At 57.3% G+C, this 57,671-nt stretch carries 43 protein-coding genes and 1 tRNA gene (1 of these 44 running past the window's edge); 30 read left to right on the top strand and 14 right to left on the bottom strand.

The genetic code is table 11. The annotated features are described in order from the left end of the window. The 16 genes from HX869_RS11075 to HX869_RS11000 form a co-directional block, all read left to right on the top strand. Positions 1-260, top strand: the 3' portion of a protein-coding gene (locus HX869_RS11075; RefSeq protein WP_003218191.1) for an efflux RND transporter periplasmic adaptor subunit. The gene continues 631 nt to the left of window position 1, outside the view; 260 of the gene's 891 nt are visible here — the last part of the coding sequence; its start codon lies beyond the left edge, outside the window; it ends in the stop codon at positions 258-260. After that, positions 257-1,699 (top strand): efflux transporter outer membrane subunit, encoded by a 1,443-nt coding sequence (locus HX869_RS11070; protein WP_008433656.1) that lies wholly within the window; start codon positions 257-259, stop codon positions 1,697-1,699. Before HX869_RS11075 ends, HX869_RS11070 begins: the two co-directional genes overlap by 4 nt. An 81-nt stretch (positions 1,700-1,780) precedes the next feature. Then, complete coding sequence (locus tag HX869_RS11065) at positions 1,781-2,413, top strand: hypothetical protein (protein ID WP_003218188.1); 633 nt, start codon at positions 1,781-1,783, stop codon at positions 2,411-2,413. A gap of 266 nt (positions 2,414-2,679) precedes the next feature. Further along, positions 2,680-4,176 carry a YdgA family protein gene (locus HX869_RS11060; protein ID WP_023659325.1) on the top strand — a complete coding sequence of 499 codons (1,497 nt, stop codon included), beginning with the start codon at positions 2,680-2,682 and terminating at the stop codon, positions 4,174-4,176. Positions 4,177-4,357: 181 nt separating this feature from the next. Beyond that, the gene (pgaA, locus tag HX869_RS11055) at positions 4,358-6,811 is read left to right on the top strand and encodes a poly-beta-1,6 N-acetyl-D-glucosamine export porin PgaA (protein WP_178903084.1); all 2,454 of its coding nucleotides are present in this window, start codon (positions 4,358-4,360) and stop codon (positions 6,809-6,811) included. Between the two features lie 12 nt (positions 6,812-6,823). After that, a complete protein-coding gene (gene pgaB, locus HX869_RS11050) occupies positions 6,824-8,821 on the top strand; it encodes a poly-beta-1,6-N-acetyl-D-glucosamine N-deacetylase PgaB (protein ID WP_178903083.1) in 1,998 nt (665 codons plus the stop codon). Positions 8,822-8,824: 3 nt separating this feature from the next. Beyond that, positions 8,825-10,171 (top strand): poly-beta-1,6-N-acetyl-D-glucosamine synthase, encoded by a 1,347-nt coding sequence (gene pgaC / locus HX869_RS11045; RefSeq protein ID WP_003218180.1) that lies wholly within the window; start codon positions 8,825-8,827, stop codon positions 10,169-10,171. Further along, positions 10,168-10,650, top strand: coding sequence for a poly-beta-1,6-N-acetyl-D-glucosamine biosynthesis protein PgaD (pgaD, locus tag HX869_RS11040; RefSeq protein WP_003218178.1), 483 nt, complete (start codon positions 10,168-10,170; stop codon positions 10,648-10,650). Before pgaC ends, pgaD begins: the two co-directional genes overlap by 4 nt. 321 nt (positions 10,651-10,971) lie before the next feature. Further along, positions 10,972-12,693, top strand: a complete 1,722-nt coding sequence (locus tag HX869_RS11035) for a ShlB/FhaC/HecB family hemolysin secretion/activation protein (RefSeq protein WP_178903082.1) — start codon at positions 10,972-10,974, stop codon at positions 12,691-12,693. 31 nt (positions 12,694-12,724) lie between these two features. Then, positions 12,725-21,109: a DUF637 domain-containing protein gene (locus HX869_RS11030; protein WP_178903081.1), complete on the top strand. Its 8,385-nt coding sequence runs from the start codon at positions 12,725-12,727 to the stop codon at positions 21,107-21,109. 6 nt (positions 21,110-21,115) lie between these two features. Then, the gene (locus HX869_RS11025; RefSeq protein ID WP_008433668.1) at positions 21,116-21,574 is read left to right on the top strand and encodes an SMI1/KNR4 family protein; all 459 of its coding nucleotides are present in this window, start codon (positions 21,116-21,118) and stop codon (positions 21,572-21,574) included. Between the two features lie 135 nt (positions 21,575-21,709). After that, entirely contained in the window at positions 21,710-21,946 is a 237-nt protein-coding gene (locus HX869_RS11020) for a methyltransferase domain-containing protein (RefSeq protein WP_256579544.1), read from the top strand. Positions 21,947-22,082: 136 nt separating this feature from the next. Beyond that, entirely contained in the window at positions 22,083-22,244 is a 162-nt protein-coding gene (locus tag HX869_RS11015) for a hypothetical protein (RefSeq protein WP_008433669.1), read from the top strand. Between the two features lie 4 nt (positions 22,245-22,248). Then, positions 22,249-22,974: a hypothetical protein gene (locus HX869_RS11010; protein ID WP_008433670.1), complete on the top strand. Its 726-nt coding sequence runs from the start codon at positions 22,249-22,251 to the stop codon at positions 22,972-22,974. Between the two features lie 358 nt (positions 22,975-23,332). Next, on the top strand, positions 23,333-23,821 hold the full coding sequence (locus HX869_RS11005; protein WP_008433671.1) for an Imm6 family immunity protein: 489 nt from the start codon (positions 23,333-23,335) through the stop codon (positions 23,819-23,821). Positions 23,822-23,965: 144 nt separating this feature from the next. Then, the gene (locus tag HX869_RS11000) at positions 23,966-24,355 is read left to right on the top strand and encodes a hypothetical protein (protein WP_178903080.1); all 390 of its coding nucleotides are present in this window, start codon (positions 23,966-23,968) and stop codon (positions 24,353-24,355) included. 50 nt (positions 24,356-24,405) lie between these two features. Here the strand turns inward: HX869_RS11000 and HX869_RS10995 are convergent, their stop codons facing one another. Further along, positions 24,406-24,663: a hypothetical protein gene (locus tag HX869_RS10995; RefSeq protein WP_008433674.1), complete on the bottom strand. Its 258-nt coding sequence runs from the start codon at positions 24,661-24,663 to the stop codon at positions 24,406-24,408. 390 nt (positions 24,664-25,053) lie between these two features. Between HX869_RS10995 and HX869_RS10990 the strand changes: the two genes are divergently transcribed. From HX869_RS10990 to HX869_RS10965, 6 genes are all read left to right on the top strand, one after another. Next, positions 25,054-25,746, top strand: a complete 693-nt coding sequence (locus HX869_RS10990; RefSeq protein ID WP_102367864.1) for a hypothetical protein — start codon at positions 25,054-25,056, stop codon at positions 25,744-25,746. Between the two features lie 349 nt (positions 25,747-26,095). After that, complete coding sequence (locus tag HX869_RS10985) at positions 26,096-28,684, top strand: autotransporter domain-containing protein (protein WP_178903079.1); 2,589 nt, start codon at positions 26,096-26,098, stop codon at positions 28,682-28,684. An 88-nt stretch (positions 28,685-28,772) separates the two neighbouring features. Then, positions 28,773-29,366 carry a hypothetical protein gene (locus HX869_RS10980; protein ID WP_008433680.1) on the top strand — a complete coding sequence of 198 codons (594 nt, stop codon included), beginning with the start codon at positions 28,773-28,775 and terminating at the stop codon, positions 29,364-29,366. Between the two features lie 74 nt (positions 29,367-29,440). Beyond that, positions 29,441-31,102 (top strand): VWA domain-containing protein, encoded by a 1,662-nt coding sequence (locus HX869_RS10975; RefSeq protein ID WP_178903078.1) that lies wholly within the window; start codon positions 29,441-29,443, stop codon positions 31,100-31,102. Between the two features lie 26 nt (positions 31,103-31,128). Continuing rightward, on the top strand, positions 31,129-31,689 hold the full coding sequence (locus HX869_RS10970; RefSeq protein ID WP_003218160.1) for an RNA polymerase sigma factor: 561 nt from the start codon (positions 31,129-31,131) through the stop codon (positions 31,687-31,689). After that, complete coding sequence (locus HX869_RS10965; RefSeq protein ID WP_177040708.1) at positions 31,686-32,285, top strand: hypothetical protein; 600 nt, start codon at positions 31,686-31,688, stop codon at positions 32,283-32,285. Before HX869_RS10970 ends, HX869_RS10965 begins: the two co-directional genes overlap by 4 nt. 1,129 nt (positions 32,286-33,414) lie before the next feature. Here HX869_RS10965 and HX869_RS10960 read toward each other — a convergent pair. From HX869_RS10960 to HX869_RS10935, 6 genes are all read right to left on the bottom strand, one after another. Continuing rightward, positions 33,415-35,046 carry a type I restriction-modification system subunit M gene (locus HX869_RS10960; protein WP_178903077.1) on the bottom strand — a complete coding sequence of 544 codons (1,632 nt, stop codon included), beginning with the start codon at positions 35,044-35,046 and terminating at the stop codon, positions 33,415-33,417. Positions 35,047-35,323: 277 nt separating this feature from the next. Then, positions 35,324-36,466: an AAA family ATPase gene (locus tag HX869_RS10955; protein ID WP_178903076.1), complete on the bottom strand. Its 1,143-nt coding sequence runs from the start codon at positions 36,464-36,466 to the stop codon at positions 35,324-35,326. A gap of 3 nt (positions 36,467-36,469) precedes the next feature. Continuing rightward, positions 36,470-37,765, bottom strand: a complete 1,296-nt coding sequence (locus tag HX869_RS10950; RefSeq protein WP_178903075.1) for a restriction endonuclease subunit S — start codon at positions 37,763-37,765, stop codon at positions 36,470-36,472. 3 nt (positions 37,766-37,768) lie between these two features. Further along, a complete protein-coding gene (locus HX869_RS10945) occupies positions 37,769-40,789 on the bottom strand; it encodes a type I restriction endonuclease subunit R (RefSeq protein ID WP_178903074.1) in 3,021 nt (1,006 codons plus the stop codon). A 71-nt stretch (positions 40,790-40,860) separates the two neighbouring features. Further along, entirely contained in the window at positions 40,861-41,052 is a 192-nt protein-coding gene (locus HX869_RS10940) for a hypothetical protein (RefSeq protein ID WP_003425692.1), read from the bottom strand. Between the two features lie 224 nt (positions 41,053-41,276). Beyond that, positions 41,277-41,525 (bottom strand): helix-turn-helix domain-containing protein, encoded by a 249-nt coding sequence (locus tag HX869_RS10935; RefSeq protein ID WP_178903073.1) that lies wholly within the window; start codon positions 41,523-41,525, stop codon positions 41,277-41,279. A gap of 84 nt (positions 41,526-41,609) precedes the next feature. Between HX869_RS10935 and HX869_RS10930 the strand changes: the two genes are divergently transcribed. Both HX869_RS10930 and HX869_RS10925 read left to right on the top strand, forming a co-directional pair. Beyond that, positions 41,610-42,149, top strand: coding sequence for a hypothetical protein (locus HX869_RS10930; RefSeq protein ID WP_178903072.1), 540 nt, complete (start codon positions 41,610-41,612; stop codon positions 42,147-42,149). A gap of 56 nt (positions 42,150-42,205) precedes the next feature. Continuing rightward, on the top strand, positions 42,206-42,454 hold the full coding sequence (locus HX869_RS10925; RefSeq protein ID WP_178903071.1) for a hypothetical protein: 249 nt from the start codon (positions 42,206-42,208) through the stop codon (positions 42,452-42,454). Positions 42,455-42,778: 324 nt separating this feature from the next. Here HX869_RS10925 and mobA read toward each other — a convergent pair whose 3' ends face one another. After that, positions 42,779-43,081 carry a plasmid mobilization protein MobA gene (gene mobA, locus HX869_RS10920; RefSeq protein WP_178903070.1) on the bottom strand — a complete coding sequence of 101 codons (303 nt, stop codon included), beginning with the start codon at positions 43,079-43,081 and terminating at the stop codon, positions 42,779-42,781. Positions 43,082-43,637: 556 nt separating this feature from the next. Between mobA and HX869_RS10915 the strand changes: the two genes are divergently transcribed. The 3 genes from HX869_RS10915 to HX869_RS10905 all read left to right on the top strand — a co-directional run bounded on the left by HX869_RS10915 (position 43,638) and on the right by HX869_RS10905 (position 45,832). Beyond that, positions 43,638-43,850, top strand: coding sequence for a hypothetical protein (locus HX869_RS10915; RefSeq protein ID WP_178903069.1), 213 nt, complete (start codon positions 43,638-43,640; stop codon positions 43,848-43,850). A 421-nt stretch (positions 43,851-44,271) separates the two neighbouring features. Continuing rightward, positions 44,272-44,859, top strand: a complete 588-nt coding sequence (locus HX869_RS10910) for a hypothetical protein (protein WP_178903068.1) — start codon at positions 44,272-44,274, stop codon at positions 44,857-44,859. A 52-nt stretch (positions 44,860-44,911) separates the two neighbouring features. Next, complete coding sequence (locus tag HX869_RS10905) at positions 44,912-45,832, top strand: restriction endonuclease (protein ID WP_178903067.1); 921 nt, start codon at positions 44,912-44,914, stop codon at positions 45,830-45,832. Positions 45,833-46,402: 570 nt separating this feature from the next. On the opposite strand, the gene HX869_RS10900 is transcribed toward HX869_RS10905, so the two are convergent. The 5 genes from HX869_RS10900 to HX869_RS10880 all read right to left on the bottom strand — a co-directional run bounded on the left by HX869_RS10900 (position 46,403) and on the right by HX869_RS10880 (position 51,722). After that, entirely contained in the window at positions 46,403-47,188 is a 786-nt protein-coding gene (locus HX869_RS10900; protein ID WP_045791422.1) for a hypothetical protein, read from the bottom strand. A gap of 668 nt (positions 47,189-47,856) precedes the next feature. Further along, complete coding sequence (locus HX869_RS10895; RefSeq protein ID WP_178903066.1) at positions 47,857-48,450, bottom strand: RelA/SpoT domain-containing protein; 594 nt, start codon at positions 48,448-48,450, stop codon at positions 47,857-47,859. A 1-nt stretch (position 48,451) separates the two neighbouring features. Then, the gene (locus HX869_RS10890; RefSeq protein ID WP_178903065.1) at positions 48,452-50,167 is read right to left on the bottom strand and encodes a metallophosphoesterase; all 1,716 of its coding nucleotides are present in this window, start codon (positions 50,165-50,167) and stop codon (positions 48,452-48,454) included. Between the two features lie 290 nt (positions 50,168-50,457). Further along, positions 50,458-51,540 carry a site-specific integrase gene (locus tag HX869_RS10885; protein WP_256736761.1) on the bottom strand — a complete coding sequence of 361 codons (1,083 nt, stop codon included), beginning with the start codon at positions 51,538-51,540 and terminating at the stop codon, positions 50,458-50,460. 105 nt (positions 51,541-51,645) lie between these two features. After that, positions 51,646-51,722, bottom strand: a tRNA-Arg gene (locus tag HX869_RS10880). Between the two features lie 395 nt (positions 51,723-52,117). On the opposite strand from HX869_RS10880, the gene gabD reads away from it, so the two are divergent. From gabD to HX869_RS10865, 3 genes are all read left to right on the top strand, one after another. Further along, complete coding sequence (gene gabD, locus HX869_RS10875) at positions 52,118-53,560, top strand: NADP-dependent succinate-semialdehyde dehydrogenase (protein WP_003218155.1); 1,443 nt, start codon at positions 52,118-52,120, stop codon at positions 53,558-53,560. Between the two features lie 181 nt (positions 53,561-53,741). Further along, positions 53,742-55,019: a 4-aminobutyrate--2-oxoglutarate transaminase gene (gene gabT / locus HX869_RS10870; protein WP_087693631.1), complete on the top strand. Its 1,278-nt coding sequence runs from the start codon at positions 53,742-53,744 to the stop codon at positions 55,017-55,019. Positions 55,020-55,156: 137 nt separating this feature from the next. Continuing rightward, positions 55,157-56,365, top strand: coding sequence for an HDOD domain-containing protein (locus HX869_RS10865; protein ID WP_003218151.1), 1,209 nt, complete (start codon positions 55,157-55,159; stop codon positions 56,363-56,365). Positions 56,366-56,485: 120 nt separating this feature from the next. Here the strand turns inward: HX869_RS10865 and HX869_RS10860 are convergent, their stop codons facing one another. After that, positions 56,486-57,484, bottom strand: a complete 999-nt coding sequence (locus HX869_RS10860) for a sensor domain-containing diguanylate cyclase (protein ID WP_003218149.1) — start codon at positions 57,482-57,484, stop codon at positions 56,486-56,488. Positions 57,485-57,671 lie beyond the last annotated feature (187 nt).

Genomic DNA, 57,671 nt, shown 5'->3' with positions numbered 1-57,671 from the left:
ACATCCGCGTGATCGGCGACAACGCTCGCCTGCGCGGGCATGTGCAGAGCATCGTCGCCGGTATCGAAGACCGTGACCGCACCAGCGGCTCCAACCTGCTGCCCAACGTCAACCCGGCGTTCAGCTGGGTGCGCCTGGCCCAGCGGATTCCGGTGCGCATTGCGTTTGACGATGTGCCGGCAGACTTCCGCATGATTGCCGGGCGCACCGCCACCGTGTCGATCATCGACGACCAACCCAAGTCGGAGAACAAGCCATGAAACGGCTTTTAGCAACCGCCGGGCTGGGGTTGTTGCTGTCGGCCTGCCAAGTGGTGGGGCCCGATTACAAACTGCCGGACAAGGCGGCCGTGAACCGCGGTGACCTTCAGGGCCAGTTGGCCGGGGAGGGCAGCAATGTGGTGTCGGCGCCGGTACCGGCGGACTGGTGGAAGCTCTACCAGGACCCGCGCCTGGATAAGCTGGTGGAGCAGGCCATGGCCTCCAACACCGACCTGCGGGTGGCTGCGGCCAACTTGCAGCGCTCGCGCTATCAGGTGCAGCAAGCCGAATCGGCCGGCGGCTGGAGTGCCGGCGCCAAGGCCGAAGCCCAGCGCCTGCAAGAATCGGGTGAGGCCTATTTGCTGACGGAAAAAGTCCCGGTGGCGAATATCGGCAGCGCCAGTATCAGCACCTCCTATCAATTCGATTTGTTCGGCACCTTGCAGCGCGGCATTGAAAGCTCCCAGGCCACTGCCGATGCGGCCCAGGCGGCGTCCGATATCGCCCGTATCACCCTGGTGGCGGACGTGGTGCGCTCCTACACCCAGGTGTGTGCGGCCAACGAAGAGCTGGCGATCGCCAACGAGTCCCTCGACCTGCAAGCCCAGAGCACGCACCTGACCCAGCGCCTGCGGGATGCCGGGCGCGGTGATGAAACCCAGGTCACCCGTTCGCAAACCCAATACAAATCCTTGCGCGCCGAAATGCCGCGCTATGAAGCACTGCGCCAGGCCGGGCTGTTCCGCCTGTCGATGTTGCTGGCCAGGCCGCTGGATCAACTGCCGGCCGGCACTGCCCAATGCGCCGAACTGCCGCACATCGCGCAACTGCTGCCGGTGGGCGATGGCGCCACGCTGCTCAAGCGTCGCCCTGACGTGCGCCAGGCCGAACGCCAACTGGCGGCGGCCACCGCGCGCATCGGTGTGGCCACCGGCGCGCTGTACCCGGACATCAGTATCGGCGCCACCGTGGGCACCGTCGGCATCCTGGATGACCTCGGCACGCCGGCCACCAACCGTTGGGGCTTTGGCCCGCTGATCAGCTGGACGCTGCCGACCAACGGCGCCCGCGCCCGCATCCACGAAGCCGAAGCCGCGACCCAGGGCGCCCTGGCGCACTTCGACGGGGTGGTGCTCAACGCTATCCGTGAAACTCAGACGGGCCTCGCGCAATACACCGCGCAACTGCAACGCCGCGATGCCCTGGCGGATGCCGGCGCGTCGGCCAAAGAGGCGGCGGAGCAGACGCACCGGTTCTTCCAGGCCGGCCGCGCGTCGTTCCTGGCCGACCTGCAAGCCACCCGCACCTACACCGACGTGCGGGCGCAATTGGCCGCGGCGAACACCCAGGTTGCCATGAGCCAGATCGATTTGTTCCTGGCCCTGGGCGGCGGCTGGGAAAGTGGACGAACGCAAGCCACACAAGCCAGCAAACCCTGAGCTGATTGCTATGCTTTGACAGGCGGACTTACGTGATGGTCCGCTGGTCACTGCTCGCGTTTGCTCATGGGGATTCCAATAATGAAAAACCCTTATGCTCCCGCTTTCTGGTGCGTGTTCTTCGCACTGGTGTTGCTATCGGCGACTTATTTCTACGGCATCATGCTGGCCCATCAAATCGACAAGGCCATGGTGTTCCTCGACAGCGCCAGCGCGCTGATCGCGGTGCTGTCCATCGGCGTGGTGGCCTGGGCCTCCTACCAGGGCCAGCGAATCAAGCGAAGACTGCTCGAACAAGGCAAGACCCGCGTGGCGATCTGGGATACCAAGGTTGCCCTGCGCCGGGTCGAGACGGTGTTCGACCGCTACTTCTGGGGCAGCTACTGGCAGCCGGGGCGCACCTTCCAGGAAGTCATGGGCGAACTGACCGGCACACCGCTGGAAAAAAGCCTCGAAGCCCTGAAAAAACAATGCGTGATGCTTGATCGGCAAGTCGCCGACGGACGGCATTGGCTGAATAACGCCCGGGAATTATCCGACGTGGCCACTGCGATGGCGCGGGAGCGTTACCAGCTGGATTTTTATGATCCCAAGTCGGATACGCCGGGCAATGCGGTGATTCACCGTGAGTTTGAGGTGCTGGTGTATACGTGGACGGCGCGCCTGAAAAGCTTCGACCATCAACTCGATGAGATCGAAACCGAGTATTCCTGAAATCTGTGGTGTCTGTACTGACGCCTTCGCGAGCAAGCCCGCTCCCACATTCGATCGAGTTCCATCTTTGGAATGCAGTCGAATGTGGGAGCGGGCTTGCTCGCGAAGGCACTTTACCGTTCAGCGCTGAAGTCTGCGCCTATTGAAAAATTGGGCTGCATACGCCAGCCAATGCTAATCTTCCCCGGATTTCGGCGGGCTTGAGCCGACACCCTTCGGGGTTCAGGGAAGACAGCCCACTTCACAGGATTTGATCAGGTCACTACATGAATAAGCCAGCAGTCGTTCTCTTGGGTATCGTCGTCGCCATTGGTGCAATCAGCGCAGGCGGTGCCTGGTACACCGGCAAGCAACTGGAGCCGGTGCTGCAAACCGCCATCCAGGACGCCAACAAGGAACTGCAGACCTCCATGGCCGGTGTCGACGGCACTGTGACCCTCGAACTGGTCTCCCTCGACCGTCAGCTGTTCAGCAGCACCGCCCACTATCGCCTCAAGGCCCAGGGCGCGGTGTTCGGCGAAAATCATCAGGACACCGAACTGCTGTTCGTCGACCATATCGAACACGGCCCGCTGCCGTTCTCGCGCCTGGTGTCGCTGAAGTGGCTGCCGGTCATGGCCACCAGTCACTACGAACTCGAGAAAAACCCCACCACCGAAAAATGGTTCGCTGCCAGCAAGGACGTGTCGCCCCTCAAAGGCGTGGCCAACATCGGCTATGACCGCTCGGTGACCGGCAACGTTGAACTGCTGCCCCTGGAACTCAAGGACGACAAGTCGGCCGTGAGCTTCTCCGGCGCCAACCTCGATTTCGACTCCACCGCCGAAGGCAAGAAGGTCAAGGCCAGCGGCTACATGGACAGCCTCAAGGTCTCGGTCATCGATGCCAACAACGCCAAGCTGGATGCGGAGCTGAGCGGCCTGACCATCGCCAGCAACCTGGAAAAAACCACCTTCGGTTTCTACACCGGGCAAAACACCGTCGAGCTGACCAACACCAAGGTCACCTTCGGCCCGCAGCAAGCAGTGCTGACTCTCAAGAACTTTGAGCAGAAAGACAGCAGCGAAACCAAGGACAACAACCTGGCCGGCCGCGTCGACTACAAGATCGACGAGATCGGTTACCAGGGCAAGCCAGTGGGTTCGGCGGCCATGGCCGTCAGCATGAAGAACGTCGACATCCCGTCGATGCTGGTACTGACCAAGCTCTACCAGGAAAAAGTACAGCCGGCCCAGGCCGCTGCCGCTGCTGGCCAGCCCGTGCCTGAGTTGCAACTGACCGAAGCCGAGCAGACCCTGGCCCAGGCCAACGTCGACCAACTGCTGGCTGCCAAGCCGCAAGTGGCGGTAGAAAACCTGTCGCTGAAAACCACCAATGGCGAGAGCCGCTTCAACCTGGTGGCGGACTTCGCCAAGCCGTCGAGCATGGACCTGCCGCCGGTTGAACTGGGCAAGCAAATCGTTGCGCTGCTGGACGCCAACCTGACCCTGTCCAAGCCGATGATCCAGGACGTTGCCGGCCTGCAGGCGCAGATCGGTGGTGTGACCGACCCGAAAGCCATCGAGCAGCAATCCCAGATGGCCAGCGAGATGATCAGCGGTATGGCCGTGGGTACTCAACTGGCGACCCTGGTGGGTACCGATATCGTGTCCAAGCTGCACTACGCCAACAATGAAGTGACCTTCAACGGCCAGAAAATGACCGTCGAGCAATTCATTGGTTTTGTGCTGGGCAAGTTCGGCGCGGTCAGCGGCGCTCAATAAGATTCGGCTCAAAGTGATGTAGGCCAATTCTGAACAATTGTTCTGAATTGGCCTTTTTTGTACCCCCCTCAAGGATATTGCGCCCCGGGAAAGCTTGGCCGCGTCATCAGATGCCGGCCGCCTGGAGTGTCGTGCAGGTGAACTTATCGCTACAGCTTTCCCTGGTGAGGAAGCTGACGACATGTCGCGTAATATTCATCCGTTTATCCGCCTGGCCCTGTGCAGCCAACTGCTCTGGCCCGTCGTGGCATCGGCCGATGCGGCCTATGATTCGCTGATCAACCAGGCCCGCAGTGGCAACTATGGTCCGGCCCTCAACCTGTTGCGCCAAATGCCCGCCGAGCGCCAGACGCCGGGGCAGGTCAGCGATCACCTGTTGATTGCCAGCTGGGCGCGCCAGGACGCCGAGGTGCTGACGGTCTACGAGGCCCAGGGCCGCTCACGCACCCTCACCACCCAGGCGCTGGCCACCGTCGCCCGCACCTATCGCAACCAGCAGCGTTGGGAACCGGCGATTGCCGTGTATCGCCAGGCGTTGCTGCGCGAGCCGAATAACCCGGACTTGCAACTCGGCCTGGCCCTGACCCAGGCGGACGCCGGCCAGACCGCTGAAGCGGTGCAGCGCACCCGCGCCCTGGTGGCCGCCAAGCCCGACGACGCCGACCGCCGCATGGCCCTGGGTTACGCACTGACCCGTGCCGGCTCTACCTATGACGCGCTGTTCGAATTCGACCAGGCATTCATTCGTGCCGGCAACAAACCTGAAGTCGCCCGCGAATACATCGTCGCCCTGCAACGTGCGCGCCTGCCGGAACCGGCCCTGCGCCTCGCTGCCCGGCGCCCTGGCCTGTTGGACCCGGTCACCCAACGCCGCCTCGAAGGCGACCTGGCCGCCGAGCGCGTGCGCATGGCCGAGTTCGCGACCCGCAGTGAAAAAGAACGCTACGTCATCGCCGACCGTGCCCTCAAGGATTACGACCAACTGCTCACCACCTGGATACCGGATGCCAACGCCCATGATGACGTGGTGCGCTGGCGCATCGACCGTCTGGGCGCGCTGAAAGCCCGGGCGCGCACCGCCGAGGTGATCCGCGACTACGAAGTGCTGAAGGGCGAAGGCGTGCAACTGCCGACCTACGCCCTGCGCTGGGTCGCTGCCGCCTACCTCGACCAGCGCCAGCCGGAAAAGGCCGCGCCGCTGTATCGCCAGGCCCTGGCGGCAAGCGATGCGGACGCCGGCGATCACGTCGAAGACAGCACCGCGCTGTTCTACGCCCTGCTCGAAAACGATCAAGTGGTGGAAGCCCGCGAAGTCGCCGACAACCTGGCGAGCACCCAGAAACCCCGGGTCGAGCTCAAGGGCTTGCCCATCGGCAACCCCAACGACGCCTGGATGGACGCCCAACAATTGGCCGCCCAGGCCGGCACCTATGGCGCCGACCTGCCCGCCAGCGAAAAAGGCCTGGAAGCCCTGGTGCAACAGGCCCCGGGCAATATCGGCCTGCGCCTGGCCCAGGCCGATATGTACCGTGCCCGCGACTGGCCACGGCGCGCCGAAAACACCCTCAAGGAAACCGAAGCCCAGGCCCCGCGCGACATCGGCCTGGAGGTTTCCCAAGGCCACACTGCCCTCGATCTGCAGGAATGGCGTCAGCTCGATGCACTCACCGATGACGTGGTCGACCGCGCCCCGGACAACCGCCAGGTACAGCGCCTCAGCCGCCTGCGGGATGTGCACGACATGGCCGAATTGCGCGTCGAGGCCTACACCGGCAAAAGCAACGGCGGCGGCGATAACGGCGCGGGCGCGGTGTCCGGCAGCCGCGATTTCGGCATCGAAACCTTGCTCTACAGCCCGCCCATCGATGAAGACTGGCGCGTGTTTGGCGGGGCCGGCTACGCCACCGCCGATTTCGAAGAAGGCACCGGCCAACACCGTTGGCAGCGCCTCGGTGTAGAGCGGCGCACCCGCGACATGACCCTCGAAGCCGAGGTCTCCAACCACTCTTACGGCTTTGGCGACAAGCAGGGCGCACGCATCGCGATTGCCCGCGACATCAATGACCAATGGCAGTACGGCGGCAGTCTCGATTACCTCTCCGCGAGCACCCCGCTGCGGGCACTGAATGCCGACATTACTGCCAACGGCGGCAGCGGGTTTATCCGCTGGCGCGCCAACGAAAGCCGCGAATGGAAACTGGCCCTGAGCCCGTCCCACTTCAGCGACGGCAACAACCGCCTCGAAGCGCTGCTCACCGGTCGCCAGGGCGTGTACAGCTCGCCGGGGGTGCAAGTCGACCTGGGCCTGGAAGTCGGCACCAGCCGCAACACCAAGGAAGACACGCCGTACTTCAACCCGCGCTCGGACTTCAGCGTGCTGCCCACGGCCACCGTCAACCACGTGCTCTACCACCGCTACGAAACCCAGTGGAGCCAGCAGTTCCAGGTGGGGGCGGGCACCTACAGCCAGCGCGACTACGGTACCGGCGGCGTTGCACTGGTGGGCTACGGCCAGCGGTTTCGCTGGAACGACGTGCTCGAAACCGGAGCCAACCTCAGCTGGATCAGCCGACCTTATGACGGTGAGCGCGAAAGCGACCTGCGCCTGATCGTCGACCTCACCTACCGCTTCTAGAAGAGTCCGATCATGCCCGTCTTGTCCCGTTGCCTGTTGGCCCTGGGGTTAATGCTGAGCAGCGCTTGCGCCCAGCAACCCGCACCTTTCACTCCACCCGCCGAGCGGCTCAAGCCTGCCAGCGAAGCGGCGTGGCCGAAGAACCATTTTCTCGGTATCGCCTACCACGACATCGAGGACCGCGACCCCGATCAGGCCGTCGTGGCCGTGCGCACCGAACGTTTGATCGAGCAGTTGGCGTGGCTGCGGGAAAACGGCTACCAGCCCGTCACCGTCGACCAGATTTTGGCGGCCCGCAACGGCGGCCCGGAGTTGCCGGCGAAGGCGATCATGCTCAGCTTCGATGACGGCTACGCGAGCTTCTACACCCGTGTGATGCCGATCCTGCGCAGCTACAACTGGCACGCGCTGCTGGCGCCGGTGGGTTCGTGGGTGGATACGCCGCTGAACCAGCCGGTGGATTTCGCCGGTACACCTCGGCCGCGTTCGGACTTCCTGACCTGGCAGCAGGTGCGCGAAATCGCCCAGTCCGGCCTGGTGGAAATCGCCGCGCACACCGACGCCAACCACAAGGGCGTGCTGGCCAACCCACAAGGCAACCTGCAACCGGCCGCCACCACCCGACGCTTTGACCCGGCGACCCATCGCTACGAAACCGAAGCCCAGTTCCAGGCGCGGATGCGCACCGACGTGACGGCGATCTCCAACAAGATCCGCGCCGTCACCGGCAAGGCGCCGCGCGTGTGGGTGTGGCCTTACGGCGCTGCCGATGGCACCTCGCTGGCGGTGGTGGGCGAGCAGGGTTACCAGATGGCCCTGACCCTGGAAGACGGTCTCGACAGCCTCGGCAACCTGATGAGCAGCCCGCGCTTCCTGGTGGCCTCCGACCCGGACGGCGAACACTACGCCAACGCCATCGTCGCGACCCAGACTGAAGCCCCGCTGCGGGTGCTGCATGTGGACCTGGACAACGTCTACGACCCGGACCCGGAACAGCAGGTGCGCAACCTCGACAAACTGATCCAGCGCGCGGTCGACATGGGTGCCAGCACCGTGTTCCTGCAGGCTTTCGCCGACCCCAAGGGCGATGGCCTGGTGCGTTCGCTGTACTTCCCCAACCGCCATTTGCCGGTGCGCGCCGACCTGTTCAACCGCGTCACCTGGCAACTGCGCACCCGGGCCCACGTGAACGTATTTGCCTGGATGCCGGTGCTCAGTTTCGCCCTCGATTCGAAGCTGCCCCGCGTTACCCGTTGGGACCCGCAAACCGGCAAGGTCGCCATCGACCCGGACCAGTACCAGCGCCTGTCGCCGTTCGATCCGAAAGTGCGGCAGGTCATCGGTGAGATCTACGAAGACCTGGCGCGCACCAGTGCCATCGACGGCGTGCTGTTCCACGACGACGCGGTGCTGTCGGACTTCGAAGACGCCAGCCCGCTGGCGCTCAAGGCCTACGCCGCCAATGGCCTGCCGGACACCATCGAAGCCCTGCGCGCCGACCCTGCGGTGATGCAGCGCTGGACGCGTTTCAAGAGCCGCTACCTGATCGACTTCACCCATGAGCTGACCGCCAAGGTCCGCAAGCTGCGCGGCCCGCAGGTGCAGACCGCACGCAATATCTTCGCCGAACCGATGCTCAACCCGGGCAGCGAAGCCTGGTTCGCGCAGAACCTCGACGACTTCCTCACCAGCTACGACTGGACTGCGCCGATGGCCATGCCGCTGATGGAAGGCCAGGACCTCAAGGGCTCCAACGCCTGGCTGGAAAAGCTCGTGGCCACCGTCAAGGCCCGCCCCGGCGCGCTGCAACGCACGGTCTTCGAGTTGCAAGCCAAGGACTGGCGTACCTCGGCCGCCCCCGATCTGGACGGTGCACAAATGGCCGAGTGGATGGGCGTGCTCAAGCGTCAGGGCGTGACCAGTTTTGGCTACTACCCCGACAACTTCCTGGAGAATTCGCCGGATCTGAAAACCGTGCGTCCGGCCCTTTCCAACCAGTGGAATCCTTGACTCATGTTCGACAGAATCCTCGCGCTTATCGTGTTGTCGCTGGTATTGGGTGTGCCCCTGGGCCTGATCTTTCTGGTCACCGGGCAGTTCCTGATGGACTTCGTCTTCTTCTATCCACTGTTCATGTCCGGCTTGTGGATCGCCGGCGGCCTGTACTTCTGGCTGCACTGGGAGCGCCACTGGCCGTGGGCGGATGACACCCCCGCGCCGGTACTCGCCGGTGAGCCGCTGATCTCGATCCTGATCCCTTGCTACAACGAAGGCGACAACGCCGCCGAGACCATCGGCGCCGCGTTGGCCCAGCAATACCGCAACATCGAAGTGATCGCGATCAACGATGGCTCCAGCGACAACACCGCCGCCGTGCTCGATGCGTTGGCCCTGAAAGAGCCGCGCCTGCGGGTGCTGCACCTGGCGCAAAACCAGGGCAAGGCTGTGGCCTTGCGCATGGGCGCGGTAGCAGCGCGCAGCGAATACCTGGTGTGCATCGACGGCGATGCGTTGCTCTCGCCGAACACCGCGGCGTACCTGGTGGCGCCGATGCTCGACAACCCGCGCCTGGGGGCGGTCACCGGCAACCCGCGCATTCGCACGCGCTCCACCTTGATCGGCCGGGTGCAGGTGGGCGAGTTCTCTTCGATCATCGGCTTGATCAAGCGCACCCAGCGGGTCTTCGGGCGGATCTTCACCGTCTCCGGCGTGGTGGTGGCGTTTCGGCGGGCGGCCCTGGACCGGGTCGACTACTGGAGCACCGACATGATCACCGAAGACATCGACGTGAGCTGGAAGCTGCAACTGGACCACTGGAGCATCTTCTACGAGCCTCGCGCGCTGTGCTGGATCCTGATGCCGGAAACCCTCGGCGGCCTGTGGAAGCAACGCCTGCGCTGGGCCCAGGGCGGCGCTGAAGTGCTGTTCAAAAATATTCGTGGCATCTGGCAATGGCGCCATCGCTACCTGTGGCCGCTGCTGTTCGAGTACTGCCTGTCCACCGGTTGGGCCTTCACCTTTTTGCTCTCGGTGATTTTCTGGGCCGTGGGCAAAGTGGTGACGCTGCCCGCCGCCATCGCCGTCGACTCGCTGATGCCGCCGGCCTTCACCGGCCTGCTGCTGGCGGTGGTGTGCCTGGTGCAGTTCGCGGTGAGCATCATGATCGACCGGCGCTATGAAAAGGGCCTGTGGAAAACCCTGTTCTGGACCGTCTGGTACCCGCTGGTGTTCTGGTTGGTGAGCCTGTTCACCACCCTGGTCAGCTTCCCCAAAGTGCTGTTCCGCCAACACCAGAAACGCGCGCGCTGGGTCAGCCCGGATCGCGGAATCAAAGCCCCCACTACGGATGTGCAGCCATGAATCTGATCCGAACCCAACAGCGCCCGGTGATGTGGGCCATCGACGTATTCCTGACCCTGCTGGCCTGGGCCGGGCTGATTATCCTGCTGGTGCGCGGGCTGGTGCCGATGCTCGACAGCCACGGCGGCCCGCGGATCGATGCGCCGATTTTCGCGGCGCTGGATACCTTGCAGATCTACCTGTGGATTGCCGTGTTCAACGCGGTGGTGCTGATCAGTTGGGCACGCTACCAGCAGCGACGTGGCAAGCACTTTGCCCAGCGGCGCTCGGCGGCCAAGGCCTTGAGCGACCAGCATTTGAGCGACAGCTTCAGCCTGGGGGAAGGTGACCTGGAGCAACTGCGCCGCCCGGGTGTGTTGGTGATTCATAACGACCACGAAGGGGGCGTGCAGGAAGTGACAGCCCATGTGTCCCGGCATGTGGAGCGGCCAGGGTTGAAGTTGGTGGCGGGGCAGGAGCGGACCAAGGAGGTTGGTTAACCGGGATATCGAAAAATGGGATCCAATTCACAAAATAACCGCGAACTTTTCTCATCTTTTGGCTACTAACCAGTCTTGATACCGCATTGATGGCCAAGTAATGGCAATTGTAAGCGCCATCATTGGAGGTGTATCAAAACTGTTACCGCTTGTCGGAATAAAAATTCCAATTGCAAGCAATTAAACGTTGCATGATTTATTTATTGTTAATAATCAGCAACTTATATGCCTGTTAAACATAGCTTCCCACTAAGCCAGAATCTTGGCCCACCGGAAGTTCGATGTTAGTTTGCCGGCCCCCGCTTTTTCGACGGATCGAACATGTCTTTATTATTGCCACGGACTCGGCTGCTGCTGGGCGTTTGCCTGCTGACTTGCTTCGCACTCAATAGTGCGGTGGCGGCGCCTACGCCTGGCGACCAGGACCTGATCCGCGACCGGCAAAACCGTCTGCTGGAAGAACAGCGCCGGCGCCTTGAAGACCTCAAGGAACTGCCCGGCAAAGAAGCCAAGCCCCAAGCGCCTGCCACCCCGGCCGACACCCGTTGCTTCCCGATCAAAGACATCGAACTCAAGGGTGCCGACAGCCTGCCTGCACCGGACCGCGAGCGCCTGCTCAAGCCGTATATCGGCCAGTGCCTGGGCGTCTCCCAGCTCAACCAAGTGCTCAAGTCGATCACCGACTACTACATCGACAAAGGCATGGTTACCAGCCGTGCTTACTTGCCGCAGCAGGACCTTTCCACCGGCCACCTCCAGGTGTTGGTGGTGGAAGGCAAGCTCGAAGGCTTGAAGGGCGCCGACGGCAGCAACCTGTCCCCGCGCGAGCTGGCCATGGCCTTCCCCGGCAAGGTCGGCGAGCAGCTCAACCTGCGGGAAATCGAGCAGTTGGTGGACCAGTTGAATCGCTTGCCGTCCAAGCAGGCGCAAATGGAACTGACCCCCGGCAGCCAAGTGGGCGGCAGTGAAGTGCAGGTCAGGAACGTCCCGCAGAAGCCCTGGCGCGCCAGCCTGTCGCGCAATAACGACGGGCAGAAAAGTACCGGCGAACAGCAGTGGGGCGCCGGCCTTGAGTGGGACAGCCCGCTGGGCCTGGCCGACCAGCTTGTGTTGCGCGGCGGCCACGATGCCGTCAGCGACCATCAGAAAACCTCGAAAAACAGCATGCTGTATTACAACATGCCGTGGGGCTGGTGGAACTTCAGCTACACCTACAGCGAGAGTGATTACCGCACCTTTGGCGTAACCAACGACTTTAAATTCAAGCAGAACGGCGACAACGAAAACCACCAACTGCGCGCCGAGCGGGTGATCCATCGTGACGACGTGAGCAAGACCTCGGTGAACGTCGGCCTGTCGCACCTGCGCACCAACAACTACATCCTCGACGTGCGCACCGAGCCCAGCAGCAACCGCCTCAGTGAACTGCAACTGGGCATCAACCACGGCCGCCGCATCGGCAATGCCTTCGTCAACCTCGACCTGGGCATGCAGAACGGTATCGGCGCCTTCGATGCCCAAGCTGAAAACGAGCGCGATCAGTACGGCAATCGCCTGCCCAACGCGCGCTACCGCAAATACACCGCCACCGTCAGCTACTTGCAGCCATTCACGCTATGGGGTGAGTCGTTCAGTTTCTCCAGCCTGGCCACCGGCCAACGCAGTGAAGACATTCTGTTCAGCCCCCAGCGCATGAGCCTCGGCGGCTCGGCCTCGGTGCGCGGTTTCAAAGACCAGCAGCTCACCGGCGACAGCGGCGGCTACTGGCGCAACGACGTGCGCTGGGCGCGCCCGGTGACCTGGGACTGGATGCGCCCGGCCTTTGCCGAATACGGCGCCAGCGTCGGCTACGACCAGGGTGTGATCAGCAACGACCGCTATAACGGTGAAGTGCATGGCCGGGTCTCGAGCAACTCGTTGGAGTTGTTCGCCCGTGGCAAATACGTCAGCACCAGCGTGACCTTTGCCCATTCCCTGGAACGCCCGGCAGTGATGAGCGAGCGCGAAGCGCCGATCTACTTCCGCATGGATTTCTTCCTGTAATTCAACGCCCCGTTACATCGAGAATATGACAATGGATGTTCGCCACTTTGCCTTCCTGGCCCGCCAACCTTCTGCTGCGCTGAAACCGCGAGACTCGTTCTTCGGCCTGCCCAAGCGCGGGTTGGTGCTGATCCTGGCCAACGCGCTGTTCTGGCAGCCGCTGCTGGCCCAGGCCGGAGGCATTGTGGTCAGTGCGCCGGGCACCACCGTCGGCCAGGCCGGCAATGGCGTACCGGTGGTAAACATCGCCACCCCCAATGGCAGTGGCTTGTCCCATAACCAATTCAAGGACTACAACGTCGGCCCCAACGGCGTGATCCTCAACAACGCCAACGGCCCCATGACGAACACCCAGCTGGGTGGCTACATCGTCGGCAACCCCAACCTCAAGGGCGGCGCGGCCAGCGTCATCCTCAACGAAGTCAACGGCGGCAGCCCCAGCCAACTGCGCGGCTACACCGAAGTGGCGGGCCAGTCGGCCAAGGTCATCGTCGCCAACCCGTACGGCGTCACGTGCAGCGGTTGCGGCTTTATCAACACCCCCAACGTGACCCTCACCACCGGCAAACCGGTGCTCGACGCCAGCGGCCAGTTGCAGCGTTATCAGGTTGACGGCGGTGCCGTGACCATCGACGGCCAGGGCCTGAACGCCAGTAACGTCGACCGCTTCGAGATCATCACCCGTTCGGCCAAGATCAATGCGCAGATCAATGCACGAGAATTGACCGTCATTGCCGGGCGTAACGACGTCGATGCCAAAAGCCTGAAAGCCACCGCGCGCGCCGATGACGGCAGTGCCAAGCCCGAGCTGGCCATCGACTCCTCGGCGCTGGGCGGTATGTACGCCGGTGCGATCAAACTGGTGGGCACCGAAGCCGGCGTGGGTGTGAAGCTCGACGGTACGCTGGCCGCCAGTGGCGGCGACATCCAGCTGGATGCCAACGGGCGCCTGAGCATGGCGCAGACGGCGACCACCGGTAACCTCAAGGTCACCGCGCAGAACGTGAACCTGACCGACAAGGTCTACGCCGCCGGCAATGTGCAGGTGAGCAGTGCTGAAGAACTGGTCAACCAAAAGAGCCTGGCCGCTGGCCAACGCATCGAACTCAAAGCCACCACCGTCACCAACCCGGGCATCATCGAAGCAGGCGTGCAGGCCGATAACAGCCGCAATGCCACCGGCGATGTGGTGGTGAATACGCAAACCCTGAACACCAGCGGCAACGTCCTGGCCAGCCGCTCGCTGAGCGCCACGGCCACCCGGGAACTGAACAACCAGGGCGCAGTGATCCAGGGTAAAACCGTCACGCTGAACAGTGCCAGACTGACCAACCAGGGCGCCACCGCGCGGGTGTATGGCGAGCAAGCGCTGGCGATCAACGCGCCGGCCATCGTCAACCTCGGCGGGCTGATTCGCTTCGGTGCCGATCAGGCGGCAACGCTGCAAACCGATTCGCTGGATAACCGCCAGGGCCATATCCAGGTCGCGGGCGGCAGCTTGACGCTCAACAGCGGCACGCTGAATAACACCGGCGGGCAGATTGTCGCGGGCAACCTCGGTGTGACAGCGGACACGATCAACAACCAGAACGGTTTCCTGGTTGCCGACGCCGTGACGGTCAACGCCGCCCGCCTCGACAACAGTTCCAAGGGCTTGATCAGTGCCGAGAAAGGCGCGCTCAACCTCACCGTCACCAACACCTTCAACAACAGCCAGGGTCATGCCCAGGCTGGCACTGACTTGAACCTGCGCGCCGGTGACGTCGCCAACCAGGACGGCAAGCTGGTGGGTGGGCAACTCACCGCTACCGTCGGCAGCCTCAGCAACAACGACGCAGGTGTACTCAGCGCGGATGCCGGCAAGTTGACCTTGACCGTCGCCCAACAGCTGAACAACGCCAAAGGTCACTTGCAGGCCGCCCAGGGCGACATCGAACTGCACGCCGCGAGCCTGGATAACCAGGGCGGCGCCATCATCGGCAAGCAGTTGCTGCTGGATGCGCGAAGCGGGCAGATCGACAACCGCGCCGGGCGTATCGTCGGTGACCAACTGGACGTGCGCGCCGGCAGCCTCGACAACCGCAGTGCCGGGTTGCTGGCCGGTGGTGTGCCGGGTGTGAGCGTGGTGCTGGGCGACCAATTGCTCAACACCCAGGGCCGTATTCAAAGTGAGGGTGACCTGCTGCTGACCGGCAACCGCCTGGGCAACAGCGCCGGGATCCTGCTGGGCAAGGCCCTCACTGTCACCGCGCAAGACCTCGACAACAGCAGCAAGGGCGCGCTGGTCAGCAATGACGGCGACATCACCCTCAACATCAGCAACCTGCTGACCAACACCAACGGTGTGATCGACGCCGCCGAGCGCAGTGTGCTGGTCAAGGCCTTGACCACCCTCAACAACCAGGGCGGCACCTTGCGGGGCAAGCGCCTGGATATCGCGGCGCAAACCCTCGACAACGACCAGGGCCAACTCCTGGCCGGCAATCAGGGCGTGAGCTACCGCGGCCAGGACCTGAGCAATCGCCAGGGCATGATCCTCAGCGGTGGTGCGGCGGTCGACCTGACGCTGGGCACCTTGAACAACCAGGGCGGCACCGTGCAAGGCGACAGCTTGACGGTGACAGCCGACAGCGTCGACAACAGCCAAGACGGTACCAAGGCCGGCGCGTTGACCGCCTTGAAGAGCGACCTGCAACTGACGGTCGAGGCCTTGACCAACCGGGGCGGCAAACTGTTCGGCAAGGAGCACGTCACCGTCTCCGGCGCCACTCTGGACAACAGCGCCAACGGCCAGATCAGCGGCAATCAGCTCAGCCTGACCTCGCGTACCCAACTGACCAACCAAGGCGGCCTGATTGAGTCCAACCAGGGCCTGACCTTCAATGGCGGCAACCTCGACAACAGCGCGGGCGGCCAACTGCGGGCGATGGAAGGCGCCAGCAGCACGCTGACGGTCACCGACCAACTGAATAACCAGAACGGCATTCTTGAATTCGGCAGCCAGGCCTTCAGCCTCAGCGCCGGGCATCTGAATAACCAGGCCGGGCAACTGCAGCACGCTGGCACCGGCGTGTTCAGCCTCAATACCAGCAGCCTCAGCGGCAGCCAGGGCAGCATCAATGGCCTGGGCACCGCCGACTGGTCGTTCGGCCGGGTCGATGGCCTCGGCCGTGTGCAACTCAATGAAGCCTTGCACTACACCAGCACCCAGGGCCTGAGCCTCAAGGCCGGCGACCGCCTGGCCAGCGCCAAGGGTCTGACCCTGGATGTCGCCAGCCTGGATAACGCGGGCGAGTTGCTCAGCGACGGTGACCTGACTGTCAACCTGACCGGCGACATGACCAACAGTGGCCACCTTTCGGCCCAGCAAAAACTGAGCGTGGTCGCCAACAACCTCAGCCAGAACGGCGGGCGTTTGGCCGGCGGCACCACCACCCGCATCACCCTGGGCGGTACGCTGGATAACCTCGGCTACCTCACCGCACGCCAGCAACTTGACATTGCCGCCGCACACATCAACAACCGCGGCACCCTCGGTTCACAAGGCAACGTCAACCTCAGCGCCAGCAATGGCATCAGCAATAGCGCGGACACGCTGCTGTTCAGCGGCGGTGATCTGACCCTGCGCGGGAACAGCTTCAGCAACCTGTACGGCGACGTCTACAGCAAGGGCAACCTGAGTTTCGCGGCGCTCGATGGCGGCATGGCGGCGGGCTTCAGCAACCTTTCCGGTACGGTTGAAAGCGAAGGCAATATCGGCATCAGTGCGCGGAATGTGGAAAACGCCAAGGCTGAATTCGAGTTGGGCCAGACCATCACCACCGGCAGCCTCAATTGGCAGTGCGGCCAGCACTGCGGCGGGCACGACTCGTTCAAGCGCGGTCAAATCACCATCAACCAGACCTACCTTGAATCCGCGATCAAGGACTCGGCATCTGCGCGCCTGGTGGCGGGCAAAGACCTGCTGATCCAGGGCGACAACGTCCAGAACCGCTATAGCCTGCTGGCGGCGAATGGCAACCTGAGCATCACCGCCAACGACCTGCTCAACCAGGGCGCCGCGACTCGCACCGGGCAGAACACCATCGTCATCGGCACCCCGCAGCGCATCGACACCGATGAGTGGGACCGGATGGAATACATCGACGTGCCCGCCTTCAACGCAGCAGTGGCAGCGGGTAATTTCGATGAAGCACGCTTTGAGGTGCTCAAGGCCCGGTCGAGCGACTGGCGTTTCTCCGAACAAAGCAACGTCACCACCTGGACCGACAACGGCGGCCCGGGCTACACCGCGACGATACAGGCCGGTGGCGCGGTCAACCTCAACGTTGCGCGCACCCTGCAAAATGGCACGTTGCACACCAACACCCTGGAGCAACTGACCGGCACCCTCGGTGACGACCAGACCGGCATCCCCGTCGGCGGCATCAACATCAACCTGAGCAAGCACGTCAACGACGCCACCGCCCAGGCGCCAAGCAGCGTATTGCCGGTGACCAGCATCGCGCCCGACGGCCGCTACGTACCCGTGGACTACACCGGCGAGTCCTTCACCCCGGTCGACCCCACCACCGCGCCCGGCTTCCAGTTGCCCAAGGGCGACTACGGCCTGTTCATCAAAAACGCCGACCCCACCAGCCACTACCTGATCGAGACCAACCCGAACCTCACCACTGTGGCGGGCTTCTTCAGCTCCGACTACATGCTCGGCAAGCTCGGCTACAGCCCCGACAACGCCTGGCGTCGCCTGGGTGACGGGCAATACGAGTCACGGCTGATCCGCGATGCGGTGCTGGCGCAAACCGGGCAACGCTTCCTCGCCGGTGGCCTGACCAGCGACTACGACCAGTTCCGCTACCTGATGGACAACGCCCTGGCCAGCAAGGACGCCTTGCGCCTGAGCGTCGGCGTATCCCTCACTGACCAGCAAGTCGGCGCCCTGACCCACGACATCGTGTGGATGGAAAACCGCGTGGTCGACGGCCAGACCGTGCTCGTGCCGGTGCTCTACCTGGCCCAGGCCGACTCCCGCAACGTGCGCGGCAACAGCCTGATCCAGGGCCGCGACCTCAACCTGATGACCGGCGGCGACCTGATCAACGTCGGCACCCTGCGCGCCAGCAACAACCTCTCAGTGGCCAGCAGCGGCAGCCTCTACACCGGCGGCCTGATCGAGGCCGGCAACAACCTCAGCCTGCTGGCCCAGGACAGCATCCGCAATTCCATGGCTGGCGAGATACGCGGCACCCAGGTCAGCCTCACCACCCTGAAGGGCGACATCACCAACGACAACACCGCCATCCAGGTGCGCCAGGGTGCCGGCATGCGCACCCTCACCGACAGCAGCGCCGGCACCATCACCGCCCGCGAAAACCTGGCCATCGACGCTGGCCGCGACCTCACCAACCACGGTGCACTCACCGCCGGCGGCGATGCCGACCTGAAAGCCGGGCGCGACCTCAACCTGATCGCCGTCAGCGACACCAGCGAGATCCACGCCTTCAGCGACGGCGGGCACAAATCCAGCATCACCACCGACGTGAAAAACCAAGCGGCCACGGTCACGGCCGGTGGCAACCTGAGCATGGTGGCGGGGCAAGACGTCAACATCATCGGCAGCAACGCCACCGCGGGTAAGGACCTGAACATTCAGGCCGGGCGCGATTTCAACGTGGCGTCTGTCAGCGATGTGCACAACGTCGAAGGCAAGGAAAAAGACGGCAAGAAACGCATTAAGACCGCGGATGAGCAGACCACGCAGTTAGCCAGTGTGCTGACGGCGGGCAGGGACTTTACGAGCCAGGCCGGGCGCGACACCACGCTGGTGGCGAGCAAGATCAGTGCGGGGAATGAGGCTTATCTGTATAGCGGGGATAAGTTGAATTTGCTGGCGGCGCAGAACAGTACTCATACGTTGTATGACATGAAGGAGAACGGTGGCTGGGGCGCGAAGAAAGAGCAGCGAGACGAAGTAACCCGCACCACGAACGTTGGGACCGAGATCAAGACTGGCGGCAACCTCACGTTGATCAGCGAAGGTGACCAGCGTTACCAGGTCGCGAAGCTTGATAGTGGTAATGACATCATTCTTAACAGTGGCGGGGCCATCGTCTTTGAAGGCGTCAAAGACCTTCATGACGAGAGCCATACCAAGAGCAAGGGTGACCTCGCTTGGTTCAGCGCCAAAGGTAAAGGCAACACTGACGAAACGCTGCGCCAGAGTGAAATGATCGCTCAAGGGCAGGTCGTTATCAAAGCTGTCGACGGATTGAAGATTGATGTCAGGCAGATCGATCAGCAAACCGTTAGTCAGACCATCGATACCATGGTCAAAGCCGATCCGAATCTGGCTTGGCTCAAGGATGCTGAAAAGCGCGGTGACGTGGACTGGCGCCAAGTCAAAGAGATCCACGATAGCTTCAAATACAGTAACTCCGGTTTAGGTGCGGGCTCGCAGATTGTAATAGCAATTCTGATGGCCGCATTTGTCGGGCCGTTGGCAATGACTGCGGCTGCAGGTGCTGGAGCAGGCGTCGCTGTCGCGGCAGGTGCGGGAGCCGTAGCGGCAGGCGCTGCGACCAATGCGACGGTTAGTGTCGTTAATAATCGTGGCAACTTAGGGGCGGTGTTCAAGGATGTCACCTCTTCGGATGCTTTGAAGGGGTATACGATTTCCGGTGTGACCGCTGGATTGACCGCAGCTTATTTTGATGGCTGGACCGGAACTCATACTGATCAGGCGACTAAGCAAATAACGGGGCCACAGCTCAACACATGGACTGGTGTAGGGCAGTTTGCCGCGAACCAGACATTGCAAGGCGGTACTTCAACGCTGTTGAGTAAAGCATTGGGGCAGGGCGGCAGTGGGAGTGAGGCGCTGAAAACTGCGCTATTCAATACCCTGGCAGCGGCCAGCTTCAATGCCGTCGGCGACTACACGAAAAAGTGGAACATCGAAAACGGTTCAATTCCCAAGATCGCGATTCATGCGATGGTCGGTGGCCTCTTGGCCGAAGCAACGGGTGGAGATTTCCGTACAGGCGCATTGGCAGCCGGCGCCAATGAGGCACTGGTCGTACAGCTTAACGACATCGTGAAGGGCGACAAGACATTGTTGTCCATGAGTTCTCAACTGGTCGGTGTTTTAGCTGCGGCCACGCAAAAAGATGCAGATGCTAGCAAATTGGAGAAGGGTGGCTGGGTGGCGAAAAATGCCACGCAGTACAACCACCAGCTTCACAAGTCTCAAGCCGATGCGTTGGATGAACAGCGACGGTTCCATCCGGAAAAGGCTGATCGTTTGAATGCGGCGGCCTGCGCTTTGGTTAGTTGCGCAGAGTCGATCCCGACCAACGATGAAACCTATAAGGACTTCAAGGCACTTCAGGATCGCGGCGCCACTTTTAGTGAGGAGATCGCGTTACTTGAGGCGACCGGCCAGTTTGGTGGCCGTAGTTGGCAGGATTGGAGCGACGATACGCTCAATGCTCACGGCAAGGCGGTGCAGGTCGTTGGAGCAAGCAAAGACACTGCCCTTGGCCTAGTCGGAGGGGCTACTGCATATACCGGGATGGTGATGTCGTCACCCGCATGTGTTGGCGTTGTTACCTGTGCCTTACCCATCGGCTTAGGAGCGCTTGGCACCACCTCGATGGTGGGGGCATGGGATTCTGCTAGCCGGATTACGGCGGATTTTAAATCCAATGAGCCCGACCGAGTGCTAGCTTCTTTCTTTCCGGAAACCTTTCCAGGAGAGTCGAGCGTAACGTCTGACCTGGCATGGAGCACGGCGAAATCCGCAGCTCAGGCGGCTCTGTTTGGCGGCGCGAGTAAATACTTTAATGGTAAGTTAGCTGGAGAGCTTGCCAGTGGTGCAAAAGGGCTAGGTTCTGCTGGTACGGGCACGACGGCGGGTAGTAATGTTGCAAGTACGACGCCTAAAGTTGATGTTTTTTGGAATAAAACAACAGTTCTAGATAGGACTGTTTATCAACGTAACGACCTCTTTGACCCAGAGGCCCTATCGACCTGGAGAGTACGAGGTAAAACTGTTGAAGGCTCAAACCTTGAGAGGATGGCCTCGGGTCGAGCACCAATTGGGTATGATGGGAAATCAGTTGAGTTACATCATCTCTCGCAAACTGAAGTTAATGGATTCGCTGGTACTCGTGGTTCACTTGCAGAAGTTGGTTCTGTTTTCCATAGCCAGAATAGCAGTGTTCTTCATGTCCCATCCAATGCCGCTCAAAGCTTTAGGTATACTCGTTACAAAGACTCTGCAGAATACAGAAACCCTACGACTGACTATGTTTCAGTTCCTACGGATTTGAATGCAAAAACATTGACAAAGCAGGCTAAAGAGTTTAACTCTTATCAGTCGGATTATTGGAAGTTGCGGGCTCGGAGCGGGGAGTAATTAGGCGTGGATTATTCGAGAATAATTAATCTTATTAAAGAGTCGGATTACGTTGAGTTTGCTGATTATGGTGACGGGATTGCTGATGAGTGGATTTATAAAGCTGAAGCTCGTCTTGGGTTGAAGTTGCCTGATAGCTATAAATGGTGGCTGAAGTGTTATTCTGGCGGGGAAATATCTGGGGAGGAGATTTATAGTATCTACGAAATGGATTTTGATAGTGTAAGGGGGGGGGATATCGTTTATATGTCAATCGTTAACGGTCGAAATGGGTTGTGTGGGAAGGAGAGGCTATTTATCTGCGAACCGCCGGGTGCAGGGGAATCATTTTATTTTGCCACGGACGATGGTCTTAATGATGGAGAGTATCCTGTTTATAGGCTTGAACTTTCTGATCAAACTTCTAGTTTGTATGCGAAAAACTTTATCGATTTCTTAGAAAAAAGAATAATGTCTTTCAGTTGAATAACGATTCTGCGTTTAAAAAATGGTTGAGAAAGGCTCGGTGCAAAAGCGACAGGAGAATTAGCTAGTTCTGGTGGGAAACCCACTGTTGAGTTATTTGGTGGGAAGAATGCTCAAACTCCTGGTGCTATAAACGTGGATGTCCGAGCAGATATTCAGTCTGGTATTCGAGCGGACGCAACGAAACTTCCTTTCAAGGATAGTTCGGTGGGAGAGATTGTTGCTAGTAACCCATTCATTCCCAAGAGTGCAGGTGGTACTAACTCAATGATGGATTTTCTTCCGGAAGCTACTCGCGTGGTTGAGCCTGGTGGAAAGATATTTGTCAACGCAAATGCTGCGAACCCTTACGGAAAAATACCAAGTGCGTAAAGGGGACGGATTTATTTAAATATTTAAAAATCCAGATGAGTTGATTAAATAAATCCGTCCCCTTTGACCCAATGTGGTGAGTTTGAAAACGATTGATACCCGAGGTAAAGGGTGGTCTTATGACATGAGAACCCATATGGACACCTTGCAAAGTTCAAAAATTACCGTGGATGGCGTACCGGCAACGAAAATTTTGGACATCCGAGTTCAACCGGGCGGAATGGCTGACGCGAGCAAGCTTATAGAGTATGGAAAGCAACGTAATATTACTGTGATTATTAAAGAGTTCGGTGGCTAATCATATGGCTGAAATTGAAATTGTCTTTAGCGAGAGGCTACATGATGGCGCTTCAGTTGTATGGGGGCGGCTAATACAACAGCTCAAAAACTTTAATGAGGATACCGTCATTGATGGCTTTACCGGCAAGAAAATAGGGTTGGCGGACGTTTCGAATTACTTGGAGAAAAACAAGTGTCAGAGTTTTTTTATTGAGCTGGCAAACGGTTCTGTCGAGTTTTCGTATGTGGCAGATAAAGCGTTTTATCGGCTTGATATGAAACACCTGGCGAATTCGATTGAAGTTGCACAGACCTTGATTGAAGCTTTAATCGATGAGCCCGGCTTTGTCCAGGCTCGAATTTACGACGCCGAGTATGATCGATGGCAAAATGCCGAGAGTCTTACGCTCTTTGAAGTTGAGCGCGTCGAACACGCTCATCTGCCCAAGAAAAGTAATGGGCTGCCTTTTCCGCTGACCCAAGAGGTCGTAGATATATCAAAAAATCCTGGGCGTTGGGTTTTAAGAAACGGCTACATTGAGGCGGTTGGCGCTTTCATGTGGGTAAGCAAATCCTTGCTTCAGTTAGTGGGTGTCGACGAAAAGAAGTTAATGGATATCGACTGCTTTGCAGTAGAAGATTTGGGCGGCGTTTTGAAGATTGCTGCCTATAATCAGTGCTTCACTGCAGCCGTAGGGGCTCAGGCAGAGAGGCAGGACTTGCTGAGAGAAGTTTTGTTTAACGCGTGAATTAGAGCGAGAATCGGGCGCGGGAAATAGGGTTCAGGCCACGGTTTTCTAATTAAAGTATTAATAGTGGTCTGACCCCCTATTTCTCGGTCGATGATATAACAGCGTAAAGGGGGCGGATTTATTTAAATATTAAAAATTTCTTATGAGTTAATTAAATAAATCCGTCCCCTTTAACCAAATGCAAGTGGTATCTGTAATAAGTGTAGTGCAGGTTTGACGGGTAATAGTGACCTGAATGGGGTGGTTAAACAATTCAGTCAGCGCTATCCTACTCTTCTGCTAAGAGTTACCGCTGAGGGAGGGGCAGCAATGCCAAATCGTCTAACAGTCCTAGTTAAAGATGGGAGAATAGTTAATGGACAATGAAGAAGCGCTTAAAGTCATTGACAGTATGATGTGGGTAAAGAAAGCCTCAATTTTCCTTCTGTTGCTTGATTATGCTCTACGTAACCTTGACTCGGCGAGTGATACGCAAAAAAAATGTCAGGAGGCAGTTGATAAGTGTTGGCGATGGTTGTCTGATCGAGGGCTCAGTGCTGATGAATTAGCATATTATCTAGACTCCGATGATATGCAGAGCGGACCGCTGGCAGAAGGAAATTTTGCATCTGAAAGCGTAGAACAAAATAGTTTAATTTTAATATTGTTGGTGATCGGTTTTTTTGCCAATAAGGCCTATAAGATTGTAGGGCTACAAGAGCAAATGTCTGAGCCGGTATGTGAGGCGGACGAGAGCTCTGCTGTATATATTGTTGCTTATATTGAACGGATAGGCTTGTCTGATAAGTTGAGTGTTTATCTATCTGCACACGTTTTGGAAAATAGGGGGCAATCCACGTTTTAATGCTGGCAGAGTTGCTCTTTAACGTAAAGGGCAAGGATTTATTTAGGACGTAAAAGTGACGGATTTGTTTAAATATTAGATTTAAAAACTCCAGCTAGGTCAATTAAATAAATCCGTCCCCTTTGCCCAGAGTGAGTATAAAAAATGGAAAACTTGGAACTCTCCGAGTTAAAATTTCCGAGTATGAGAGAGAAGCTGGTTTCCTATCTGGCAGGTTTGTCGGACTCAGATTACCAGTTCGGTGCCTGGGTAGAACGTTCATCGCCGAATTTAGCTTATGATGAACTTGATTACACAATACATTTTTTATATGACGATACAGGGCTCGCTGAAAATGCATACACTTGGATAGGGCTAGTTTTGAAAAATGATCAGGAAGCTAGAGCCATCGAGGACGTGGTTCAAGCTATTGACGCGCTTTTTGATAAGTATGGTCCTGATCTTTCTGATAAAGAGTATTTGGAAAAAGAAGAGTGGGCACGCATAGTGTGCGTTTCTAAAGATGCTTTAAAAGTTTTGCTTCATGGTAAGTGAGGTTGTTTAACCGAGTTAAAGGGGCGGCACCCAGGCCGCCCGGCTTTTACTCAGGATGGATCGGTATTGAGTCTGCGACTGATGACATCCAGCAAATCACACCCATCGCGCAGCGGAATCGCCAGCAATTGGGCGAAGTCTTGAAGCACCACAGCATCGCTGCTGAGTTGGTCGCGGAAGGCCAGGTTTTCCAGCAGTTGGGTGACGGCGCGAATCCGGTACACGGCGGCGTCGTGGAGGACATCGAGGGGCGCATGGGTGTCGATAAGCAGGGCGGGGACGGTGCAGTCGTGGCCCGTGAGGGGCATGTATCGATTCATTGTCAGTACTCTGTTGGTGGATTAAGCCACCACTCATTCGTCGCCAAACGAATGGGTGGCGGCCGTACGCAGGTTGGCGAACCGGCAACAGAGAAAACCGGCAGACCCGAAGGTCTCCCGCGCACAGCCGCCATATCATGCACAGCTTTGCGGGTGCAAAAACACCTGCATAGAAGCGGGATGCTTTTGCGCTCTGTTGTCAGGTCGCCAAACCTGAATCGCCATGTGGGCGACGGCCCGGACTATAAGCCCGCACCCAAACCCACGCAAGGCAGCAAAGTACTGGCCCACTCCCAATGCCTCATGTCTTCACCCCCATTGCCGACACCCTGGCGATGATTAAACGCATCCACCCACCACCAACATTAAAGGACTGATGTGAAAAACCTTCTCCTGATTCTCCTCTCCACCCTCATCCTCGGCGGCTGCGTCAGCCAGCCCCTCACGCCCGAGCATCGCGCACAGGTCAAGACGGTCAAAGTGCTGCCCGTAAAGTGGGAAAAGAACATGGTCTACATGGGCCGTGAACAAGCCTGGGGTGCGGCCCTGGGCGCCGGGCTTGGTGCGGGCGTCGGCATGGCCAGCGGCGCGTCCAAGCTGGGCACGGCGGCCTTGAGCGGCGCGGGGTTTGCCGCCGGCATGAAGGCAGGGCAACTGGCCGAGATGTCGACGCCGGCCGCGATCCTCACGGTGATGGACGCCGAAAATATCGACTTGGGCGTGTTGCTCAAGCAGGCCTTTATCGATGCCTTGGGTAAGACGTCATCGCTCAAAGTGGTGGGTGACGACGAGCCGGCCGATGCGCAGATTCAACTGACGGTAGGCGAGTGGGGCTTTCGCCTGACCCAGGGTTTCAGCAGCGTGGTCTACCCGACGCTAACCGTGGTGGCGCGCATGGACCGTGGCGACGAGATGCTCTGGCGCACGGTGGAGTCGATCACGCCGTTCAATGGCCAGAATGTCTACGGTTACACGCCGCTCACTTATCGCACTGATCCTGAGGCGTTGCGCCGCGCGTTGACGGGTATCACGCAGATCTCCGGGAGTTATCTGGTGAAGGAGCTCAAGTAGACCAGCGAGAGGTCGCCGCGTGGCTTGCGGTGGCTGATCCTGACGCGAGCAGTTTGATAGAACCCGCCGAGCACCTTGAACATTTTGTATATCCCAGTGTCTTTACCCCGCCCACCCGCAACCGGTCGGGCTGCATGGACTGCAGCGTTTTCAAATGACATTAAGGATTAATGTGAACCTCGCCCCCCAAGTCTCTTTTCTGTCACCGCCCGCTGTGGTGCACAGGCGCGCGCCTGCGTTTCAGGAAGGCACCCTGGGGGAATGCATTCGGATCAATTGATCCCTCGCTTAGTACACCTACTGCCGCCGGGCCTATTGGCGGCTTTTAATGTAGTTCATGGAGTTTGAAATGAAGCGTAAGCAGTTCCAGAAAAACCTGTTGGCACTCATGGTCGGCGCAATCAGTTCGCAAGCGCTGGCCGTGGAGTTCGACCTGGGGCAGGGCAAGAACATTTGGGTCGGCGAGACCTTTAATGAGTCATTGATTATCAACGGGACGTTCTCCGAAGTAGTGGTGCCGACCACCACCAACCCTGCCGGACTGGGTGTGGCCAACACCACTATCCAGGGTTCGTTGATCAACCGTGCCGACATCACTCTGGATTCCCAGGGCGCCGCCATCCGTGCGATTGCCCTGGACCCGCTTTTCTGGTCGGGCCCGCAGAACCTGAGCCCGGGAACTGTCACCGGGGACGTGGTCCAGGCGGGCAACATTCTTATGAAAAATGGGGGTTACGAGGGGCTTGAGATCGGCGCGACGACCATCGGTGGAAGTGTCATCAACTCCGGCACCATCCGTTCCACGCTGCCCCTGACGCCGCCGGCTTCACCTTCCTACGTGGATGGCGGCGAAGGCATTTACCTGCATGGCACCACCATCGCCGGCGACGTCTCGAACACCGGTGTGATCGACATGAACGGTGATTACGCCATCGGCCTGATCCTCGACCGTCAGAACAATCTGGGGACCACCGTCGGCGGCAAAATCCTCAACGCCGGCACGCTCAAGGCGACGGGCGAGGGCGCCTGGGGCATCGAGGTGGAAACCGACACCAACCCTCTGCGCATCGAAAACAGCGGCCTGCTTTCTGCCAACGGCAATGACGCCAAGACGGTGATGTTTCTAAACGGTAAGGTCGACTACATCCTCAACACCGGCACCGTCGAGGCCACGGGCACCAACGCCAATGCCTTCGAGTTTGCCGGGGCAACCTTTGCCCAGAACAGCGCGACCGGCGCGCGCGGCATCGTTAACCGCGGCACGATCAGCGCCGATGGTACAGCCATTCATGTAGATGCCGCGGACCAGACCTCGGCGTTCGAGATCAACCAGCAAGCCGGCGAAATCCGCAGTAACGCCGGCATCGCCATCGACGCCGCCAACCTTGCCACGCTGAATTGGACCGGCGGCAAAATCACCGGCGACCTGCTCAACTTGAGCGCGGTGAATGTCGCAGGCCAGGCCGATTTCACCGGCAGCCGCATCATCGCGCCGGTATCGGTCAACTCGGGCTCGCTGAACCTGTCGGCGCCCGGTACTGCGATCACTGGCAACCTCAACATTGCTAGCGGCGCAGGTATTGATATGCACCTGGCCGACAGCGTAGTGCCGACAACGCCGTACCTGACTGTCAACGGTGCAGCGAATTTCGCCCAGGCTTCGAAGCTGACCGTGAGCGCCAAGCCGGGCGACTTCGCCAGCACCAACAACGGCACTCAGTACACCCTGTTGCAAGCCACCAGCGTGCAAGACAATGGCCTGTCTGTGGCCAGCTCGTCCTCTCTGCTGAACGTGCTGAGCTACTCGGCCGACGCGCAAACGGTCAAGGCCGTGGTGGCGGTTAAAGACAACCAGCAATTGCAGCAGGAGCTCGCCGCGGTGGGCGCCGGCGCTGCGTCAGCGACGGCGGTGAACACCTTTAAAAACGACGTACTGAGCGGACTCAATCAGAACGACCCAGTGTTCCAAACCCTGGCTGACGCCGGCACAGCACAGCAGCTTGCGCAGGTCAGCGAACAACTCAAGCCGGACGTCAATCGCGGCGCCCTGGACGTGGCGTTGTCGGGCCAGACCGTGGTCAACGGCGCGATCTTCAACCGCCTCACCGACCAGCGCGAAAGCCATCAAACCGGCGGCGTGTGGGTGCAGGGCCTGAGCAGCAACATGGACCAGGACGGGCGTGGCGGCAACAACGGCTACTCGGCCAACAGCAGCGGCATGGCCGTGGGTGTGGACGGGCGCTTGAACGACACCACCACGTTGGGCGTGGCGTACAGCTACCTTAACTCCAACATCCATTCCGACCTCGGCAACAAGACCGATGTGGAGGGCCATGCGCTGTCGCTGTACGGCAACTGGTCGCTGCAAAACTGGTTTGTCGACGGCAGCCTCAGCTATGGCCATAACGACAACGACAGCAAACGCCATATCGCCGGCACCACAGCCAAGGGCAGTTACGACAGCAATGTGCTGTCTGCCAGTGTGATCGGCGGCTACAGCTTCAAGCCGTCGCAGGCCGTGGTGATCGAGCCGCGCGTGGCAGCGCGTTACGCCAACGTGCGCATGGACGGTTTCAACGAGAAGGGCTCCTCGGCCGCGCTGAGCACCCAGTCGCAACGCTATGAAGTGGGCGAGCTGGGCGCTGGTGTGCGCTTGGCGGGCAACTTGCCCATGGGTGCCGGTAGCTTGCAGCCGGAAGCAACCTTGATGGCGTATCACGACCTGATGGGTGATCGCGTCGCACAAACCTCCAGCTATGTGCTCGGCGGTTCTGCGTTCACCGTCACCGGCGCTTCGGTGGCGCGTGACAGCTATGAAGCCAGTGTCGGCGTGAACTACCAGGTGTCGGACTTTACCGTGGGTGCCAGCTACACCCGCCAGGCCCGCAGTGGTTTTGATGCCGATGGGGTCATGCTCAAGGCGCGGTACGCGTTTTAAGTATTACGGCCGATAGAAAACGGCATCGGGCTGCGGTTCTCCCACGTAGCCCGAGCCAGACTTTTAAATGTGCTCAAGGAAGTAACCCATGAAAAAGACCTCACTCTTAATCCTCGCCCTGGTCTTGGCCGGCTGCCACTCCACTGCCAGGAACTCCTCGCCAAGCCTGCTGACGGACGGCGTCCAGTTGCAGCAGAAAAAGGTCGAGGTGGACGCCGAACACGCCAAGGTCATCATGAAGGCAACCGGTTTTACCTATCCGGTGCAGTTCTCCGTACGCCGTAGTTCCGATGCAGATCAGCGTCCGGAAATCCTCGGGACGGTGGTGGATTCCGGCCGTGGCAAGGTATTCGGCTGGATCGCCAAGATGAACGAAGTGGGCAACAGCGCCGTCGCCAAACGCTTCCCGCAGTTGGAAGTGCAGGCTGACCCGGGGCAGCCCTTTGAAGTGATCGGCGAGTCACGGGTCTACAACGCCAACTATGTCGGCCTCGTCAAAACCTATGTGTATGAGTGCGGCCCCATGAGTTCGACCTTCAAGCCTGAGAAGCAAAAGGTTTACCTGGTGGAATTCGTGATTATCGGGAAGGGCTGTGAGCAGCATGTGTATGACGTAACTGCGCCTAACGAGCGTGTCCCGGTGGCGACTGTGGCAGCGACGGGAAATATTCCGTCGCTCTAAGTTGCTTTAACCCGAATCGCCAGCCCCTTGCGTCTGACCTTGTGAACGGATCATTCATTCACGAGGTTCAGCCCATGTCCCGTCCTCTTCTGCTGTTACGCCCTGCCGCCCAAGGCTTCACCGTGACCCTGCTGGTGGCGCTTGCCGGGTGTGGGCTCTCTTCATCCCGTGACGTGGCCAAGCCCGCTGAGTCGGCGCCTGTCGTGGAGGTGCAAAGTGAGCCCGCCAGCGTCCAGGGGGCCATGGTCAAGCGGATGGTTGCGCCTGCACCGATGGCGTCGCGATTGGTCATGAACGACTCGATCGCCATGCAATACCAGACCGAGCCTCGGGAGCAATATCAGAACCTCCCGGACAACCCGATCCGCAGCGTTGCCGAAACACCGGTCTCCACCTTCAGCGTCGATGTCGACACCGGCAGCTATGCCAACGTACGACGTTTCCTTAATCAAGGCAGCCTGCCGCCCGAAGGTGCTGTGCGACTTGAGGAGATGGTCAATTACTTCCCTTATGACTACGCCTTGCCCACCGACGGCTCGCCCTTTGGCGTGACCACTGAAGTGGCACCGTCGCCGTGGAACCCTCACAGCCGGCTGTTGCGCATCGGCATCAAGGCCTCGGACCACGCCGTGGCGGACCTGGCTCCGGCTAACCTGGTGTTCCTGGTGGACGTATCCGGCTCGATGAATCGCCGCGAAGGCCTGCCGCTGGTCAAGAGCACCCTGAAACTGTTGGTGGACCAATTGCGTGACCAGGACCGCGTCTCGCTGGTGGTCTACGCCGGCGAATCGCGGGTGGTGCTCAAGCCCACCTCGGGCCGCGACAAAACCACGATCCGCAATGCCATCGACCAACTCACCGCCGGCGGCTCCACCGCAGGCGCGTCGGGGATCGAAATGGCCTACCAAATGGCCCGCGAAGGGTTTATCGACAAAGGCATCAACCGCATCCTGCTGGCCACCGACGGTGACTTCAACGTAGGCGTGAGCGACTTCGACAGCCTCAAGCAAATGGCGGTCGACCAGCGCAAAAGCGGCGTGTCCCTGACCACCCTCGGCTTTGGTGTGGATAACTACAACGAACACCTGATGGAACAATTGGCCGATGCCGGTGATGGCAACTACGCCTACATCGACAACCTGCGCGAAGCCCGCAAAGTGCTGGTGGACCAGCTCAGCTCGACCCTCGCTGTGGTGGCCCGGGATGTGAAGCTGCAAGTGGAATTCAATCCGGCGCAGGTCAGCGAATACCGATTGCTCGGCTATGAAAACCGCGCCCTGAAGCGTGAGGATTTCAACAACGACAAGGTCGACGCCGGAGAAATCGGTGCCGGGCACACGGTGACCGCGTTGTATGAAATTGTCCCGAAGGGTGAACAGGGCTGGCTGGAGCCACTGCGCTACGCATCGGCAACCAAGGCTGACGGTAAAACTGATGAGCTGGCGATGTTGCGGGTACGCTACAAACCAGCGGAAGGCGGCAACAGCCGACTGATCGAACACCCGATCAGCAACCAGCAGATCGGCAAACCCAGCGACGACCTGCGCTTCTCTGCTGCCGTGGCCGCCTTCGCCCAGCAACTCAAGGGTGATGGCCGCTACACTGGCAGCATGAGTATCAAGGACACGGCCGCACTGGCCCGTTCCGCACGGGGCGACGACCCTTTTGGTTTGCGCGGCGAATTTGTGCAACTGGTCGAATTGGCCCAGAGCCTCCAGGCCCCGGCCAGACACTGATCCACCTCAAAGGAGTGCGCCACCTGATGGATTCACCCAGCGACGAAGCCCTGCTGTCCCGCTACCGCAGCGGCGACGGTGCAGCGTTCGAGGCCCTGTATGCGCGGCATCGACAGGGCCTGTACCGTTTTCTGGTGTCCTTGAGCAACAAGGCCGAACTGGCCGAGGAAGTGTTCCAGGACACCTGGCTCAGCCTGATCCGCAGCACCAGCGAGCCACAGGGCCGGGCGAGTTTTCGCACCTGGTTATTCCAGATTGCCCGCAACCGCCTGATCGACCACTGGCGCAAACACGGCATCCACAACCCGCTGCACGACAGCTACGATGAGCAGCTTCACGGCCAGCCCGACGACAGCGCCGGGCCTGAGCAACTGCTGAGCCTGAGTCGCGACCAGGCGCGCTTGGACAGCGCGTTGCAAGACTTGCCCGAAGATCAGCGCGAAGTGTTCCTGCTGCGCCTGCATGGCGAGCTGGAAGTGCCACAAATCGCCGCGCTCACCGGCGCCCCACTGGAAACGGTAAAAAGCCGCTTGCGTTACGCCCAGCAGAAACTGCGCCGACTGCTGGCCGAGGAGGTACCCGCATGACTGACCCCCGACATACCCAGGACTCGAACGACGAGCTGCTGATCGAGCATTTCCGTCAACACACCAGCGGCGAGCCGCCGGCTTCCCTGGACGCCTTCATCCTGGCCACCGCCCACCGTGAAGCACCGGTGCGGCAACCCGGCCTGTGGCAGCGTTGGTTACAGGCCTGCCAACGGCCGCGCTGGCAGATGGCGTTTGCCACCGTCGCGGGTGTGGCCCTGATGATTGGTTTGGTCACGCGCTCGCCGGTGCCGCAGCCGGAGTTATCCACAGGCACTTACGCGGCCGCCCCGCAGGAACTGGCCCGCCCGGCCCCGGCTGCCGCGCCGATGGCTCGATTCTCCGTGGCTCCGCAGGCTGACAGTGCGCCGCAGGTGCAGGCAGAAGTCGCGGGTTCGCTGGCGGATGAGCCGGTGGCGAAGATGAGCAAGCGCTCGGCTGTTGTGCTGCCGCCATTGGAGCAAGGGCTGCAGGAGATCCTGCGGTTGCGGCAGGCGGGAGAGGCGAAGGCGGCGGATGAGAAGCTGTTGGAGTTGCATAAGCGCTTTCCCAAGGAGGATCTGCCGGCGCGGTTGGAGGCGTTGAAAAATCCTTGAGGTGGAGGTCGCCAGCCGGTGGTTGACGAGAGACTTCCGGCCTTTATAATCATTCGCAACACGGCCCCTGTCGGTTGATGCGCTTCGGTGCAGCAATTGCTCAGGGGTTTTTTATTGCCTTGATTTTTTCGATTACCAATCGCGCTCCTGCCAGTGGTGATCCACTCCCATGCCCTCCAAATTCAGATCAAGGTGGGACAAGTCTGGAAAGTCATTCTCCAATAGTGCTTTCAGCCGTCGTCCCCAGCTTGATGACGGATTGATGATATTCATCAATTGGTGAGTGAGGCTTTAGATCGCTCTGTAGCGATCATTCCGCGGGCTATCAATATCTCAAGTTGGTCCTGGTAGCTCTGCCAAGGCTTAGGGTAACCCTGGATCATTGGTGCATCACTTTAGGCATGTGCGAGTTCCTCCAGCTTGAAATCGATGCAAGCGCCCGCCCTTCTATGTGTGGCGTCACTCGGGCTTTCACTTTGCTGTTCGAGGAACTTATGGTCAGCCAGAAAACTGCTACTTTATTTGCATCTTCCTCCTTATCTTGCGCCCACAAAAAAAGCCCCAGGCCTTTCGACCTGGGGCTTTTTCATCTGTATCTGGTGCACCCGGCGGGATTCGAACCCACGACCCCTGCCTTCGGAGTCCTAAAAGTCGACGTTTAGAATCAATACGTTAGCGGGGATTAGCTGGGAAATCAATGGGTTGTGTTAGCTGGGGTTAGCGGGTTTTCGCCTCGTTTAGTGGGGCGAGTGTGGCAAATTTGTGGCATTTCGATCAGTAGCAAAACATCTCCACACACCTGATTGACGTGATTAACCCATAGTAGGCCGTACTGAAGGGCAGAAAGCGGCAAATTCGGATATGGCTCTATCGACCAATTCGGGATCATCCACGTTGAAAGGCCGTGCAATGTCTTGACCTCAAGCCTGTGACAAAGGCCGGTAGGCATTTTTTGCACCTGCTTGAACGTCAAGATCGCGGAAAACTACTCACTGCCTTTCAGCGGTATCTTGTGGCAATGGAGCGGTGGTGTATTGGGTTCAAACTTTGTTACAGATATTTGAACCCGCCGTACAAGCTCGTGCGGACCATACTGCCGCGGGTGGTACTGATCTGAAACCTAAGAGCCCTAGGGTAGGGGGGGCAGCCCAAGTTCCTTAAGGAACTCATTATGTTTATGGGTGGCAACCTTGATCTTTTGATCCAGTGCTACAAGCTCGGCACGTACGACCGACAGGTCTATCTCTTCATCGGCCACTGCCGTGTTGACGTAGCGAGAGACATTCAGATTGAACCCGTTCTTCTCGATTTCCTGCATGCTTACCCGTCGCGCATAGCGCGGCACTTCCGTGGGGCGTTGCGTGTAGGTTTCGATAATCTTCTCTACATGCCGGTCTGCCAACTGGTTCTGTCGCTTGCCCTTCTCGAAGTGCTCGGCCGCGTTAATAAACAGTACATCGTCCGACCTTTTGCACTTTTTCAGCACCAAGATGCAGACCGGGATGCCTGTTGAATAAAACAGGTTAGCTGGCAGCCCAATTACGGTATCGATATGCCCATCTTGCAGAAGCTTGCGACGAATACGTTCTTCCGCACCACCACGAAACAGCACGCCGTGAGGCAGGATGATGGCCATCACACCGTCATCCTTCAGATAGTGCAGCCCGTGTAGCAGAAAAGCGAAATCCGCCGCGCTCTTGGGTGCCACGCCGTGATTTTTGAATCGCATGTCCTCGCTGATAGTGTCACTCGGATCCCATCGATAGCTGAACGGTGGATTAGCCACCACCGCATCAAACTGCGGCTTTTTCGCCGGATTGGTCTCGCGCAGGAAGTCCCAGGCATTGATCAGCGTATCGCCGTGGTAGATCTCAAATTCGGTGTCCTTCACACCGTGCAACAGCATGTTCATACGTGCCAGGTTGTAGGTGGTGACGTTGTATTCCTGCCCATAAATCTTGCCAATGCTGCCGCCCGCATCCTTCATGCGGTGCCGGATATTCAGCAGTAGTGAGCCAGAGCCACAGGCAAAGTCGAACACACTTTCTAGCTTCTTGCGAGGGCCTGTCTCGGGCGCCTGGCCGTCGAGTGTGACGATGGCCGACAGAATGTTCGAGACCTGCTGCGGTGTATAAAACTCACCCGCCTTCTTGCCCGAACCTGCCGCGAACTGCCCGATCAGGTACTCATAGGCGTCGCCCAGTGTGTCGGTGTCGGTGGAGAATAGCGACATGCCACGCGCCAGCTCCGAGATGATAGAGCACAGCTTATCGTTGCGTTCAGAGTACTGACGGCCCAGCTTGTCTGACGCAAGGTTGATCTCTGAAAACAAGCCCTGGAAGTTGCTCTGGAAAGACTCGTTCTCGATGAACTTGAATCCCCTTTGCAGCGTGTCGAGCAGTATGGGGCTCTGCGTCTTGGCCAGGTAAATGATGTTGCCCCATAGGTAGTCAGGCTCGATCACGTAGTGCACCTTGCGGCGCATCTGCTTCTCGAACGCCTCCACGTCGTCGGGGTTATCTTCGTACCAGATCTGAAGTGGCGTCGTTGCCTCGGTCCGTTCCATTACGTCGAGCGACACGTTTGGATAATCCGGCCCAAGCTCACGCTTGGCGGCCTGCTCATAGTTGTCCGAGAGATAACGCAGGAAGAGGAAGGACAGCATGTAATCGCGGAAGTCGTCGGCATTCATCGCCCCGCGCAATTGGTCGGCAATTGCCCAGAGGGTTTTACCTAGTTGTTTCTGGTCTTGTTCGGTCATGGTCTGGGTCGTTTCTTGAGTGTGTTTTCCAGTGCCTTGGGTTCGGCGCCGTCTTGCGCGACGTGCCTCCCCTGTTTGCGGCGCGGGTCATAGTCGAAATTAAGCGAGGTGGCAGCGCGTCCCGTTTGCGCGCGCTCACCTTGACAGCATGGGTGAGCACCGGAAAACCGTTGCTGCTGAAGGTTTGGTCCACGTTCTGGGACCCAAAGCTCATGGGAACTGACTCGCAGCTTTATCTGGCTACGCGCGTAGTCGGTGATGTGCAGGATCAGCTCGCTCACGTTGCGCTGTCAAAGAGTACTGGGCTAAAGGGATGTTTGCTGATGAACTGCCGCAGAGCTCTGCTGAGGTGTTCCTTGTTTTCCGGCATCATTTCTTTTGCCTCATACAGCGAGTAATCGCCGTGGCTCATCAGATCGATCACTCGCTTGTATGCTGCTGTCTGGTTTGGATCATCGGTATCTGGCTTGATGCATTCTTCCCATTTGCTATAGCCAAAGAAAGATGCCGTCTGTTCCATCAAGCGACGCATCTTGTTGAAGTGATGCGTATACAGCGCGCCCGAACGCTCTGCCTTATGCAACTCCACCAGTGAAGACAGATGATAGAGAAACGGGGTGCTATCCGTTTCCTGCACGGTAAAACCTCGACCTTGCGGCTCTCGCGTCAGAAAGTACTTTCGTGACTTACCCACCTCGTTGCACAACACATTGAAGAATAATACATGGTGCGAAGAAACAACCACTCGCAATGGCTCCGGAGGATCTTTCAGCATTTGAGCGAGATGATGCGCGACCATGACCGCGTTACCTTCATCAAGCGACGATATCGGATCATCTATGTAGATATAACGCACCCACTTATAAGCCTCTGCTTTATCCAACACGAGTTGCACTATGGCAAGAAAAAAACACCAGACAAAGATGTTTTCTTCGCCACGAGATACCTTTATCGCGATAGGGTCACCGTTTATATCTCGTTCTCTGAAAAACATTACCGCTGGAGGTAGTTTTTTCTCCGTGTTGTCCGAGCGGTCCTGAGTACGGCGGTCATAATCTATGTAAAAGCTGTAATCGGCATAGCGCTCCAAGAACTTTGCAATCTTGACTTCCATCTCAAGTTCGCTGAGTCCGTTGAAAAAATTTGACTCTGTGTTGAGCTCCAGCACTCGCTGACGATCATTTTCTAGGTCGTTATCCCAAGTAAATAAATCTTCAGTAAATGCATTAAAATAAAGAGTGTCGCGCTTGGTCACCTCGCCGTTTTTATTGATTTGCTTACCCAAATCTTTAAATGCCGTCGAAAGGCGTGTCTTGCCCGTACCATTATAGGCATAAATTAAGATTGGCTTCTTTGTGCGTAACTCTTCGCGCAAATGCTCTGCCATCCAAGGCAAATTTAAGTAAGTCACCCCATACATATTTCAGTCTCTTTCTAGCGACGGGAAGAGCTGCTGCATCAGGCCACTCTTGTGAGTTTGCAACACTGCCAGCCCCTCAGATTCAGTATTGATTCGAGCATCCAAGGCTATCAGGCAATTAGCAATGTGCTCCTGCTCCTTAATATCAGGCTGAGGCAAAGGTATGCTGCTGAAGTCTTGGTAATACAACCGTAAGCGATCTTCCGTGAGGCCGCGAGAGTGAGAAGTGAACAGTTGCTGCATGTGCGGCAACTTGAAGAGGTAGCCGTAGAACGGTGAGTGCACGTCCGATTGCGGTGAGAGCACTACGTATGCAGGACTGACCATGCAGTCCTCATACGCAATCCCACATGCTCCCTGCCACATGCGCATCATGTTGTAGGAAATATCGAACCGATATACCTTTTTGTTGCCTCTAGCTTCTGCAATATCGTCAATCCGGCGATTCAGCGAGGCGCGCTTCACGAGTCCATCCGTCATCGTTACCGAGTAGATGGGCAACGAGGCGTCACCCCTCTCACTGCGATTGGCAAAAAGGTTTCCGGCTTTTACTTTTTTCCATTCCTGCGCATCTCGGAACTCAGAAAAGCGGAGGCGAGGAAGTGTTTCGCCTTCACGGGGAAGGATCTGCTGCATCAGGCTTCGTTTGTATTTCTTCAAGGATTCGATTTTCTGGTTTTGAGCGGAAATTAGCTCGTCCAGCGACATTAAGCAGTCAGCGATTTTCTGTTGCTCGCCCTCATCACCTGGGTAGGCAATTTTGATGTGCGCCAATCGAGTTGACGATATCGCGTAGACTTTTGTCCCTTGGGCTTCTTTCTGGATTTGGGCGCGAACTAGTGCCGACTGGAAAACATAACCACCAAAACCAACGACGAGTTCATGATTGTTTTGGCGCGCGAGAATCGTATGTTGTCCCGCAAGCAATAATTGTCCGTCTAAACGAACGACTTCAATGGCCTTTCCAACATCCTTCATGTCTTCTGATGCATCAGCGAAGATGATGTCGCCTTTGATACAGTAATCATCGGATTTGGCATCCGGTATCGTTTCGGTGCCATTGATGTAAGGCACGCGTTCTTTGGTGATATCAAACAGCGTTGAAAACTGCGTGTGAATATCTCCGTAGTGAATGTTCTTTGCTATGCCGTGCTCATAGTTCAGTTTGTCACGGGATAAAGCATTGTTCCGTCTGAACGAGTACAGCGCGTCCATACGTTTACTTTTCCATTCAGTGATCCCGCGAAACTCCGGAAACCGCAGCTTCGGGACAACCGTTGTCTTATCTTCTTTCAGCATTGGTCAATCCTCGTACGCCTGGAGGCCGGAGATATCCCGCCCCCCAGCACGCTTGTTCAGTATTGGCACTAGCTCGTTCATCAAGGCCAGTTCCTTCTGCGTGCGGGCTTTCCAGCCCAGCTCCAGAGGGGCGAGCAATTCAGTGAGCTGTTCGCCGTCGAAGATGCGGCGCTCTAGCACGCCATCCACAAAGTGCTGTAATGCCGCTACGGACAGGCCATTGCGAGTGGCGAGTTCGGTCAACTCGCGCGCGGCTTTCACCGCCTTGAACTGTTGGTAGCCCGCACGAATGGCGCGCTCGTCCAGACCCTCGCCGGCCTTGAGGCTCATCACATATTCGGTAATGTCCTCGCGCTCGTCGATAAATTTCGCGTCGCTCGCGATCAAGCTGACCAGTTGTTCGCGGCTCATGGTGGCTTTGCCGGGCTTCTTCGTGGAAAAGTCGGAAATCAGCTTCATGATGTAGTCGTAATCGATGGTGGCGGAAGCGAAAAGCACCAGCTCGAAATCGAGCTCCTCCAGCTGCTCGCGCTTGTCATCACCGGGTTTGGCCCGCTCGTCTCGCAGGCGACTAGCCGTCTCCAGATACTGACCACGGAAGGCGTTGAGTTCATCCGGCGGCAAGATGGTCCGGATATTGGCCACTTGCTCGGGGCTGAGGTCGGTGTATTGGTCAAGCTGGGTTTGAAGCTTCTGTACCTTCTTGAAGGCTTCGACAAAGCCAATTCGCGCCTCCTCGCCTTTGAGATTGGCGATTTCTTCGGGGTTGCCTGAAAGTTCGTATGCTTCCATGAAGCTTTGCAGACCGAGCTTGGCTTCTTGCAGCTTTTCGATAACGACGGAGGCTTTGTCCACTAACCAGATTGTGCGTGCCTCATCGGCTTTCGCGCCGGAGAAAAGCGCGATGGCTGCATCCACTGCGTCTTGCTGTCCACGGAAGTCGAGGATGTGGCCGAAGGGCTTGGTGTCATTCAACACACGATTGGTACGACTGAAGGCCTGGATGAGGCCGTGGTGCTTGAGGGTCTTATCGACGTAGAGCGTGTTGAGGTATTTGCTATCGAATCCGGTGAGCAGCATGTCGACCACTATAGTGATGTCGATCTTGTGTTGCTGGGCCTTAGGGTTGGCTTTGCGCAGGTCAGCATCCGGCCATTGCTGATCCTTGATGCGTTGCTGCACGTCTTGATAGTAGAGGTCGAATTCTTCGATGCGGTGGTTCGTATCGAAGCTGGCGTTGTAGCAGGCGATAATCGATTGCAACGCTGCCTTCTTAGCGTCGGGCTCCTGCTTATTGTCTTCCAGCTCGGTAGGCAGGTCTTCCTGCAACTGTCGCACATCGGCGCTCACATCGCCTGGCGGTGAAAACACGGCGGCGATGTTGAGCGGCACGAAGCTGGGGTCCGCGTGCAGTTTCTCGCCTTGAGCTTTTTCAAATAGAGCGTAATAGGCGATGGCGTCATTGATGGAGGTTGTAGCCAAAATCGCGTTGAACTTGCGTCCTCCCGTAGCGGCATCGTGCTTGGCGAGGATGGCATCGACGATGGCACGCTTGGCCAGTGTTTCGCCAGGCTTGGGCGGATTCTTCCCGTCTGGCTTGTAGTAGTCGACGTGAAAACGCAGGACGTTACGGTCTTCAATCGCGTGGGTGATGGTGTATTCGTGCAGAGACTGCTGGAACAGATCCTGTGTGGTCTTGAGTGTCTGGGTTTCACCACTGATCTGCTTGATGCTGGCATTAGCCTCGAAGATAGGCGTGCCGGTGAAGCCGAAAAGTTGGGCTTTGGGAAAGAACGCCTTGATGGCTTGGTGATTCTCGCCAAATTGCGAGCGATGGCATTCGTCGAAGATGAAGACGATGCGCTTTTCGCGCAGTGCTTCGAGCTGTTCGGCATAGGTCGCAAGCCCACGCTTTTCCCGGCTTTTGTTACGTCTGCTGCCCTCGTCCAGCGCCAGGCCCAACTTCTGAATGGTGCAGACGATGACCTTGTCGGCCGCATCGTCCGACAGCATGCGGCGGACGAGCTCACTAGTATTGGTATTGCTCTCGACGCAGCCTTCTTGGAAACGGTTAAATTCCTCGCGAGTTTGCCGGTCGAGGTCTTTGCGATCGACCACGAAAAGGCACTTTTCAATGTTCGGATTAGCCTTGAGCAGGGTTGAGGCCTTAAAACTGGTGAGCGTCTTGCCACTGCCGGTAGTGTGCCAGATGTAGCCGTTGCCGCTGTTTTCTTCGATGCACTTAACGATGTTTTTGACCGCATAGATCTGGTAAGGGCGCATCATGAGCAATTTCTGCTCGCTGGCAACCAATACCATATAACGGCTGATCATCTGGCCGAGCGCACACTTGGGCAGAAAGGCATCGGCAAAGTCATCTAATCCGATGATCTTGGTGTTATCCAGCGCAGCAAATTGGTAAATCGGCAGGAAGCGCTCATCGGCGTTGAAGCTGAAGTGCCGGGCGTTGTTGTTAGCAAAGTAGTAAGTGGAATCGCGGTTGCTGACTATAAAAATCTGCATGAAGCACAACAGCGTGCGCATGAAGCCGTTACCAGGGCCGTTCTTGTACTCGACGATCTGCTCGATAGCGCGGCGCGGGTTGATGCCCAGCGTCTTTAGCTCAATCTGCACAACCGGCACACCGTTGATGAGCAGAATGACGTCAAAACGGTGGTGGCTGTTGTCGGTGTTGATCCGCAGCTGATTTACAACCTCGAAACTGTTCTTACACCAGTCTTGGATGTTGACGAGTGTGTAGTTTAGCGGTGTGCCATCTTCACGGATAAAACTATTGCGTGTGCGCAGGGTTTGCGCCGCGGTAAACACATCAGGGGTAACAATCTCTTCCAGCAGGCGTGAGAACTCCTCATTGGTGAGGTTCACGCGGTTGAGCTGCTCAAACTTTTCGCGAAAATTGGCCTCGAGCGCGGCGCGGTCGCGGATGTCGGGGCGATAGCTGTACTTGAGGTCGCCGAGCTTGGCCAGCAGGTCTTGCTCGATCTGGTGTTCGGTGATGTTCATGAATCTGTCCTGCCGTCAGAGAAGCGTGGGTGTGGCGGATAGGCGGCTACCTGTGGCGTATCACAGCCATTTCAAGAGTTCGCCTCAGGGGATTTCCCACCTAGGCGTTCCAGACTCAAATCATGATTGCGCGCGTACTCCAGCACCAAAATCTCGACCATCGACGCCACCGAGCGGCGTTCACGATCAGCCGCCAAGCGCAAAAGCTGCTTGATTTCGGCGGAGGTGCGGATAGAAAGGGTTTCGTCCTTCAGGCGTGACATAGCGGCGTCTCGTCAACGATGTCACGCAAATGTACTGCCTTTGCATTTATTTTAACAACACAAATACATGGCTTTATGAAGTTTTACGGGCTGAAGCCTGAGTAGTCCCGGCTTAACTAAAAACGTCACAACCTCATACTTCAATCCATTCGGACTGGCGAGCTGTCCGATTCTGGCCGGTTTCTTCCTAGCACGTACTGTTGGTAGAAAGTGAGATGCCTGCGCTACTCCTCGTTGAGAGCTTGTTCGTAAGCTTTGGAAAAGTTCGTGAGATCAGTTCCTAGAACAAGGCACAAATCACGAAGCTGGATGGTATCTAGCCTTCTTACACCTCGCTCCACATCACTCATAAATGACTGTGGCCGCCCCATAGCTGCAGAGCACTGGGCTTGAGTCAAGCCTGATTGGACACGGAGGCGTCTTAGCACTTGAAGAAAAATCTTGTGCTCACGTCGATAAATCGCTTTGGTCATAGCCGCGTATTCGGAGGGGCGGCTTGCCAAACTATATCTGATTTTCAGATATTTTCGTGTCAAATACTTGCGCGAGGAAAAGTGATGAGGCAGCTGTGGGAGCTATTTCGAGTGCTATGGGCTGTTGGGTGCCTGCCGGTTGGCGCGTTGCTGCTTGTTGTGGTGGTTTTGTGCGGTTTCAGCCTGCCGTTTTTTTTGGGGTTTACCAATAGTGCTGATCCGGCCATTCGATGGTTGTTCTGGGCTTTAGTGTTCTACTTCGTTGGAGGGGTATGTTTGTTCTGGCGTGTTAACCAACGCTATGGCGAGAAGCTGAGGAGACTGGTCATCGGATTCCAGACTTCAAATTTTCAGCCGCAGATCGAAGTATTCGCGAAGATTAACGATGCCTACCTGGGGATCGACGGTTCAGCGCGCATGCTACTGGTCTACCCAGTCAAAGGCGCAGAGCATTTCTTTCAGTTCGATGAAATTAACTCTTGGCGGATTGTTCCGGTCGGGAAGCACAACCATCGGCTAGAGGTGCTAACCAGCAATCTTGATGTTCCAGTATTCAGCATCGTTCTGAAGCCGGCAGAAGTGCTCAGTACTGAGGCTCGACTCAATACGTTGCTTGGTACCTAAATGAGGTGCTGGGCTAGCATTGCTGAGTGTCATCCATCATTTGTCGGAGGCTATCAATGAGTAAACCAATCAGGGCTAGTGCTATGCCACCAGATATCGAACGACTCAAACGAGCCAATGCGATAATGCGTTTGGCTAATCAGGCTCTCGCCCGCAATGATGTCGTCGCTCTTATTGCTCTCGGGTTCTCCCATCAACACATCGGAGAACTGAAGCAAAAAGGCGGTTTTCGGTCTTCCGCGATGGCGCAAAATACAAGAATGATTACACGCCTTCGTAAGAAAGGAGGCGCACATGCTCAGTGAAAGCGCGCCGCTATCGATCGCTGCCAACATGTAGGCGCGTGGAACCATTGAATCTGTTCTTCGCTCTCCGTCTTATCATGCCCGTGGCTGGCAAATACTTGATCGTTGGGCGTTTGACTGTCCAGAGCAGCTTCGTAAGCTGGAGGCGGCCGGAGAGGTCATCTTGTTGGGAAGATTGTTGGAGCAACAGGAAATCGAGCACCAAGTGCTCAGCTCGACGGCAGGGTTGGAACAGTGCAGCCAAGGTCTAGCAGAACACGAAGTCCTGGCATTGCATGAGATAAGGACAAAGCTGTAAGTCACCAAGGCGCCAACGGGTTTACCTCAACACCCGATGCGCTTAATGGCCTCAGTTATCTCAACCAAGATATTTGCGTACTCCTTGGAAAGCGCGCCGTTGCCCTCTGTGAAAAGATGCTTTTGAAGGCCACCTAAGCGCCGCAGCTCATTGATTACGTGGGAGTCAATTTTGCTTCTGGTCTGTCGCTTCAATGCGGCGGCCAGCACGAATTGACCAACACTCATTCCGCTGTCGTGGGCTTTCTCGCGTACCAGTGCTTCTTCTTCCTCAAAGCAACGGATTGCCGGCAGCCATCCTGTGCGTCGGCGTTGTTCGCTAAGGCTCATGAGCTTTCCTTTTCCAAGTGTTGGGGTCTCGGGGCTTGCCCTGAGTAGGGAAGGTAGGCAAGCAAAGGGAGTGTAACGACTGGTGCGCGCCGATTGTGAGTCGCCGGGAACTGGCGGTATCACAAACCCTACCTTGTCCTAGTCTTTCTTTTCCGTATTTAGATAAGCTTTGCACTACTCGGATACAGCTGGGATGAAGGATGCACTGGCATTGAGGGGACGCCACGGGTACGAAAAAAACACGAATTCAAAACGATTACATAAGCAAAAAGAACATCATCCATCAGCGACTGAGGGAGCGACGATGGGATGCTGAGAAAGACGGTAGAGCAACAGCTAGGATTTACCGAATTGCTCCTAGGCTTGAGTGACTTTCTGACACAGAGCTAGGAGGTAAGCAGCATGCGCGCACGCTTGACGTTGATAAGCGTGAGGCGATTTTTGGACGTTTGTGGTGATGCGGAAGCGCAAGGGCTAAAGTGACGAATCTGAGAGAGCTATTGACACTGCAGTGTAGTTCTCCGGTGATGCATCTCAAGATGCCTTGGAGGTTGTTATGGAACAGTCCAGTGACGACGAAAGTAGCTTCGTCGATATTATGCGTCTGAAGCGCTCCAATCGTGAGCGGTTGATCCGTGCTATTCAGAAAGCCTCCCCTGAAGACCTCGAGATTTCTGCTCAGGGCATCAAGGAGGCTCTGCTTGACTCTGCCGATCCTAGCCAGCGCCGACAGCGCATTGCCCCGCCAGCATTCGTGGGGGGCAAATAGCACCTGACTTATTGAACGATCTTCGCGAGAAAAGCGGCGTGCGGGTCGCGGTTTTCATCGTGGAGATCGCACGTTTTATAGAGTAGCTCGAGGTCATAATTAGTTAATGATCAGGCTGCCTGCTATTGCCCAGGCTCTGCATGGGCGGTAGTAGGCAGCAGTTGTCTTTGGATTCATTCCACTATGTTTTTTCCTCACCGGATTCGTTGTGGAGCGATGTGCATCAATTTACCTCCGACGTAGTGCTCGAGCGAGTTACCGGGCTCATTTTGTGCGGCGCTCAAAGTATCAAACGTGCGACATAGCACTTTGGTGAGCTTCCAAATTTCGTGGGCTTCGCACCTCCAGTGCCGATACTTGTATTGGCTGACCTGTTGGGTACTCCTTTGACAGCTGCGCCCATTAACCAAAGAATAGCGAGATGCAGCTATCTCATCCGGACATCGACCCAACAGAAGCTTTCCAGTTCGTCTTTCGTGAGATTAAGCGTCATGAAGACACCGGTAGGAAAAATTTCGTTGTCCGCGTCCCTGTGGATATGGTCGAGTACCTGTTCTCTGGTATTGCTCTGAAGTCGGGCATGTCCAAGGTCAAGCTGGAACGATTGCTTACTGAGCTTGGGATTTATGGCTTTAGGGACGCCGACGGTCGAATCCTGCGACGTTATCTGAGTGGCCATTCGCGCATGGCTTGGGATACCTATCATCGGTTGTTGTTTTGGGCATTCGCGAAGGGGTGGATCTCTGAATGGGTTTTTCGCGATCTTCTACTCGGGGCATATCTGCGAGAGGCGGCCCAACTCAGCGCCCGCAAAATTTTGAACAGGCTGAAGCGTCAGATATCGGCGCCAAGCTTGACTCAGGAGCAGATTGTTGAGTGCTTTATCGAGGAGTATCTGGCCAAAGAGAAGGAGCGAGCGCAAGCAGTGGCCAGCCGCTTACGGGTAGATTCAGAAGCAAGAGAGCTGGCAAGCTCATTAGGCCTCGAGGTAACCGATTTCTCCGAATAACATGCGACTTACTACATTTTCCCACGCTGGCAACCTTGCGAAAGGAGTCCTGATGTCCGTTCCTACATACGACAAATTCATTGAGCCGATCTTGCGTTACCTAGCGGCTAATCCGGAAGGTGCGACAGCACGCGACGCGCATGAAGCTGCGGCCCGGGCTTTGAATTTATCCGAACCACAGCTTCAAGAGCTTATTGCAAGTGGGCAAGCGACCTATAAGAACCGCGCAGGATGGGCTCACGACCGTCTCAAGCGCGCAGGATTATCCTCCAGCGCCAAACGAGGCTACTGGAAGCTAACCGAAGCTGGCGCTGTTTATTCCAAACAGCACCCTTCACCGCTCACTACGGATCAGGTTGAACAACTTGCCATCGGCTTCATGGACGTGAAGCTTAGGAGCGGCTCCGATGCCGTCCCGCTAGATGGACGTGAGCAGGGGGCAGACACACCGCTATCAGCAACTGTGAGCCCAGACGATCGGTTGGAGCAGGCTCTGCGTGAGCTACGCAATGCGACAGCTGCAGATCTACTGGATAACCTGCTACAAGTCAGCCCCAACCGCTTTGAAGTCATTGTTCTCGACGTGTTGCACAGCCTTGGCTACGGGGCTAGCCGAAACGACTTGCAGCGTGTTGGTGGAAGCGGAGATGGCGGAATTGACGGGGTAATTTCGCTTGATAAGCTCGGACTGGAAAAAGTCTATGTCCAAGCAAAGCGCTGGCAAGGCACTGTAGGCCGTCCTGAGTTGCAAGCGTTCTATGGAGCACTTGCCGGGCAAAAGGCCAAGCGAGGGGTATTTATCACTACTTCGGGTTTCACTGCCCAAGGCATCGACTTTGCCCGCTCAGTGGAAGGCATGGTACTGGTGGACGGCATCCGCTTGGTCAACCTCATGATGGACCATGAGGTTGGGGTAACATCTCGGCTCCTCAAACTGCCGAAATTGGATAGCGATTACTTCGACGAGGAATGAGGAGTTTTGGCCTCGACATACGTTTCTCTCTAACGGGGCAGGGCTAGTGCACGGGCGCCGGACACTAGCGCCCCTATGATCAAAAAACCATCACCAATCAGACTCCAGCTCGGTGCTTAGGTGGATACCCATCACCTTAGCTTTGCGGTATTTCAACGGCTCCGCATTTATCTCCAGGGCAACAAGTCGACTAGCAGCGGTGACCAAGCTGTTGAAACGATCATTGTGAACGGCGACATATGCGATAAGCCTACTACCCGTCGCCTGCATGGAGCCGATGCAGAGAGGAACCGACTTGTCGCTTAGGAGCAGTGGATCAACGTATAGGTAGCATTCTAGGGTCGGGTATTTGAATGTTTCGGGGTATCGAACGGAGCCGTAAAGCTTGATAACAGTATGCTCTGAGTAATGGTGGCCGATTGTTCTTGTATCGGACCGCGTGGCCATGCTGAACGACCAGGACATATCCCAACCCCATATCCGAGCTTGGAGGATTATTCGCTCAACGGCGGTACGACTCCTTCTAGCCATGGCATTCATCCTTCCCGTTTGAGTTGGCTTCAGACAAACCTAGCTCACTTCGTTACCGCCATTCAGATTCTCGGCCAGATACAGAGTTAAGGCCATGGCGTTATGCGGCTTACCTGAAGCAGATCGGTAATTTTCTGCCATCGCGTTGACTACGAGTTGCGGCCTATGTCTAAGTTTTCCGCTTACCTTCGCCTTCACAAGCGCTCTGTGGACATCCGTCCGATGTTCAGGAGGGATTCCTGACATATCCAATTCGTAAGAGGTGGGCAAAGACGTTGGTGTTTTGGTTGAGAGTTTGGGTTGAGGTTTAGTGTTAGGTATGACCTTGGCTGATACGGTATCGATATGGCATCCGTGTGATATCGAGTCCTCTTCTACGTATCGCTTTGAGCGCGGCCGGAGGGATTCATCTATCAAATCCTGCTGGTCGTCGCTCAGTCTTTCATTGAAGTCATTCAGAAAGTCGTCTAGCCACTCGCTTGGGATACGGCGAATTTCTTCCACCGCTCTGGCCCGTAGTTTTGGCCCTGTCACTTGAGTAGCAGAGTGGTGATCCCACCAGATTCTTACCCAAACGATAAGTCTCACGTTGTCATACCTGGCGAGGTCTTCATCCTGGAGGCGGTGGATGACCTGCAACCACTGATCTGCCGTCCATCCAATTTCTGCTCCGGCAATGCGTGGAACAAGTGGGTATACGCCCGTAATGTTGCTGTCAGGAGCAGTTAACAGGTGCAGCAAAGCAACTTTGTCCTCTGTGGTGCAATTCAGTAAACGTGGGGAGCGCCAAAAATTCTGGTCCCGAATAGTTCGTTGTCTACCCATGCTCACTGCTCCCGGTGCAAAGGAGTTGAATCGAGCTAGGACAGTTCATTGTCGCGCCTCTACCTGTGCTTTCTTTGTGGGCCTCCCTGTGCGTTTCGGATGTGAAAAAGGTGCGATGACGGTAGCTGAATCTCGACTCCCGGTGTTGCCGGTGCGCATCCAAGTTCTCAGATCACCCAGTCTCCATCTCAACCTTGACAGTCCCGGTACAGGCTCAAGCCCCGGCAATTTGCGCTGACGGACCGTAAGCACGCTGAAGCCGGTCAGCGCTGCTACTTCAACCACGCCGATCAGAACATCGTCGCCAAGCTTCTGTATTTTGTGGATAGTTTCATAATCTACTGTCATCGCTTTATCGCTCGATTGATCTGTTTGACACAGATTTTGCCAGTAGAGCGGTTAACAGCTAGGACATGTTTTTAACAGGTGGCTTGTGAGGGCGGGAGCGGGGGGCTAAGCTGCTAAGGCAAACGACCGTTCAGAAGTGCATAATTAAATTTACGTGATCACCTTTTGCATTTGCTCTGCTGATCATGTCATTCATTTTGTACAACTTGATTTTCAGCGTTTATTGGCGGAAGTCGATACATTGCAGCCGAGCGGCGCTCCCTAGAAGACGGCTTGGATCAGCTCAGTGACTATAAGTTATAGGAAATAACTGCAAACTCTTAGGTTTTTAGTGAGGAGTAGATGTCTGCAATAGTAGAATCTAATTCATGAATTTTATTGGAAAAATCAGCCAGAATTTTTGCGTTTTTTTCAGGTGCTATATTTGGATTTTTATAGTAGCAAGAGTGACTCAAGAGGCTGTGGACGTGCTGTAGCCATGTAGTAATCTGTAATTCAACGCCTGAGACGGTAGATAAGCTCCATCGTGAATAGTCTTGAAGCTTGTAATCACGATGGATGGCTCTGTAGCCGCCCGGTGCTGGATTCGAAAAATAATCATTTCGTTGAGTAAGTTTCAATCCTAACTGGTCTTCCCATTCTTTAAGCGTCGACTCCACCTGCGAAAGAGCACCTGTGTGAAGAACAAGTACTCTGATGCCAATGAAATCATTTATGGAGATTACCCCTTTTCTGGACTCGGCTTTTAGTCGTGTGGCATTCTCAGATTTTATACGCCACACTATACTGTGTTGAGGGTCTACTAGTGAGGGAAAGTTTATAGCGAGAATATGGTTTAGTTGGTGGGTTGCAATATTGGCGAAATCAATTGCAGCCTCTCGCGAGTCGTATAGTTCGGTGAGAATCCTGTTCATATCAGGTACCTTTTACTGCCTCGCGGGCGATAAGCTCGACTTCACTTTGGATAAATGTGTGCACCCTTATTTCAAGAATGCCCCCAGTTATTGCCGGTTCAAAATGCTCGGAAAGTTTCTCGATGCTTTCGGATATTTCGTTCGTCTCAGCCGCCTGTGAGAAGTGAGTTCCTCCAAGGCTACCAATAAGTACAACCACTTTCTTTTTAATTCCCTGAATGGCTAACATGGAGTTTACATCGTTGAGCAACCAGTAAATTCTGGCCTTGTCTCCAAATCCTAGACGTTTTGTAGCCAGAATTATTTCATAAAAATTCCTGCTGTGGGCATCCTCGAAAGATGCATGACACTTATAGCGAAGAGCTGAACTTACCAGGTGAGATAATGATGATCCGATACTTACGTCGAAACTTGTAGTGCCTTGAAGTAGCTCGGGCGCAAGTTCATCGACTAAGCGTTGATCCAATGCATATTTGACCTCAGGAATATCATGAAGCTGCGGTAGCTTTTGACTGATAGGTGCATGAAAAATTCTAGCATCGTTCAGCGACGCCGAATAGTTTGTTGATTCCAGAATTGCTATCTCGGTCACCGTCGCTCGTACGCGAGGTCCGTTGTTACCTTCAAGTCTGAGCAACTTGAACGATTGTTTATCATTAATGGAAGGATTCCCGCCTACGGTCCCTCCGGAAATGATGCAAAGCGGCGTGAAAGGACTTTTATCTGAGATGGGAATTAAAGCGCTGTCTATGCCTACATGATTGGCATGTTTATGTCCATGAAGAACAAAGTCAAAACCATTCGAAACCATCGCCTGCTTCAGGCTTGCCGCGTCCACTACGGACTCAAAGCTTTTTAACTCGAGTTGCTGATTCCAAAGATGGCTTACATGATGATGTAGGAAAGCTATCTTTGTTAGTCGTTCAAACTGTCCACCTAGCTCTCGTCGTAGTCGAGCCATGAGTTTGACAAAGTACTGAATCTGGTTGTCTCCCACCATACCCGCGTCAATAACCAATGAGTCTAGGTATTTTTCAATAACCTCATTCACCTTTCCATGGGGAGCGGCTTGTGACTCGGTAAGGGACTGGAGGGCTAGGAGAGGCTTCATTATCTTTTGGTCTGGGGGGAGCGGAACACCACAAGCAAGGGCAGAGTTGAAAGCGAAGATTAAGACATCTCGATCTAGGTCGAGAAGGAATGGGTGGCTTTCTTTGTTCTGGAAAGCATATTGTTTGTCTTTCACTAAGCCTCCCAGGATCCCTTTACGTCGATTCGCCGCTTTGGGTATCTTGAGCGCTTCCGCATCCAGTTCCGGGTCCCAATTAGGCACGTGTGCATGAGGATAAGTCGTGCACAACACCTCCCAAAAATCTTTGAATCGGTTTCTAGGATCTTCACTCTCACGTGATTGGCGCACCACATCGTGGTTACCTGGAGCAAGGAAAATCCTTTCAGGTCCCGGCAGGACACGCTGCATGCTCATTTCGGTCAACCACTTCCGAAATGTTTCCAGGCCATTACGATCGCCGCGAATAGTGATGTCGCCGCTTACCACAACAAAATCTGGAGGATTCGGAAGAGCATTGAGGTATTCACCTAGCCTACCAAGCTGCTTTTGCCGCTCCGAACCAGGGATATCAACCTTACGGTCCTCGGAAATAAGCTCGCCTTTTCCGGTATGGATATCTGTGATGTGGAGAATTGTAATTGACACTTAGCCCCCTTTCCTTGGCCGTGATTGGCTTGAGCGCGAACCTGGCTATCTTAGCTCAATCCAGATGAGTGGATCGACGTCCTAATGTAGTTTAGGTATAAGGTGTCTTCACACCACTACTCACTGATTTAAGTGGACGCCTCAGACCTACTGCTATTGGCTGATTTATTCAGTTAGCCTATTACAGCGATTGGTCAACTTCTGCCGGTCGAGGTCTTCAGTTGTACTGGCCAAGTCGAGCGCAAATGATTACCCGTCTCTACAATTACCTGCTGACGGGTGTAGTTCGATCAAGCCAGCTTTGCTGCGAGCTCTTCAGCTGTGATGTTGTAGTAACGCTTCAGCATATTCACCTCCCGATGCCCTGTCACGCTGGCTAGCTCAATCAAATTCGGCAGCTTGGTAGCAAGCCGACACGTCGCTTCATGTCGCAGATCGTGAAAACGCAAATTGATTAGGAAGTCTTCCTGTGGCGCTACCTGCGCCACCCCGCAATCTCCCAAGTATTTCAGCCTGGCACGCTCCAGGCCTCGCACAAAGGCTTTCTTGAGGGCGTCGGCAGTGGTGGGGAAGACTCGACCGCACAGCGAGCGGGGCAGGTCCTTCAGCAATTGAATAGCCTTCGGTGATAGCGGGACGGTTCTGGGCAAACCGTTCTTCGTCGCTGGAAGGTGCACAGTCCGACGGTCCAGGTTCACATGCTTCCAGCGCAGCTCAAAAATTTCGCCACGGCGCATGGCTGTCTCAATTGCCAATTGAACGATGGGTCGTATCCACGGATTGTGCGAAGCGTCGGCATAGGTGCCATCAGCACGTCGCTCACGAAGCTCTAAGGCGTCAAGAATGTATTGCTCTTCAATTGGGTCAAGTCGTCGCGAGCGTTCGTCGTTGTAGCTGGGACGGCTGACCATCCTGACTGGGTTCTCGGCAAGATGAATTCCCCACTCGCGGCGAGCAACCTCGATCACACACTGAAACAATGCGAGTTCGCGCTTAACCGTGTTGCCCTTGCGGATCTTCAGGCGCTCATCACGGTAGCGGGCAAAATCGGAGGAGGTGAGGGTTGCGACGATGCGTGTCGCCAGCGGGTGGCGCTTAAGCGCTTCCAGGCGTTTGATTTCCGAGTACGCGCCTTTGTGCTTCGGAGCAATCTCAGAGATATAGCGATCAATGAGTTGATGAAAGGCGGTGAGTTCAGCCTCGACCCGAGAAACAAAAATACCCCGGTCGATTTCGCTTTCGATCATGCGTGCCCAGGCTTGGGCATCGGATTTGGTTTCGAAGGTTTTGCGCTGGGCCGGATAGCCCTTACGGCGGATTTGCGCTTCCCACTGATACTCGCCGCGATTCCTGATTGTTGCCATTTCGACCATTCCCGCCACGTTCAAGTGTGGCAAATTTGTGGCAAAAACGACTTTTAGGACTAGGACAGGTTTCTGTCAGGAGCGCTATCCCCTTGCAATACAAGGGAAAGAAGATGGTGCACCCGGCGGGATTCGAACCCACGACCCCTGCCTTCGGAGGGCAGTACTCTATCCAGCTGAGCTACGGATGCTTGTGCGGGCGACATCATACCCATGTCGACCTTGGGCGTCCATGCCGCTTTTCGGCCTGCTGCCAGTAGGATTAGGCGCTGCCGAAGCCCTGTACCGGGCATCTCGACGAATTGCGGTTGAACTCGCCCGAAACACGCTGATCAAAAAAATCGAGCAAATGCGCCGTTTTCGTTCTTTTTTTCGAACAGACTATTGCCCTGCACCCCCATTGATCCTAGGATTCGTTTGAGATTTCAAACGCTCCTGCCTGGGTGCTGAACCGCACATTTGTCCTTTCGTGCGCTATTTACGTGCTTGCGCCCAGTGAATGATTTCCCTGACGGCAGCCCTCAAGGCGCCTTTCAACAACTCTAATTCGCTCCGCGCGTGCGCGGTGCTGTTAAGGAAAGCCGACATGCAGCTCAAAGACACCCAGTTGTTCCGCCAGCAAGCCTTTATTGATGGCGCTTGGGTCGATGCGGACAACGGTCAAACGATCAAGGTCAACAACCCCGCTACCGGCGAAATCCTCGGTACCGTGCCAAAAATGGGCGCCGCCGAAACCCGTCGCGCCATTGAAGCAGCTGACAAGGCCCTGCCGGCCTGGCGTGCACTCACCGCCAAGGACCGCGCCAACAAGCTGCGCCGCTGGTTCGAGCTGATCATCGAGAACCAGGATGACCTGGCTCGCCTGATGACCCTGGAACAAGGCAAGCCGCTGGCCGAAGCCAAGGGCGAAATCGTTTACGCCGCTTCGTTCATCGAGTGGTTCGCCGAAGAAGCCAAGCGCGTCTACGGTGATGTGATTCCCGGCCACCAGCCGGACAAGCGCCTGATCGTGATCAAGCAACCAATCGGCGTTACCGCTGCCATCACGCCGTGGAACTTCCCGGCCGCGATGATCACCCGTAAAGCCGGCCCGGCCCTGGCTGCCGGTTGCACCATGGTGCTCAAGCCTGCGTCGCAAACCCCGTTCTCCGCGTTCGCCCTGGCTGAACTGGCCCAGCGTGCCGGGATTCCGAAAGGTGTGTTCAGCGTGGTCTCCGGCAGCGCCGGCGATATCGGCAGCGAGCTGACCAGCAACCCGATCGTGCGTAAGTTGTCCTTCACCGGCTCCACCGAAATCGGTCGCCAGCTGATGGCCGAATGCGCCAAGGACATCAAGAAGGTTTCCCTGGAACTGGGCGGCAACGCGCCGTTCATCGTGTTCGACGACGCAGACCTGGATAAGGCCGTCGAAGGCGCGATCATTTCCAAGTACCGCAACAACGGCCAGACCTGCGTCTGCGCCAACCGCCTGTACATCCAGGATTCGGTGTACGACGCGTTCGCCGAGAAACTGAAAGTGGCGGTGGCCAAGCTGAAGATCGGCAATGGTCTGGAAGAGGGCACCACCACCGGCCCGCTGATCGACGAGAAGGCCGTGGCCAAGGTTCAGGAGCACATCGCTGACGCCCTGAGCAAAGGCGCGACCCTGTTGGCTGGCGGCAAGGTGATGGAAGGCAACTTCTTCGAGCCGACCATCCTGGTCAACGTGCCGAAAGATGCTGCCGTGGCCAAGGAAGAAACCTTCGGCCCACTGGCGCCGCTGTTCCGCTTCAAAGACGAAGCCGAAGTGATCGCGATGTCCAACGACACCGAGTTCGGCCTGGCTTCCTACTTCTATGCCCGCGACCTGGGCCGTGTGTTCCGTGTGGCTGAAGCCCTGGAATACGGCATGGTCGGCGTCAACACCGGGTTGATCTCCAACGAAGTGGCGCCGTTCGGCGGCATCAAGGCTTCGGGCCTGGGCCGTGAAGGCTCCAAGTACGGGATCGAGGACTACCTGGAAATCAAATACCTCTGCCTGGGCATCTAAGCCCGGCAAGGCATTGTTGCAAACGCAAAGGGCACGAGAGCGCTGTCCCTTTGCGTGTTTCACCCGTTATTCGTAGTGGCCGGGAAAGCTGTGGCAGTCGATCATCGCATGCTGCCGTAGTTGCCTCCCCGCCACGTATTCCTTGGACCACGCCACCCGATGAGTGGCGAATGAGGACTTTATGAGCAAGACCAACGCATCCCTGATGAAACGCCGCGAAGCCGCTGTACCACGCGGTGTTGGCCAGATTCACCCGATCTTCGCCGAGTCGGCGAAGAACGCCACCGTGACCGACGTTGAAGGTCGCGAATTCATCGACTTCGCCGGCGGTATCGCCGTGCTGAACACCGGCCACGTGCACCCGAAAATCATCGCCGCCGTGACCGAACAGTTGAACAAGTTGACTCACACCTGCTTCCAGGTACTGGCCTACGAGCCGTACGTTGAGCTGTGCGAAAAAGTTAACGCCAAGGTGCCGGGTGATTTCGCCAAGAAAACCCTGCTGGTCACCACCGGTTCCGAAGCGGTAGAGAACGCCGTGAAGATCGCCCGTGCCGCCACTGGCCGTGCCGGCGTGATCGCGTTCACCGGCGCCTACCACGGTCGCACCATGATGACCCTGGGCCTCACCGGCAAAGTCGTGCCGTACTCGGCCGGCATGGGCCTGATGCCAGGCGGCGTGTTCCGCGCGCTGTTCCCGAACGAGCTGCACGGTGTGAGCGATGACGACTCCATCGCCAGCATCGAACGCATCTTCAAGAACGATGCCGAGCCGCGTGATATCGCTGCCATCATCATCGAGCCGGTGCAGGGCGAAGGCGGTTTCTACGTCGCGCCTAAATCCTTCATGAAGCGCCTGCGCGAACTGTGCGACAAGCACGGCATCCTGCTGATCGCCGACGAAGTGCAAACCGGTGCCGGCCGTACCGGTACTTTCTTCGCCATGGAACAGATGGGCGTTGCCGCCGACCTGACCACCTTCGCCAAATCCATCGCAGGCGGCTTCCCGCTGGCCGGTGTATGCGGCAAGGCTGAATACATGGACGCCATTGCGCCAGGTGGCCTGGGCGGCACCTACGCTGGCAGCCCGATCGCTTGCGCCGCGGCCCTGGCCGTGATGGAAGTGTTCGAAGAAGAGCACCTGCTGGACCGCTGCAAGGCTGTGGGCGAGCGCCTGGTGACCGGTCTGAAAGCTATCCAGGCCAAGTACCCGGTGATCGGCGAAGTGCGTGCCCTGGGCGCGATGATTGCGGTCGAGTTGTTCGAAAATGGCGACAGCCACAAGCCGAACGCCGCTGCTGTCGCTTCCGTGGTGGCCAAGGCGCGTGACAAGGGCTTGATCCTGCTGTCCTGCGGCACCTACGGCAACGTATTGCGCGTGCTGGTTCCGCTGACTTCGCCGGACGAGCAGTTGGACAAAGGCCTGGCGATCATCGAAGAGTGCTTCTCCGAGCTGTGATCAAAAGTTGACCTGATCGACAAAAAACCCGCTTAGGCGGGTTTTTTTGTGCCCGATGAACGGTATTCAGCCGTTGTTCATTGTACGCAGGCGGCTCCTTTGTCTAAGGTGCTGGTATTGCCGATGGAGCGTGCTGGATGACTGCTGTTGATTTACCGGCTGTACCCCGTGTGTTGATTGCCGAGGCCGACCCTTGGTCCCGAGATCTGCTCAAGCAGGTGTTGCTGAATGTGCGCTGTGACGCACGGCTGGATGTGTGTGCCGATGGCCAGCGGGCCACCGAGTTGCTGCGTGACAAACCCTATGACCTGATCATTGCCGATTGGGAGCTGCCCGGCGTCGATGGCCTGAGCCTGCTGCGCAGCGTGCGCCTGCAACGGCGTACGCCGCTGTTGCCGTTTATCCTGCTGAGTACCCGCAACGACAGCGCCAGTGTGCGCGAAGCCTTGCCCCTGGCACCGACCGCGTACCTGACCAAACCCCTGAACATGGAAAGCCTGACCCAGCGCCTGCAGGACTTGCTGCTGAACGAAGGTGAGACGGTGTATTGCGAAGTCCCGGCCCTGGCGCCGGGCATGACCTTGCCGGTGTTTCTGGAGCGCCGCCGGGAAGCCTCCGACGGCGCGCCGCTGCGGGTCGACGTGCAGGCTGCGGTGCAACATAGCCTGGAGCCGGAGGGCCTGGACCTCAAGCGCCTGGAAGAGCAGGTGCGCATGGACCCTCAGATTACTGCCGTGTTGATCGCCGCCGCCAACAGCGCCGGCCATCACGGTTCGCCGGTACAGACCCTGGGCATGGCCCTGCACAAGCTGGCGGCGGGGCAGAGCATGAACCTGATCCTGGGGCTCGCCCTCAAGCACAACGTGGTACTGAGCGACCCGAGCCTTGTGGATTACGCCGAGCGTCATTGGCAGCTGTCCCAGCGTACCGCCGACTACGCCCGCAGCCTGGCGCGCATGCTCGACCTGGATCACGAGCGCTGCTACAGCGCCGGGATCCTCCATCGCCTTGGCGACCTGGCCTTGCTGCGGTGCCTGCAAGACTGGCTGCTGGGCGGTGGCGAACTGGATGATGAAGCGATTGGCGAGTCCCTCTACACCTTCGGCGCGGCCTATGGTTCGGCACTGCGCACACGCTGGCGCCTGCCGCTGGAGTTGCGCCAGTTGATCGCGGCGATTTATTCGCTGGAGGGCGGGGTGTATTCCCGCGAAGCGCTGGTGATGAACCTGGCGGCGCAACTGGCGCGGCTGACCGAGCATGAAGGCGTCGAGGCATTGGCGAAAGGCAAGACGGCACGCTTGCTCAAGGTGGGTTTGCCGGAATTGACGCGTATGCGCAAAACCTAGCAGGCGATGCGTGCCAGTGTGGGAGCTGGCTTGCCTGCGATAGCATCATCCCGGTACAACCAACACGCCGAGGTGCCTGCATCGCGGGCAAGCCCGGCTCCCCCAGGTAATCGTGTAGCGTCAGCCGGGGAGCACGCGGTTTTTGCCCTGGCGCTTGGCCTCGTACATGGCCGCGTCAGCGCGGGCAAACAGGCTGTCCACGTTGGCGTCCTCGGCGGTCAGGCTGGCCAGGCCCTGGCTGACGGTGACCGCGAAGCTCTCACCGTCGTGGCTGAAGCTCAGCTGCGCAATCTCGTGCCCCAGGCGTTCGGCCACCTGCATTGCCATCTCCGGGGCACAACCGGGCAGTATGGCGGCGAATTCTTCGCCGCCAATGCGCCCGAACAGGTCGCCACGGCGCAGCACTCCCCGACCGCTCTCGGCGATACGCTGCAACACCTGATCGCCTTCCAGGTGGCCGTAGGTGTCGTTCACCACCTTGAAGTCATCGATGTCCAGCAACAGGAACGCCAGGGGCGTGCCTTGCAGGCAGGCGCGTTCAAACTCGTGGTGGGCGCACTCGAAGAAATGCCGGCGGTTGCTGCTGCGGGTCAGTACATCGGTGGTGGCCAGACGGTGCAGCTCGAGCTCCAGCTGCTTCTTTTCGGTGATGTCTTCGGCTATGCCTACCACGATCACCGGCTGGCCGGGCTCGGCCTGCTGGTTGATGTAACACTTGTCGCTGAGCCAGCGGATCTGCCCGTCGGCGGTGATGATGCGGTACTCGCGGTCTTCCACGGCGCCGCTGTGCAGCACCTGGGCCAGGCTGTGCTCGGCGTAGTCGAGGTCTTCGGGGTGGATGCTGTTGCGCCATTCCCGATAGTCGGTCAACAACATGCCCGCCGTACGTCCGAAAACCCGCTCATAGGCCGGGCTGACGTACAGCACGCGGCGAGTGTCCCACTCGATTGCCCAGAGCACGGCATTCACACTGACCAACAGCGAACTCAGCAGTTGCTCGCGTTCACTCAGCCGTTCCACTTCGCCCTGGGCATGCATCAGGGCCAGCAACGTAGCGGCGGCTGCCGGTCGTGGGTGTTCGAGGACGGGGGTGTCGGTGAAGGTCTTTTCGTGGACCATCGGCACAACTCTCTCTGGGCAGGCCGCGGGGTTGGGCAGCGGTCACAACAAGGGCCGCCGGGATGGCGAAGTGTTGATTGAGAGGGGGAATTTGCTGCGAAGTTCCGTTATCAGCGCCGATTAGAGGCGACCAAGAAATGGCGCCAGAAACATGTAGGAGCGAGTTTGTTGGGGGGGAGGGGCTTGC

It is taken from the genome of Pseudomonas sp. P7779, from assembly GCF_013386315.1.
Classification (GTDB): domain Bacteria; phylum Pseudomonadota; class Gammaproteobacteria; order Pseudomonadales; family Pseudomonadaceae; genus Aquipseudomonas.
Note: the sequence above shows the minus strand (reverse complement) of the source record. Positions and strands in the feature narration are given on the sequence as shown.

Coding starts and splice junctions, on each gene's coding strand:
- HX869_RS11070 (WP_008433656.1), top strand. CDS start 257: ATGAAACGGCTTTTAGCAACCGCCGGGCTGGGGTTGTTGCTGTCGGCC.
- HX869_RS11065 (WP_003218188.1), top strand. CDS start 1,781: ATGAAAAACCCTTATGCTCCCGCTTTCTGGTGCGTGTTCTTCGCACTG.
- HX869_RS11060 (WP_023659325.1), top strand. CDS start 2,680: ATGAATAAGCCAGCAGTCGTTCTCTTGGGTATCGTCGTCGCCATTGGT.
- pgaA (WP_178903084.1), top strand. CDS start 4,358: ATGTCGCGTAATATTCATCCGTTTATCCGCCTGGCCCTGTGCAGCCAA.
- pgaB (WP_178903083.1), top strand. CDS start 6,824: ATGCCCGTCTTGTCCCGTTGCCTGTTGGCCCTGGGGTTAATGCTGAGC.
- pgaC (WP_003218180.1), top strand. CDS start 8,825: ATGTTCGACAGAATCCTCGCGCTTATCGTGTTGTCGCTGGTATTGGGT.
- pgaD (WP_003218178.1), top strand. CDS start 10,168: ATGAATCTGATCCGAACCCAACAGCGCCCGGTGATGTGGGCCATCGAC.
- HX869_RS11035 (WP_178903082.1), top strand. CDS start 10,972: ATGTCTTTATTATTGCCACGGACTCGGCTGCTGCTGGGCGTTTGCCTG.
- HX869_RS11030 (WP_178903081.1), top strand. CDS start 12,725: ATGGATGTTCGCCACTTTGCCTTCCTGGCCCGCCAACCTTCTGCTGCG.
- HX869_RS11015 (WP_008433669.1), top strand. CDS start 22,083: ATGGACACCTTGCAAAGTTCAAAAATTACCGTGGATGGCGTACCGGCA.
- HX869_RS11010 (WP_008433670.1), top strand. CDS start 22,249: ATGGCTGAAATTGAAATTGTCTTTAGCGAGAGGCTACATGATGGCGCT.
- HX869_RS11005 (WP_008433671.1), top strand. CDS start 23,333: ATGGACAATGAAGAAGCGCTTAAAGTCATTGACAGTATGATGTGGGTA.
- HX869_RS11000 (WP_178903080.1), top strand. CDS start 23,966: ATGGAAAACTTGGAACTCTCCGAGTTAAAATTTCCGAGTATGAGAGAG.
- HX869_RS10995 (WP_008433674.1), bottom strand. CDS start 24,663: ATGCCCCTCACGGGCCACGACTGCACCGTCCCCGCCCTGCTTATCGAC.
- HX869_RS10985 (WP_178903079.1), top strand. CDS start 26,096: ATGAAGCGTAAGCAGTTCCAGAAAAACCTGTTGGCACTCATGGTCGGC.
- HX869_RS10980 (WP_008433680.1), top strand. CDS start 28,773: ATGAAAAAGACCTCACTCTTAATCCTCGCCCTGGTCTTGGCCGGCTGC.
- HX869_RS10975 (WP_178903078.1), top strand. CDS start 29,441: ATGTCCCGTCCTCTTCTGCTGTTACGCCCTGCCGCCCAAGGCTTCACC.
- HX869_RS10970 (WP_003218160.1), top strand. CDS start 31,129: ATGGATTCACCCAGCGACGAAGCCCTGCTGTCCCGCTACCGCAGCGGC.
- HX869_RS10965 (WP_177040708.1), top strand. CDS start 31,686: ATGACTGACCCCCGACATACCCAGGACTCGAACGACGAGCTGCTGATC.
- HX869_RS10960 (WP_178903077.1), bottom strand. CDS start 35,046: ATGACCGAACAAGACCAGAAACAACTAGGTAAAACCCTCTGGGCAATT.
- HX869_RS10955 (WP_178903076.1), bottom strand. CDS start 36,466: ATGTATGGGGTGACTTACTTAAATTTGCCTTGGATGGCAGAGCATTTG.
- HX869_RS10950 (WP_178903075.1), bottom strand. CDS start 37,765: ATGCTGAAAGAAGATAAGACAACGGTTGTCCCGAAGCTGCGGTTTCCG.
- HX869_RS10945 (WP_178903074.1), bottom strand. CDS start 40,789: ATGAACATCACCGAACACCAGATCGAGCAAGACCTGCTGGCCAAGCTC.
- HX869_RS10940 (WP_003425692.1), bottom strand. CDS start 41,052: ATGTCACGCCTGAAGGACGAAACCCTTTCTATCCGCACCTCCGCCGAA.
- HX869_RS10935 (WP_178903073.1), bottom strand. CDS start 41,525: ATGACCAAAGCGATTTATCGACGTGAGCACAAGATTTTTCTTCAAGTG.
- HX869_RS10930 (WP_178903072.1), top strand. CDS start 41,610: ATGAGGCAGCTGTGGGAGCTATTTCGAGTGCTATGGGCTGTTGGGTGC.
- HX869_RS10925 (WP_178903071.1), top strand. CDS start 42,206: ATGAGTAAACCAATCAGGGCTAGTGCTATGCCACCAGATATCGAACGA.
- mobA (WP_178903070.1), bottom strand. CDS start 43,081: ATGAGCCTTAGCGAACAACGCCGACGCACAGGATGGCTGCCGGCAATC.
- HX869_RS10915 (WP_178903069.1), top strand. CDS start 43,638: ATGGAACAGTCCAGTGACGACGAAAGTAGCTTCGTCGATATTATGCGT.
- HX869_RS10910 (WP_178903068.1), top strand. CDS start 44,272: ATGCAGCTATCTCATCCGGACATCGACCCAACAGAAGCTTTCCAGTTC.
- HX869_RS10905 (WP_178903067.1), top strand. CDS start 44,912: ATGTCCGTTCCTACATACGACAAATTCATTGAGCCGATCTTGCGTTAC.
- HX869_RS10900 (WP_045791422.1), bottom strand. CDS start 47,188: ATGGGTAGACAACGAACTATTCGGGACCAGAATTTTTGGCGCTCCCCA.
- HX869_RS10895 (WP_178903066.1), bottom strand. CDS start 48,450: ATGAACAGGATTCTCACCGAACTATACGACTCGCGAGAGGCTGCAATT.
- HX869_RS10885 (WP_256736761.1), bottom strand. CDS start 51,540: ATGGTCGAAATGGCAACAATCAGGAATCGCGGCGAGTATCAGTGGGAA.
- gabD (WP_003218155.1), top strand. CDS start 52,118: ATGCAGCTCAAAGACACCCAGTTGTTCCGCCAGCAAGCCTTTATTGAT.
- gabT (WP_087693631.1), top strand. CDS start 53,742: ATGAGCAAGACCAACGCATCCCTGATGAAACGCCGCGAAGCCGCTGTA.
- HX869_RS10865 (WP_003218151.1), top strand. CDS start 55,157: ATGACTGCTGTTGATTTACCGGCTGTACCCCGTGTGTTGATTGCCGAG.
- HX869_RS10860 (WP_003218149.1), bottom strand. CDS start 57,484: ATGGTCCACGAAAAGACCTTCACCGACACCCCCGTCCTCGAACACCCA.